The sequence below is a fragment of the Klebsiella sp. C360 genome (assembly GCF_048822415.1).
Taxonomy (GTDB): domain Bacteria; phylum Pseudomonadota; class Gammaproteobacteria; order Enterobacterales; family Enterobacteriaceae; genus Klebsiella; species Klebsiella quasipneumoniae.
Genome location: NZ_JBMEZZ010000002.1, coordinates 113611 through 169452 on the forward strand (window position 1 = coordinate 113611; position 55842 = coordinate 169452).

At 58.4% G+C, this 55842-nt stretch carries 54 protein-coding genes and 1 pseudogene (2 of these 55 cut by a window edge); 31 read left to right on the plus strand and 24 right to left on the minus strand.

Annotated features, from left to right (window positions below; all coding sequences use genetic code 11):
* The 3 genes from ppk1 to purM form a co-directional block, all read right to left on the minus strand.
* On the minus strand, window positions 1–1224 hold the 5' portion of the coding sequence (gene ppk1, locus ACOI7D_RS06455) for a polyphosphate kinase 1 (protein ID WP_002913838.1). Its footprint begins 837 nt before the window's first position; 1224 of the gene's 2061 nt are visible here — the first part of the coding sequence; the start codon lies at window positions 1222–1224; its stop codon lies beyond the left edge, outside the window.
* Between the two features lie 179 nt (window positions 1225–1403).
* Window positions 1404–2045 (minus strand): phosphoribosylglycinamide formyltransferase, encoded by a 642-nt coding sequence (gene purN, locus ACOI7D_RS06460; protein ID WP_109547061.1) that lies wholly within the window; start codon window positions 2043–2045, stop codon window positions 1404–1406.
* Window positions 2042–3079, minus strand: a complete 1038-nt coding sequence (purM, locus tag ACOI7D_RS06465) for a phosphoribosylformylglycinamidine cyclo-ligase (protein WP_004201922.1) — start codon at window positions 3077–3079, stop codon at window positions 2042–2044. The genes purN and purM overlap by 4 nt, the downstream gene beginning before the upstream one ends.
* A gap of 263 nt (window positions 3080–3342) precedes the next feature.
* On the opposite strand from purM, the gene bglK reads away from it, so the two are divergent.
* The 5 genes from bglK to ACOI7D_RS06490 all read left to right on the plus strand — a co-directional run bounded on the left by bglK (window position 3343) and on the right by ACOI7D_RS06490 (window position 8701).
* Window positions 3343–4236 carry a beta-glucoside kinase BglK gene (gene bglK, locus ACOI7D_RS06470; RefSeq protein WP_109547062.1) on the plus strand — a complete coding sequence of 298 codons (894 nt, stop codon included), beginning with the start codon at window positions 3343–3345 and terminating at the stop codon, window positions 4234–4236.
* A gap of 9 nt (window positions 4237–4245) precedes the next feature.
* Window positions 4246–5676 (plus strand): 6-phospho-beta-glucosidase, encoded by a 1431-nt coding sequence (locus tag ACOI7D_RS06475; protein WP_023290622.1) that lies wholly within the window; start codon window positions 4246–4248, stop codon window positions 5674–5676.
* A 225-nt stretch (window positions 5677–5901) separates the two neighbouring features.
* Entirely contained in the window at window positions 5902–6528 is a 627-nt protein-coding gene (gene upp, locus ACOI7D_RS06480; protein WP_004201927.1) for a uracil phosphoribosyltransferase, read from the plus strand.
* Window positions 6529–6614: 86 nt separating this feature from the next.
* A complete protein-coding gene (uraA, locus tag ACOI7D_RS06485; RefSeq protein ID WP_023290621.1) occupies window positions 6615–7901 on the plus strand; it encodes a uracil permease in 1287 nt (428 codons plus the stop codon).
* Between the two features lie 98 nt (window positions 7902–7999).
* Window positions 8000–8701 carry a DnaA inactivator Hda gene (locus ACOI7D_RS06490; protein ID WP_020947395.1) on the plus strand — a complete coding sequence of 234 codons (702 nt, stop codon included), beginning with the start codon at window positions 8000–8002 and terminating at the stop codon, window positions 8699–8701.
* On the opposite strand, the gene ACOI7D_RS06495 is transcribed toward ACOI7D_RS06490, so the two are convergent.
* The 3 genes from ACOI7D_RS06495 to bepA form a co-directional block, all read right to left on the minus strand.
* The gene (locus tag ACOI7D_RS06495; protein ID WP_023290620.1) at window positions 8698–9621 is read right to left on the minus strand and encodes an Rpn family recombination-promoting nuclease/putative transposase; all 924 of its coding nucleotides are present in this window, start codon (window positions 9619–9621) and stop codon (window positions 8698–8700) included. The genes ACOI7D_RS06490 and ACOI7D_RS06495 overlap by 4 nt on opposite strands.
* Window positions 9622–9748: 127 nt before the next feature.
* Window positions 9749–10108 (minus strand): arsenate reductase (glutaredoxin), encoded by a 360-nt coding sequence (arsC, locus tag ACOI7D_RS06500; RefSeq protein WP_048297992.1) that lies wholly within the window; start codon window positions 10106–10108, stop codon window positions 9749–9751.
* 9 nt (window positions 10109–10117) lie between these two features.
* Entirely contained in the window at window positions 10118–11581 is a 1464-nt protein-coding gene (bepA, locus tag ACOI7D_RS06505; protein WP_004201932.1) for a beta-barrel assembly-enhancing protease, read from the minus strand.
* Between the two features lie 51 nt (window positions 11582–11632).
* On the opposite strand from bepA, the gene ACOI7D_RS06510 reads away from it, so the two are divergent.
* Both ACOI7D_RS06510 and ACOI7D_RS06515 read left to right on the plus strand, forming a co-directional pair.
* On the plus strand, window positions 11633–11749 hold the full coding sequence (locus ACOI7D_RS06510; protein WP_032429201.1) for a hypothetical protein: 117 nt from the start codon (window positions 11633–11635) through the stop codon (window positions 11747–11749).
* Between the two features lie 54 nt (window positions 11750–11803).
* Complete coding sequence (locus ACOI7D_RS06515) at window positions 11804–12868, plus strand: AI-2E family transporter (RefSeq protein WP_050533249.1); 1065 nt, start codon at window positions 11804–11806, stop codon at window positions 12866–12868.
* Window positions 12869–12927: 59 nt separating this feature from the next.
* Here ACOI7D_RS06515 and bcp read toward each other — a convergent pair whose 3' ends face one another.
* Together bcp and ACOI7D_RS06525 are read right to left on the minus strand one after the other, a co-directional pair.
* Window positions 12928–13398: a thioredoxin-dependent thiol peroxidase gene (gene bcp / locus ACOI7D_RS06520; RefSeq protein WP_004201935.1), complete on the minus strand. Its 471-nt coding sequence runs from the start codon at window positions 13396–13398 to the stop codon at window positions 12928–12930.
* Window positions 13399–13401: 3 nt separating this feature from the next.
* A complete protein-coding gene (locus ACOI7D_RS06525) occupies window positions 13402–13968 on the minus strand; it encodes a glycine cleavage system transcriptional repressor (protein WP_002913804.1) in 567 nt (188 codons plus the stop codon).
* A 153-nt stretch (window positions 13969–14121) separates the two neighbouring features.
* Here ACOI7D_RS06525 and dapA point away from each other — a divergent pair, with 153 nt between their 5' ends.
* The 6 genes from dapA to ypfH all read left to right on the plus strand — a co-directional run bounded on the left by dapA (window position 14122) and on the right by ypfH (window position 20770).
* The gene (dapA, locus tag ACOI7D_RS06530; RefSeq protein ID WP_023290616.1) at window positions 14122–15000 is read left to right on the plus strand and encodes a 4-hydroxy-tetrahydrodipicolinate synthase; all 879 of its coding nucleotides are present in this window, start codon (window positions 14122–14124) and stop codon (window positions 14998–15000) included.
* Between the two features lie 16 nt (window positions 15001–15016).
* Window positions 15017–16051 (plus strand): outer membrane protein assembly factor BamC, encoded by a 1035-nt coding sequence (bamC, locus tag ACOI7D_RS06535; RefSeq protein WP_109547064.1) that lies wholly within the window; start codon window positions 15017–15019, stop codon window positions 16049–16051.
* Window positions 16052–16279: 228 nt separating this feature from the next.
* On the plus strand, window positions 16280–16993 hold the full coding sequence (gene purC, locus ACOI7D_RS06540; RefSeq protein ID WP_002913801.1) for a phosphoribosylaminoimidazolesuccinocarboxamide synthase: 714 nt from the start codon (window positions 16280–16282) through the stop codon (window positions 16991–16993).
* A 119-nt stretch (window positions 16994–17112) separates the two neighbouring features.
* The gene (locus tag ACOI7D_RS06545) at window positions 17113–17985 is read left to right on the plus strand and encodes a neutral zinc metallopeptidase (RefSeq protein ID WP_023290614.1); all 873 of its coding nucleotides are present in this window, start codon (window positions 17113–17115) and stop codon (window positions 17983–17985) included.
* A gap of 9 nt (window positions 17986–17994) precedes the next feature.
* Window positions 17995–19998 (plus strand): tRNA(Met) cytidine acetyltransferase TmcA, encoded by a 2004-nt coding sequence (locus tag ACOI7D_RS06550; RefSeq protein WP_109547065.1) that lies wholly within the window; start codon window positions 17995–17997, stop codon window positions 19996–19998.
* A 76-nt stretch (window positions 19999–20074) separates the two neighbouring features.
* Complete coding sequence (ypfH, locus tag ACOI7D_RS06555) at window positions 20075–20770, plus strand: esterase (protein WP_023290612.1); 696 nt, start codon at window positions 20075–20077, stop codon at window positions 20768–20770.
* A 48-nt stretch (window positions 20771–20818) separates the two neighbouring features.
* Here the strand turns inward: ypfH and ACOI7D_RS06560 are convergent, their stop codons facing one another.
* Genes ACOI7D_RS06560 through ACOI7D_RS06570 form a run of 3 tightly spaced genes read right to left on the minus strand, consistent with a single transcriptional unit; the run spans window position 20819 to window position 22533 of the window.
* The gene (locus ACOI7D_RS06560) at window positions 20819–21022 is read right to left on the minus strand and encodes a YpfN family protein (protein WP_002913768.1); all 204 of its coding nucleotides are present in this window, start codon (window positions 21020–21022) and stop codon (window positions 20819–20821) included.
* 26 nt (window positions 21023–21048) lie between these two features.
* Window positions 21049–22176 (minus strand): succinyl-diaminopimelate desuccinylase, encoded by a 1128-nt coding sequence (dapE, locus tag ACOI7D_RS06565; protein ID WP_109547066.1) that lies wholly within the window; start codon window positions 22174–22176, stop codon window positions 21049–21051.
* Window positions 22177–22179: 3 nt separating this feature from the next.
* Entirely contained in the window at window positions 22180–22533 is a 354-nt protein-coding gene (locus ACOI7D_RS06570; protein ID WP_060590140.1) for an ArsC family reductase, read from the minus strand.
* Between the two features lie 366 nt (window positions 22534–22899).
* On the opposite strand from ACOI7D_RS06570, the gene ypfM reads away from it, so the two are divergent.
* The gene (ypfM, locus tag ACOI7D_RS06575; RefSeq protein ID WP_100181659.1) at window positions 22900–22959 is read left to right on the plus strand and encodes a protein YpfM; all 60 of its coding nucleotides are present in this window, start codon (window positions 22900–22902) and stop codon (window positions 22957–22959) included.
* 127 nt (window positions 22960–23086) lie between these two features.
* On the opposite strand, the gene acrD is transcribed toward ypfM, so the two are convergent.
* Window positions 23087–26200, minus strand: coding sequence for a multidrug efflux RND transporter permease AcrD (acrD, locus tag ACOI7D_RS06580; RefSeq protein WP_023290609.1), 3114 nt, complete (start codon window positions 26198–26200; stop codon window positions 23087–23089).
* 376 nt (window positions 26201–26576) lie between these two features.
* Here acrD and aegA point away from each other — a divergent pair, with 376 nt between their 5' ends.
* The 3 genes from aegA (at window position 26577) to ACOI7D_RS06595 (ending at window position 30324) form a co-directional block, all read left to right on the plus strand.
* Window positions 26577–28559, plus strand: coding sequence for a formate-dependent uric acid utilization protein AegA (gene aegA / locus ACOI7D_RS06585; RefSeq protein ID WP_109547067.1), 1983 nt, complete (start codon window positions 26577–26579; stop codon window positions 28557–28559).
* A gap of 58 nt (window positions 28560–28617) precedes the next feature.
* Window positions 28618–29214 (plus strand): GDP-mannose pyrophosphatase NudK, encoded by a 597-nt coding sequence (nudK, locus tag ACOI7D_RS06590; protein WP_002913754.1) that lies wholly within the window; start codon window positions 28618–28620, stop codon window positions 29212–29214.
* A 63-nt stretch (window positions 29215–29277) separates the two neighbouring features.
* Window positions 29278–30324 (plus strand): DUF1176 domain-containing protein, encoded by a 1047-nt coding sequence (locus tag ACOI7D_RS06595; protein ID WP_109547068.1) that lies wholly within the window; start codon window positions 29278–29280, stop codon window positions 30322–30324.
* Here the strand turns inward: ACOI7D_RS06595 and tkt are convergent.
* On the minus strand, window positions 30314–32308 hold the full coding sequence (gene tkt, locus ACOI7D_RS06600; protein ID WP_023290606.1) for a transketolase: 1995 nt from the start codon (window positions 32306–32308) through the stop codon (window positions 30314–30316). The genes ACOI7D_RS06595 and tkt overlap by 11 nt on opposite strands.
* Before the next feature lie 16 nt (window positions 32309–32324).
* The gene (gene tal, locus ACOI7D_RS06605) at window positions 32325–33281 is read right to left on the minus strand and encodes a transaldolase (RefSeq protein ID WP_023290605.1); all 957 of its coding nucleotides are present in this window, start codon (window positions 33279–33281) and stop codon (window positions 32325–32327) included.
* 294 nt (window positions 33282–33575) lie between these two features.
* On the opposite strand from tal, the gene maeB reads away from it, so the two are divergent.
* The gene (gene maeB, locus ACOI7D_RS06610) at window positions 33576–35855 is read left to right on the plus strand and encodes an NADP-dependent oxaloacetate-decarboxylating malate dehydrogenase (protein WP_023290604.1); all 2280 of its coding nucleotides are present in this window, start codon (window positions 33576–33578) and stop codon (window positions 35853–35855) included.
* 54 nt (window positions 35856–35909) lie between these two features.
* Here maeB and hemF read toward each other — a convergent pair whose 3' ends face one another.
* Complete coding sequence (gene hemF, locus ACOI7D_RS06615; protein WP_109547069.1) at window positions 35910–36809, minus strand: oxygen-dependent coproporphyrinogen oxidase; 900 nt, start codon at window positions 36807–36809, stop codon at window positions 35910–35912.
* On the minus strand, window positions 36809–37681 hold the full coding sequence (gene amiA / locus ACOI7D_RS06620) for an N-acetylmuramoyl-L-alanine amidase AmiA (protein ID WP_004201984.1): 873 nt from the start codon (window positions 37679–37681) through the stop codon (window positions 36809–36811). The genes hemF and amiA overlap by 1 nt, the downstream gene beginning before the upstream one ends.
* Before the next feature lie 211 nt (window positions 37682–37892).
* Here amiA and ACOI7D_RS06625 point away from each other — a divergent pair, with 211 nt between their 5' ends.
* The 4 genes from ACOI7D_RS06625 (at window position 37893) to ACOI7D_RS06640 (ending at window position 40385) form a co-directional block, all read left to right on the plus strand.
* Window positions 37893–38318 carry a GNAT family acetyltransferase gene (locus ACOI7D_RS06625; protein WP_002913637.1) on the plus strand — a complete coding sequence of 142 codons (426 nt, stop codon included), beginning with the start codon at window positions 37893–37895 and terminating at the stop codon, window positions 38316–38318.
* Window positions 38305–38754 carry a DUF2919 domain-containing protein gene (locus ACOI7D_RS06630; protein ID WP_109547070.1) on the plus strand — a complete coding sequence of 150 codons (450 nt, stop codon included), beginning with the start codon at window positions 38305–38307 and terminating at the stop codon, window positions 38752–38754. The genes ACOI7D_RS06625 and ACOI7D_RS06630 overlap by 14 nt, the downstream gene beginning before the upstream one ends.
* A gap of 61 nt (window positions 38755–38815) precedes the next feature.
* Complete coding sequence (locus ACOI7D_RS06635) at window positions 38816–39391, plus strand: RpoE-regulated lipoprotein (RefSeq protein WP_032453689.1); 576 nt, start codon at window positions 38816–38818, stop codon at window positions 39389–39391.
* Between the two features lie 94 nt (window positions 39392–39485).
* The gene (locus ACOI7D_RS06640) at window positions 39486–40385 is read left to right on the plus strand and encodes a Dyp-type peroxidase (RefSeq protein WP_048297987.1); all 900 of its coding nucleotides are present in this window, start codon (window positions 39486–39488) and stop codon (window positions 40383–40385) included.
* Between the two features lie 10 nt (window positions 40386–40395).
* Here ACOI7D_RS06640 and ACOI7D_RS06645 read toward each other — a convergent pair.
* Window positions 40396–40760 (minus strand): annotated as a pseudogene (locus tag ACOI7D_RS06645) (DUF559 domain-containing protein).
* A 200-nt stretch (window positions 40761–40960) separates the two neighbouring features.
* Here ACOI7D_RS06645 and cysP point away from each other — a divergent pair.
* The 5 genes from cysP to cysM all read left to right on the plus strand — a co-directional run bounded on the left by cysP (window position 40961) and on the right by cysM (window position 45799).
* Window positions 40961–41977 (plus strand): thiosulfate/sulfate ABC transporter substrate-binding protein CysP, encoded by a 1017-nt coding sequence (cysP, locus tag ACOI7D_RS06650; RefSeq protein WP_032444750.1) that lies wholly within the window; start codon window positions 40961–40963, stop codon window positions 41975–41977.
* On the plus strand, window positions 41977–42810 hold the full coding sequence (gene cysT / locus ACOI7D_RS06655) for a sulfate/thiosulfate ABC transporter permease CysT (RefSeq protein ID WP_002913626.1): 834 nt from the start codon (window positions 41977–41979) through the stop codon (window positions 42808–42810). Before cysP ends, cysT begins: the two co-directional genes overlap by 1 nt.
* Window positions 42810–43685, plus strand: a complete 876-nt coding sequence (gene cysW / locus ACOI7D_RS06660) for a sulfate/thiosulfate ABC transporter permease CysW (RefSeq protein WP_004201990.1) — start codon at window positions 42810–42812, stop codon at window positions 43683–43685. The genes cysT and cysW overlap by 1 nt, the downstream gene beginning before the upstream one ends.
* Window positions 43675–44769, plus strand: coding sequence for a sulfate/thiosulfate ABC transporter ATP-binding protein CysA (gene cysA / locus ACOI7D_RS06665; protein WP_004201991.1), 1095 nt, complete (start codon window positions 43675–43677; stop codon window positions 44767–44769). The genes cysW and cysA overlap by 11 nt, the downstream gene beginning before the upstream one ends.
* 118 nt (window positions 44770–44887) lie before the next feature.
* Window positions 44888–45799 carry a cysteine synthase CysM gene (gene cysM / locus ACOI7D_RS06670; protein ID WP_101881324.1) on the plus strand — a complete coding sequence of 304 codons (912 nt, stop codon included), beginning with the start codon at window positions 44888–44890 and terminating at the stop codon, window positions 45797–45799.
* Here cysM and ACOI7D_RS06675 read toward each other — a convergent pair.
* Window positions 45796–46191: a YybH family protein gene (locus ACOI7D_RS06675; protein ID WP_023290596.1), complete on the minus strand. Its 396-nt coding sequence runs from the start codon at window positions 46189–46191 to the stop codon at window positions 45796–45798. The genes cysM and ACOI7D_RS06675 overlap by 4 nt on opposite strands.
* Before the next feature lie 163 nt (window positions 46192–46354).
* Window positions 46355–47653 (minus strand): transcriptional regulator PtsJ, encoded by a 1299-nt coding sequence (gene ptsJ / locus ACOI7D_RS06680; protein ID WP_064157295.1) that lies wholly within the window; start codon window positions 47651–47653, stop codon window positions 46355–46357.
* An 82-nt stretch (window positions 47654–47735) separates the two neighbouring features.
* Here ptsJ and pdxK point away from each other — a divergent pair, with 82 nt between their 5' ends.
* The gene (pdxK, locus tag ACOI7D_RS06685) at window positions 47736–48602 is read left to right on the plus strand and encodes a pyridoxine/pyridoxal/pyridoxamine kinase (protein ID WP_023290594.1); all 867 of its coding nucleotides are present in this window, start codon (window positions 47736–47738) and stop codon (window positions 48600–48602) included.
* On the plus strand, window positions 48599–48838 hold the full coding sequence (locus ACOI7D_RS06690) for a hypothetical protein (protein WP_044524307.1): 240 nt from the start codon (window positions 48599–48601) through the stop codon (window positions 48836–48838). The genes pdxK and ACOI7D_RS06690 overlap by 4 nt, the downstream gene beginning before the upstream one ends.
* A gap of 40 nt (window positions 48839–48878) precedes the next feature.
* Here ACOI7D_RS06690 and crr read toward each other — a convergent pair whose 3' ends face one another.
* From crr to cysZ, 5 genes are all read right to left on the minus strand, one after another.
* Entirely contained in the window at window positions 48879–49388 is a 510-nt protein-coding gene (gene crr / locus ACOI7D_RS06695; protein ID WP_000522253.1) for a PTS glucose transporter subunit IIA, read from the minus strand.
* A gap of 42 nt (window positions 49389–49430) precedes the next feature.
* Window positions 49431–51158, minus strand: coding sequence for a phosphoenolpyruvate-protein phosphotransferase PtsI (ptsI, locus tag ACOI7D_RS06700; RefSeq protein WP_004201998.1), 1728 nt, complete (start codon window positions 51156–51158; stop codon window positions 49431–49433).
* A 44-nt stretch (window positions 51159–51202) separates the two neighbouring features.
* Window positions 51203–51460, minus strand: coding sequence for a phosphocarrier protein Hpr (ptsH, locus tag ACOI7D_RS06705; protein ID WP_002913505.1), 258 nt, complete (start codon window positions 51458–51460; stop codon window positions 51203–51205).
* 380 nt (window positions 51461–51840) lie between these two features.
* Window positions 51841–52812, minus strand: a complete 972-nt coding sequence (gene cysK / locus ACOI7D_RS06710; RefSeq protein ID WP_023290592.1) for a cysteine synthase A — start codon at window positions 52810–52812, stop codon at window positions 51841–51843.
* Between the two features lie 173 nt (window positions 52813–52985).
* Complete coding sequence (gene cysZ, locus ACOI7D_RS06715; protein ID WP_109547072.1) at window positions 52986–53747, minus strand: sulfate transporter CysZ; 762 nt, start codon at window positions 53745–53747, stop codon at window positions 52986–52988.
* A 230-nt stretch (window positions 53748–53977) separates the two neighbouring features.
* Here cysZ and zipA point away from each other — a divergent pair, with 230 nt between their 5' ends.
* Together zipA and ligA are read left to right on the plus strand one after the other, a co-directional pair.
* Window positions 53978–55024: a cell division protein ZipA gene (gene zipA / locus ACOI7D_RS06720; protein ID WP_023290590.1), complete on the plus strand. Its 1047-nt coding sequence runs from the start codon at window positions 53978–53980 to the stop codon at window positions 55022–55024.
* A gap of 69 nt (window positions 55025–55093) precedes the next feature.
* On the plus strand, window positions 55094–55842 hold the start of the coding sequence (gene ligA / locus ACOI7D_RS06725; RefSeq protein ID WP_032453683.1) for an NAD-dependent DNA ligase LigA. 1267 nt of this gene lie beyond the right edge of the window; 749 of the gene's 2016 nt are visible here — the first part of the coding sequence; it begins with the start codon at window positions 55094–55096; the stop codon falls past the right edge of the window.

Here is a 55842-nt window from a genome sequence, read left to right on the forward strand (position 1 = left end):
GGCCTCTTCGTCAAAACGCGCCTGCAGCTCCACCACCACGGTGACTTTTTTACCGTTGTGGGCGGCGTGGATCATCGCGTCGATGATGCGCGAATCCTTGGCCACGCGGTAGATGTTGATTTTGATCGCCAGTACGCTGGGGTCGAACGAGGCCTGGCGAAGCAGCTCCAGCACATGCTCAAAAGTATGATAGGGGTAGTAGAGCAGCACATCGCGTTCGCGAATGGCGTCGAAGCCGTTGCGGAATTTATCAAACCACAGATGACGCAGGCGCGGCATAGGTTTATTGACCAGATTGGCCTTACCCACGTTCGGGAAGCCGATAAAGTCTTTAAAGTTGTGATAGCGGCCGCCCGGCAGCATTGAGTCATAGTTGGAGATGGAGAGCTTATCGCGCAGCATTTCGACCATCGCGTCCGGCATATCGCGCTGGTAGACGAAGCGAACCGGCTCGGCGGTCAGGCGCTGTTTCAGGCTGGAGGACATCAGCTCCATCAGGCTCGACTCCATCTCATGCACCAGATCGTACTCGGCGTCACGGGTCATTTTCATCGAGTAGGCGTTCAGCGCATCGTAATCAAAGAAGCCTTTAAAGATGTCGTCCAGGCAATAGCGCAGAATGTTATCCAGCAGGATCATTGGCTTACGGCGACGAGGCGCTTCCGGCGGCAGGTTTACGAAGCGCGGGACCTTATCCGACGGAATTTCCAGCAGGGCATAGTTGATGTTTTCCCCACGGATAATCTCCACCGCCAGATAGGTGTAATCATCTTTCAGAAACTGCACGAGGTCCGTTTCGCGGTTAATCAGGATCGGCGAGATATGCTGGCGCAAATACTGTTTAAAGTAGTTGCGCAGCCAGGCCTGCTGATTGACGGACAGCTGACGCTCATTGATCAGGAAGATCTGGTTGCGCGCCATCTCCAGCAGCAGTTCGTTATACAGACTATCGAATTCCTGATCGGCCTTCAAAACGCGGGCCTGGATTTTGCCTAACAGGTGGCGAGAATGGGCGGTACTGCCTTGTTCTTCACTGATAATAATCCGGCGCTTAAGCTCAGCAAAGCGCACTTTGTAAAACTCATCAAGGTTGTTGGAGTAGATCCCTAAGAAGCGCATGCGCTCAATCAGCGGGTTACTCTTGTCCGCCGCTTCCTGCAGCACGCGCTCGTTAAAAGACAACCAGCTGAGTTCTTTTTCGATGTATAGCTTTTCCTGGCCCATTACCGCTCACACTCCGTTTTACTCACAGGACGTAGACTATTATGACGAATTTTTCTGCATAGCGATTTACTGTGTCACAACTATATGACAGTAAGAAGAATTATTTCTGTGAGATGTTTGATTAATAAACAATTTTAATTAAAAAAAAGCCCCGCGATGGCGAAAGGCGGGGCTGTTGTTCATTCTTCAGCGGCATAGCCCTGGGGGGGAAGCTGTCGTTCATCCAGCCAGGCGTGGTTGCCCTCCATGCGCAGACGTCCCTCGACGAACCAGCTTATCACCAGCGGATAAATGGCATGTTCCTGGGTCTGAACCCGCGCCGTGATCTCTTCCTCGCTGTCGCCAGCAAAGACCGGCACTTTGGCCTGCAGGATAACCGGACCGCCATCCAGCTCGTCGGTGACGAAGTGCACCGAGGTCCCATGCTCCTCGTCACCGTTTTCCAGCACCTGGCGATGGGTATGCAGGCCAGGATACTTCGGCAGTAACGAAGGGTGGATGTTCAGCAGACGTCCCTGATAGTGGCTGACGAAGGCGGGGCTAAGGATACGCATATAACCCGCCAGCACCACCAGATCCGGGGCGTAGGCGTCAATTTCATGCATCAGCTGACGATCGAACGCTTCCCGGTCGGCAAACTGACTTTGCGCCAGCGCGTGAGCCGGGATCCCGGCCGCGCGCGCGCGCTCAAGGCCGAACGCATCGGCCTTGTTACTGAATACCGCACGCAGGGTGCCGTTTATCTGTTTCCGGCCGCAGGCGTCGATGATCGCCTGCAAATTACTGCCGCTACCGGAAATCAGCACCACAATGTTTTTCATGCAATGACCACACGCTGTTCGGAATCGGAGGCTTTGATATACCCGATTTTCCACGCGTTTTCACCTTTCTCGTTCAGCAGGGCAATGGCCTTGTCTGCTTCTGCAGCCGGCAGGGCGATAACCATCCCCACGCCGCAGTTAAAGGTACGGTACATCTCATGCTGGCTGACGTTACCGGCGGTTTGCAGCCAGTTGAAGACGGACGGCCACTGCCAGGAAGACTCATCAATCACCGCCTGGGTGTTGTCCGGCAGCACGCGCGGGATGTTTTCCCAGAAGCCGCCGCCGGTCAGATGGGCGATGGCGTGGACGTCAACGCTGGCAATCAGGTCGAGAACCGATTTCACATAGATGCGGGTCGGCGCCAGCAGATGGTCGGCCAGCGGTTTGCCGTCAAGGTCGGTGGTCTGCGGGTCAACGCCGCTAACTTCAATAATCTTACGCACCAGCGAATAGCCGTTAGAGTGCGGGCCGCTGGAGGCCAGCGCCACCAGCACGTCGCCGTCAGCGACTTTGCTGCCGTCGATGATTTCTGATTTTTCCACCACCCCGACGCAAAAACCCGCCACGTCGTAATCTTCGCCGTGGTACATCCCCGGCATCTCTGCGGTCTCACCGCCCACCAGCGCGCAACCGGACTGCAGGCAGCCTTCGGCGATGCCGTTGATGACGCTGGCTGCGGTATCGACGTCCAGTTTACCGGTGGCGTAATAATCAAGGAAAAACAGCGGCTCAGCGCCCTGAACCACCAGGTCGTTCACGCACATGGCGACCAGGTCGATGCCGATGGTGTCGTGACGCTTCAGATCCATTGCCAGACGCAGCTTGGTACCGACGCCGTCGGTGCCGGAGACCAGTACCGGCTCGCGGTATTTCTGCGGCAGTGCGCACAGCGCGCCGAATCCGCCCAGTCCACCCATCACTTCCGGGCGACGGGTTTTCTTCACCACGCCCTTAATACGGTCGACGAGAGCGTTGCCTGCATCAATATCCACGCCGGCATCTTTATAGCTGAGAGAGGTTTTGTCGGTCACTGCGAAGTCTCCACGCGTTTGCGGTAAGCAAGAAAAATCGGCGCAATTCTAACAGGGAAAGCAAACGTTTGCGAGCCTGCTTTACAGTCGGCGTAAAACCGTTGGCGGATGGTCAAATTTGATACTGCTCACGAAAATGAAACCGGGTACAGCCTTGTGCTTGCCTCAGTGCCAGTGAATCCTCATCATACGACTGAAACCGGTTTCTGTGGTTGGCCGCCGTGTGGTTCACCGGTGCATTATGCTCGACAGGGGAGGGATGAATGAAGATTGCGGCATTTGATATCGGCGGCACCGCGCTAAAGATGGGCGTCATGACCCGCGACGGCAGGCTGCTGGAAACCGCGAAGCAGTCAATCAATGACAGCGATGGCGATCATATCTTACAGACCATCCTGTCGTGGCTGGCGGCCCACCCGTCGTGCGAAGGTATAGCCATCAGCGCGCCGGGCTATGTCGATCCGCACAGCGGCTTTATCACCATGGGCGGCGCTATCCGTCGATTTGACAACTTCGCCATTAAATCGTGGCTCGAGACGCGAACCGGGCTGCCGGTCTCGGTTGAAAACGACGCCAACTGTGTGCTGCTGGCTGAGCGCTGGCAGGGCAAAGCGGCGGAAATGGCCAATTTTCTGGTGCTCACTATCGGCACTGGCATCGGTGGAGCGATTTTTTGCCAACATCAGTTGATCCACGGGGCGCGTTTTCGCGCCGGTGAGTTCGGCTATATGCTTACCGATCGTCCCGGCGGACGCGATCCCCGTCGCTACTCGATGAATGAAAACTGCACCCTGCGGGTGCTTCGCCATCGCTATGCGGAACATATTGGCGCGCCGCTGGATAGCGTCACTGGCGAAATGATTTTTGACCGCTACGACGCCGGCGACCCGGTTTGCCAGCGTCTGGTCGCCGAGTTCTTCAATGGCCTGGGCCATGGCCTTTATAACCTCGTCAATATCTTCGATCCGCAGACTATTTTTATCGGCGGCGGCATTGTGGAACGCCCTGGATTTCTGACGCTGCTGCGCCAGCATCTGGCCTGGTTCGGCATTGCCGACTATCTCGATACCGTCAGTCACGGCAATGATGCCGGCCTGATTGGCGCGGTTTACCATTTCAATCAGCACTATCGTTCGCCTGGCGACGATCGACCTTAGGGAGAGATTATGTCCGGATTTAAAGAAGGTTTTCTGTGGGGCGGCGCGGTGGCGGCGCATCAGTTAGAGGGCGGCTGGCAGGAGGGTGGCAAGGGGGTCAGCGTGGCGGATGTCATGACCGCCGGCGCCCACGGGGTGCCGCGGGAGATCACCGATGGCGTGGTAGCGGGGAAAAACTACCCGAACCATGAGGCGATCGATTTTTATCATCGCTACCCGCAGGACCTGGCGCTGTTTGCCGAAATGGGCTTTAAATGTTTCCGCACCTCGATTGCCTGGACGCGTATTTTCCCGCAGGGCGATGAACAGGAGCCGAACGAGGCTGGCCTGCAGTTTTATGACGATCTGTTCGACGAATGTCTGAAACACGGTATTGAACCGGTCATTACGCTGTCGCATTTTGAAATGCCCTATCACCTGGTCACCGAGTACGGCGGCTGGCGTAACCGCAAGCTGATCGACTTTTTCGTGCGCTTCGCCAGGGTCGTCTTCACCCGCTACCAGCATAAAGTGAAGTACTGGATGACCTTCAACGAGATCAACAACCAGGCCAACTACCATGAGGACTTTGCCCCCTTCACCAACTCCGGTCTGAAGTATGTGCCGGGTGAAGATCGGGAACCGGTGATGTACCAGGCCGCACATTATGAGCTGGTGGCCAGCGCCCTGGCGGTGAAAGCGGCGCGCGAGATCAACCCTGCTCTGCAGATAGGCTGCATGATCGCCATGTGTCCCATCTATCCGCTGACCTGCGCGCCGGACGATATGATGATGGCGATGAACGCCATGCACCGCCGGTACTGGTTCACCGACGTCCACGTGCGCGGCCGCTATCCGCAGCATCTGCTCAACTATTTTGCCCGCCGCGGCTTTAGCCTGGACATGACCGAAGCCGATCGTCAGGCGTTAACCGAAGGCTGTGTCGACTACATCGGCTTTAGCTACTATATGTCCTTCGCCACCAAAGCCACCGAAGATAACCCATTGCTCGATTATGATGAAACCACCAGCCTGGTCTCCAACCCGTACGTGAAAAAGTCGGACTGGGGCTGGCAGATAGATCCGGTCGGCCTGCGCTATTCGCTGAACTGGTTCTGGGATCACTATCAGCTACCGCTGTTTATTGTCGAAAACGGTTTTGGCGCGATCGATGTTCGTGAAGCGGACGGCAGCGTGGATGACCAGTACCGTATCGATTATCTCTCCGCCCATATCGCGGAGATGAAAAAGGCGGTGGTCGAAGATGGCGTTGACCTGATGGGCTATACCCCGTGGGGCTGTATCGATCTGGTTTCCGCCGGCACGGGGGAGATGAAAAAACGCTACGGCTTTATCTACGTGGATAAAGATAATGAAGGCAACGGCACGCTGGACCGCAGTAAGAAGAAGTCGTTCGACTGGTATAAGAAGGTGATTGCCAGCAACGGGGAGCAGCTATAATTTCCCGATGGCGCTGCGCTTATCGGGCCAGCGTGGTTTCCAGTCCGGGTAAGCGTTAGCGCCGCCCGGCAGAACCCCGCGCTAAAACCGGAGCCTCGTCTCCGGTTTTTTTGTCTCTAAATCACTTTGCTTGATATACGTCAAGCAAGATGGGTATGGCCTAATCCGAAAAAAGCGGTATAATCCCGCGATTTTTTTGTGGCTGCCCCTCAGAGGAGAAAGAGAATGAAGATTGTGGAAGTCAAACACCCACTCGTCAAACACAAGCTGGGCCTGATGCGCGAGCACGACATCAGCACCAAACGCTTCCGTGAACTCGCCTCAGAAGTGGGCAGCTTACTGACTTATGAAGCCACCGCCGATCTGGCAACCGAGAAAGTGACCATCGAAGGCTGGAACGGCCCGGTGGAAGTTGAGCAGATCAAGGGCAAGAAAATTACCGTCGTGCCTATCCTGCGCGCAGGCCTCGGCATGATGGAAGGGGTGCTTGAGCACGTGCCAAGCGCGCGTATCAGCGTGGTGGGTATTTATCGCAATGAAGAAACCCTCGAGCCGGTACCTTACTTCCAGAAGCTGGTGTCCAACATCGATGAGCGTATGGCGCTGGTGGTTGACCCGATGCTGGCCACCGGTGGGTCGATGATCGCCACTATCGATCTGCTGAAAAACGCCGGCTGCACCAGCATCAAGGTGCTGGTGCTGGTGGCGGCGCCGGAAGGGATTGCCGCGCTGGAGAAAGCGCACCCGGACGTTGAGCTGTATACCGCCTCTGTCGATAAGGGACTGAACGAGCACGGGTACATCATTCCCGGTCTCGGCGATGCCGGCGACAAGATCTTTGGTACGAAATAATCGAATAACGATAAATAAGCCGACTTTGAGAGTCGGCTTTTTTTTGAATAAAACACACATAACTAACCATCTCAGAGGAAAACACTATGACGCGCCGTGCTATCGGGGTGAGTGAAAGACCGCCGCTTTTACAGACTATCCCGCTTAGTTTGCAGCACCTGTTTGCCATGTTCGGCGCAACGGTGCTGGTGCCAATCCTGTTCCACATCAACCCGGCCACCGTGCTGCTGTTCAACGGTATTGGTACGCTGCTGTACCTCTTTATCTGTAAAGGCAAAATCCCGGCGTATCTGGGATCGAGTTTCGCCTTTATCTCTCCGGTGCTGCTCCTGCTGCCGCTGGGCTATGAAGTGGCGCTGGGCGGTTTCATTATGTGCGGCGTGCTGTTCTGCCTCGTCTCCTTTATTGTCAAAAAAGCCGGTACCGGCTGGCTGGATGTGATGTTCCCCCCGGCGGCGATGGGGGCCATCGTGGCGGTTATCGGTCTGGAGCTGGCAGGCGTGGCGGCCAATATGGCCGGGCTGCTGCCAGCCGACGGCCAGTCACCGGACAGCAAAACCATTATTATCTCGATGGTAACCCTGGCGGTGACGGTGTTTGGTTCGGTCCTGTTCCGCGGCTTCCTGGCGATTATCCCGATCCTGATTGGCGTTCTGGTGGGCTATGCGCTGTCGTTTGTGATGGGCGTGGTTGATACCACCCCGATCGCCGAAGCGCACTGGTTCGCGCTGCCAACCTTCTACACGCCGCGTTTTGAATGGTTCGCCATCTTCACCATTCTGCCCGCTGCGCTGGTGGTGATTGCCGAGCACGTCGGTCACCTGGTGGTGACGGCCAATATCGTCAAACGCGATCTGATCCGCGACCCGGGCCTGCATCGTTCGATGTTTGCCAATGGCCTGTCGACGATCATTTCCGGCTTTTTCGGCTCGACGCCTAACACCACCTACGGGGAAAATATCGGTGTGATGGCGATTACCCGCGTCTACAGCACCTGGGTTATCGGCGGCGCGGCGATCATTGCGATTCTGCTCTCCTGCGTCGGCAAACTGGCGGCGGCGATCCAGATCATCCCGGTGCCGGTGATGGGCGGCGTGTCGCTGCTGCTGTACGGGGTGATCGGCGCCTCGGGGATCCGCGTACTGATTGAATCGAAGGTGGATTACAGCAAAGCGCAGAATCTGATCCTCACCTCCGTGATCCTGATCATCGGCGTCAGCGGCGCCAAAGTGCACATCGGCGCCGCTGAGCTGAAAGGGATGGCGCTGGCCACCATCGTCGGTATCGCGCTCAGCCTGATTTTCAAGCTTATCAGCGTCCTGCGTCCGGAAGAGGTGGTTCTCGACGCCGTGGATAGCGAAGAGGTTAAATAACGATCGCCTGACCGGGCGGCGATCCCGCCCGGTTCTCTCCTGACCTAAATCTGTGATAAACTCTTCGCGTTTTTCTGTAAGCCTATGTTGAGGTCCATCTGAACGCACCGGCACAGCTCTCTTTGCCACTGTATCTTCCTGACGACGAAACCTTCGCGAGTTTCTGGCCGGGTGATAATCCTTCTCTACTTGCTGCCCTCCAGAACGTACTGCGCCAGGAACACAGCGGGTATATTTATATCTGGTCACGTGAAGGGGCGGGTCGCAGCCACCTGTTACACGCCGCCTGCGCCGAGCTTTCCCAGCGCGGGGATGCCGTGGGCTACGTGCCGCTGGATAAACGCACCTGGTTTGTGCCGGAGGTGCTGGAGGGGATGGAACAGCTGGCCCTGGTCTGCATCGATAACATCGAGTGCGTCGCCGGGGATGAGCCCTGGGAAATGGCCATCTTTAATCTCTACAACCGGATCCTGGAATCAGGTAAAACCCGGCTGCTGATCACCGGCGACCGGCCGCCGCGGCAACTGAATCTTGGTCTGCCGGATCTTGCCTCGCGGCTTGACTGGGGGCAGATCTATAAGCTGCAGCCGCTGTCGGATGAAGACAAACTGCAGGCCCTGCAGCTGCGCGCCAGACTGCGCGGCTTTGAGATGCCGGAGGACGTGTGCCGCTTCCTGCTGAAGCGGCTGGATCGCGAGATGCGCTCGCTATTTATGACCCTCGATCAGCTGGATCATGCCTCGATTACCGCTCAGCGCAAGCTGACGATCCCCTTCGTGAAAGAGATCCTTAAACTCTAGTCCGCCTGCGGAGTCAGTTCCTCCTCCGTCAGCCCGGTCAACCGGGCGACCAGGTCGCGCGCCAGGCCACTGTGTAGCATAGCGGCGGCGATACGCTGCGCCTCTTCTTTCCGGCCTTCCTGACGGCCCTGCGCCAGTCCCTGCGCCAGTCCCCGCTCCAGACCCTGCTGTTCCAGATATTCCGCAATTGTCATCAACGTCTCCTTGTGCTGCGGCGTACGTAACGCCAGCTCGCGAATGAACTTGATCGGCTCTCGCGCGTTGCCTGCCTGCACCAGATAGTGCATCAGGGCTTGTACCTGCGATTCCGTCGCCAGACCAGTCAATAATAATTCGCTCAGTTTGTCGAGGAGCTGCGCCAGATCGCGTTGTCGAATATGTTTTTGCAGTAACTCCAGCGTCGCCATGCGCTGGTGGGTGGCAATGTCGTCATCCGGAATGACGGTAATGTCCGCCAGCGGAAACGCCCCGTGATAAAGGTGGCCGGCCAGCTCCGGAGCGACGAATTCATCGAGCCAGCGCAGTGAGAACGGGTAGGGGCTTACCAGACCGTGGTAGAAGAGAACAGGGATCACCAGCGGCAGCCGATCGTGGCCGGCATCAAGGTGGCGCTGCATGGCGGCGATGGCGTAGCGCATCAGACGAAAGGCCATATGCCGGTCGGGCGTGCTCTGGTGTTCGATAAGCGCATAAATATAGCCGTCTCCCGCCGTGGTTTTCAGGGAATACAGAATGTCGGCGTAAAAGGGACGCAGATCGTCTTCGACAAAATGCCCGGACTCGAGATGCAGCGTACGCAGATCGCACACTTTAAGCAGCGTCTCGGGCAGGTACAGCCGCAGAAAATCGCGGGCGGTATCAGGGTGGGAGAGATAGGTCTTAAATACGGCATCGTGAGGCGTTGAGGTTGGTTTTTTCATGTTCATCCGTCCAGTGGATTGAGCGTTAGATGAACAGTAGCACTGCAAAACGGGCGGGAGGGATTGGCGTGGAAGATCTGGAATCAGCTACGTAAAAAAAGCGCCGCGTAAGCGCGGCGCGGGTGGCTTAGCTCACGATCTCAAGGACCTGCTCCGGCGGTCGGCCAATACGCGCCTGGCCGCGGCTGACGACAATTGGGCGTTCGATGAGCTTAGGGTTGTCGACCATCGCCTGTATCAGCGCGGCGTCGCTGAGCGCCGGGTCGGCAAGATTGAGCGATTTATACAGATCCTCTTTCTGGCGCATGAGCTCGCGGGGGCTCTCCATACCCAGCAGCTGCAGCAGTTGACGCAGCGTCCCGGCATCCGGTGGCGTCTCAAGATAAAGCACCACCTCAGGATCGATGCCGTGGCTCTTCAACAGGCTCAGCGTTTCGCGACTCTTCGAGCAGCGTGGGTTATGGTAAATTTTTACCGCGTCGGTCATGGGGTCTCCTTACATTTTTTGGTAGGGGCGGAAGCGGGCCTGTAGCTCACGTAGCTGGTCGATGCGGGCATCGTAGCGGGCCTGCTGCAGACTACCGAGTTTCACTTGCGAGCTGGCGCTGCTGAGCAGGGAAATCGCCTGTTCCAGCTGGCCGACCAGCGCCATGCTTTCTGCCCGCGCCGCCAGCTCCTGGTCGCGATTACCCAGGGCGCCTTCCGCCTGCGCCAGCAGGTCCCAGCCGTTGCCATCCTCTTTATAGGTAAAGGTATAACGATTCAGGATGGTCGCCGCTTCCCCGGGCTGTCCGCCCTGCAGGAGGGCGTTGGCCAGGTTCAACTGCAGCACCGGATTGGTGCGCAGTTCACGAGCGTTTTTAAGGCGGTTGATGGCGTCGCCGGTTTTCTTCTGTCCGAGGTCGATATCGGTGGCCAGATCGAGATACCAGGGATTTTGCGGATCGGCGCTGAGCAGCGGCTGCAGCGTTTTGCGCGCCTGGTCAAAGTTGTTGCTTTCCATCGCCAGCAGGGCGCGGCCATACTGCGCGGCATGCTGCTGGCGGATATTGCCTTTATCCCAGGCGTTGAGCAGATCGGTGCCTAGCTTATTGTCGCCGTTGGTGTACATTCCGAGGGTACGCGCCTTCGCCAGATAGAAGTCCGCTGAGGACTGTACGACAACCGGGCGCATCTGGTTGGCGCGGTTACGGGCATCGGCAAGCCGGCTTTCCGGCAGGGGGTGGGTGAGCAGCATTTCCGGCGGCCGCGTTGAGTAACGCGACTCATCAAGCAGTTTACCCATAAACATCGGCATGGCCTGCGGGTCGAATCCTGAGCGTTGCAGAACCTGAATACCGATCCGGTCGGCCTCTTCTTCGTTCTGACGGGTGAAGCTGATCATGCCCTGTTGGGTGCCGGCCAGCGTCCCGGTCAGCGCCGCCATCCCGGCCTGCGGGCTGGCCATCGCCAGCAGAATTGAACCCAGCGCGCCGACCCAGGTCAGCGGCGCATTGCGTTTCTGATCTTCCATTGCGCGGGCGAGATGCCGCTGCGTAACGTGGGAAATTTCGTGCGCCATGACAGAGGCCAGTTCGCTCTCGTTATCGGAGTAGCGGAACAGGGCGGAGTGGAGGACCACATTGCCGCCGAAGAAGGCGAAGGCGTTAATTTGGTCGTTATTAATCAAATAGAAGTGGAACGGGGTGCGCACCGAATTCGCATGCGAGACCAGACGCATGCCCAGCCCGTTGATATATTGCACCAGCAGAGGGTCGTTGATCAGCGGCGCGCTGCCGCGCAGCTGGCGGACGTAGTAATCCCCCATCTGCATTTCCTGACCAATCGACAACGTGCTTCCTGCGGAGGTCCCCATGTCCGGCAGGGTATCTGCGGAGTCAGCAAAAGCAGGGCCTAACGAACCCAGCGTCAGCGACGCGATCACGGTCGCCACCAGCGTTTTCTTCAACTGCCTGAACATAACCTCTGTCCTGTAATGTGGGTGTGCCAGTTTGACCGATTGTGCGACGCAATGTTCCCTGGCCGCATCCCAGCGAGTTTAGCTGGCGTTAGACGCATTGAAAATAGGTTCTTCACGGCGGAGACGGGTTTGTCTGCTGCGCATCAAAAAGCGAAGTCTTTTTTGTGACATTTCGATACAATTCCCCCGTTTGTCGCCGCGTTGCGCTTCAGGGAAGGTTTTATGCTCGAGATGTTAATGCAGTGGTACCGCCGTCGATTCAGCGACCCTGAGGCGATAGCGCTGCTGGTTATTTTGCTTGCCGGTTTCGGCATCATGTTCTTTTTCAGCGGCCTGCTGGCCCCGTTACTGGTGGCTATCGTGCTGGCCTATCTGCTGGAGTGGCCGACCGTTCGCCTGGAGCGCATCGGCCTGTCGCGCACCTGGGCGACCTCGCTGGTGCTAATCCTCTTTGTGGGTATTCTGCTCTTGCTGGCCTTTGTGGTGCTGCCGGTGGCCTGGCAGCAGGGGATCTACCTTATCCGCGATATGCCGGGCATGCTTAACAAGCTCTCTGATTTCGCCGCCACGCTGCCGCGGCGCTATCCGGCGTTGATGGATGCCGGCATCATCGATGCGATGGCGGAAAATATGCGCACCCGGATGCTGACGGTGGGCGACTCGGTGGTCAAGTATTCTCTCGCCTCGCTGGTGGGGCTGCTCACGCTGGCGGTCTATCTGGTGCTGGTGCCGCTGATGGTCTTCTTCCTGCTGAAGGATAAAGAGCAGATGCTCAATGCGGTACGCCGCGTGCTGCCGCGAAACCGCGGTCTGGCCGGGCAGGTATGGAAGGAGATGAACCAGCAAATCACCAACTACATTCGCGGTAAGGTGCTGGAGATGATTGTCGTCAGCGTCGCCACCTGGATAGGCTTTATCCTTTTCGGCCTCAACTACTCGCTGCTGTTGGCGGTGCTGGTGGGCTTCTCGGTGCTGATCCCCTATATCGGCGCGTTTGTGGTGACCATTCCGGTGGTAGGGGTGGCGCTGTTTCAGTTTGGCGCAGGCACCGAGTTCTGGAGTCTGTTCGCGGTCTATCTGATTATTCAGGGACTGGACGGTAACCTGCTGGTACCGGTGCTGTTCTCGGAAGCGGTGAATCTGCACCCGCTGGTGATTATCCTGTCGGTGGTGATCTTTGGCGGTTTGTGGGGATTCTGGGGCGTCTTCTTCGCCATTCCGCTGGCCACGTTAATTAAAGCGGTGGTGCATGCCTGGCCGGATGGCATGGTCGTCGACGACGACTAAGGCATTGAGGATAAAAAAGACGCCGGGCGAGGTTTTCTCCCCCGGCGTCTTGCTTTGCATCAGGCGTTTTCTTTCAGCCAGTTCAACACCACGTCGTGGTGATTGCTGGTTTTGAAGTCATCAAAGACGTGTTCGATTTTGCCATCGGCATCGACGAGGAAGCTGATACGGTGGATCCCGTCGTAGGTTTTCCCCATAAAGGATTTTTCGCCCCAGACGCCAAACTGCTCGCAAACCTGATGGTTTTCATCAGACAGCAGCGTAAAGTTCAGCAGCTCTTTTTCGGCGAAACGGGAGAGCTTTTCCGGTTTATCGGTGCTGATGCCCAGCACTTCAACACCGGCTTTTTTCAGGTCGTCCATATTATCGCGCAAGCCGCACGCCTGGACGGTGCAGCCCGGGGTCATGGCTTTCGGGTAAAAATAAACCAGGACACGCTGTCCCTGGAAGTCGGTTAAATTTACTTCCTCGCCGTCCTGGTCCGGTAAGCTAAATTTCGGTGCAAGATCACCGGCTTTCAGTGGGGTCATGGGTTAAACTCCATCCTGTTCATCATGCTGTGAATAATTAACGATGTTAATACTGCCTTGTGCGTTGAGTTCTGTACATAGGGCTTTGAACGCTTGTTCGATATTTGCTGCATTTTGCGTCGCAGGGCTGTGAGCCGTTATCTGGATAAAAAGCTGCGCGGAATCGCCGTCTCCCGGCTGCGTGCGGGACACCAGTTCCGCGATATTCATATTCCATGTATCGCACAGGGCAGTGAAGCGCTCGATGATATGCGGTGAGTCCGGCACCTCAACCTGGACCCAGACGGTGTTTGGCATGGCCTGCGGCGGGCGCGCGGTGGTGCGTTTCATCACGATCAACAGCTCCAGCTCCGCGCCTTTCAGCGGCAGGGTTGATTCGATCAGGTTAATCGCATTCCACGAACCGGAAAGCAGCATGATAAACGTAAACTCATCACCGAGCATGGCCAGCCGGCTGTCTTCGATATTACAACCGCAGCTGCTGACGTGGCGAGTGATCGTATTCACGATGCCGGGACGGTCAGCCCCCAGGGCGGTAATAACCAGATAGTGTTGTAATGAGGCTGTCAAACCTGTTCTTCCTTTAAAAAGGTGAGGTAACATTAGGAAAGCATAAAAAAAACCGCCATACAACATCCCTGATGGCGTCGGGTCTCTTGCTTTTATTGCAGCTCCAAACGTAACATTGAGAATCTTGTCGCACTTCTGCTCTGAGGATGGCCCATGTTCACGGGAAGTATTGTAGCGCTTGTCACGCCGATGGATGAAAACGGTAATGTCTGCCGGACAAGCCTGAAAAAACTGATTGATTACCATGTCGCCAACGGAACCTCGGCGATCGTTTCGGTAGGGACTACCGGTGAATCCGCAACGCTGAGCCATGAAGAGCATGGCGACGTGGTGATGATGACGCTGGAACTGGCTGACGGGCGTATCCCGGTTATCGCGGGAACGGGAGCCAATGCAACCGCAGAGGCGATTAGCCTGACCAAACGTTTTAACGACAGCGGCGTAGTCGGCTGCCTGACGGTCACTCCTTATTATAACCGTCCGACCCAGGAAGGCCTGTTCCAGCACTTTAAAGCTATCGCCGAACATACTGACCTGCCGCAAATTCTGTATAATGTGCCGTCCCGTACCGGTTGCGATATGCTGCCGGAAACCGTTGGCCGTCTCGCGCAAATTAAAAATATTGTCGGTATTAAGGAAGCAACAGGGAACTTAAGTCGTGTTCACCAGATCAAAGAGCTGGTTTCAGACGACTTTATTCTGCTGAGCGGTGACGATGCGACCGGTATGGACTTTATGCAGCTCGGCGGCGTGGGCGTGATTTCCGTTACCGCCAACGTGGCGGCGCGCGAAATGGCCGACATGTGCCGTCTGGCGCTGGCGGGTCAATTTGCCGAAGCCCGGGCGATTAACCAGCGTCTGATGCCATTGCATACAAAATTATTTGTCGAACCCAATCCTATCCCGGTGAAATGGGGATGCAAGGCGTTGGGTCTTGTGGCGACCGATACGCTGCGCTTGCCGATGACGCCTATCACCGACCAGGGTCGTGAAGCCGTTACCGCCGCGCTGAAGCATGCCGGTTTGCTGTAAAGTTTAGGGAGATTTGATGGCTTACTCAGTACAGAAGTCGCGCCTGGCGAAGGTTGCGGGTGTTTCGCTGGTTCTACTCCTCGCGGCCTGTAGTTCCGACTCGCGCTATAAGCGTCAGGTGAGCGGTGATGAGGCCTATTTACAGGCGTCACCGTTGAGCGAACTTCACGCGCCGGCGGGGATGATCCTGCCGATTCAGGTGGGTGATTACAATATTCCGGTGGCCAACAGCACCGGCGCGGTCGGCAAGGCGCTGGACATTCGCCCGCCGGCGCAGCCGCTGGCATTGGTTAGCGGCGCCCGCACCCAGTTCAACGGCGATACCGCGACGCTGATGGTCGAAAACGGCCGCAGCGGTTCGCTGTGGGCGCAGGTTACCAGCATTCTTCAGTCGAAGAATTACGTTATCGCCAAGCGCGATGATGCGAGCCAGACGCTGAACACCGACTGGGTTGAGTGGAACCGTCTTGATGAAGATCAGCAGTATCGCGGGCGTTATCAAATCTCCGTCAAACCGCAGGGCTATCAGCAAGCGGTGGTGGTCAAGCTGGTGAATCTGGAGCAGGCGGGTAAACCGGTTGCCGATCCGGCGTCACTGCAGCGCTACAGCACCGCCATGCTGAACGTCATTTCGGAAGGCCTGGACATGAACGCCACCAGCGCCCAGAACGCCGCTCAGCGCAGCGCGGGCGCCACCTTCGACGTGCAGAGCGCTGCCGACGATACTGGCCTGCCAATGCTCGTCGTTCGCGCGCCGTTTAACATGGTGTGGCAGCGTCTGCCGGGCGCCCTCGGGAAAGTGGGGATGAAAGTGACCGACAGCACGCGCTCTCAGGGCAGCATGGCGCTGACCTACAAGCCGCTGTCTGACAGCAGCTGGCAGGAGCTGGGCGCACGCGACCCGCAGCTGGTCTCCGGTGACTACAAACTTCAGGTCGGCGACCTCGATAACCGCAGTAGCCTGCAGTTCATCGACCCGAAAGGCCACACCCTGACGCAGTCGCAAAATGACGCTCTGGTAGCCGTATTCCAGGCCGCATTTAACAAGTAATCAAAAGGGCTGGAGCAATCCGGCCCTTTTAATATATAGTGACGCAAACGTGTGCGTATACACATCATCCTTCAAATTGCCTCTTTGTTGGCCGCCTTCGTTCAACCCAGTCACTTACTTTTGTAAGCCCCTGGGGATTCGCTCAGTTGCCGCCTCGATGCACTTTGAATGATTTTGTGTATAGGTGGAAACGTATTTTTAGGCTCAATATCACTGGAGTAGTGAAAGATGAAAAAGCAAGCTGAGTTGTATCGTGGTAAGGCGAAGACAGTATACAGCACCGATAATCCGGACCTGCTGGTACTGGAATTCCGTAACGATACGTCAGCAGGTGATGGCGCGCGCATCGAGCAGTTCGATCGTAAAGGCATGGTGAATAACAAGTTCAACCACTTCATTATGAGCAAACTGGCAGAAGCGGGCATCCCTACCCAGATGGAAGCGCTGCTCTCCGATACCGAATGCCTGGTGAAAAAACTGGATATGGTGCCGGTGGAGTGCGTGGTGCGTAACCGTGCGGCAGGCTCGCTGGTAAAACGTTTAGGCATTGAAGAAGGTATCGAGCTGAATCCGCCGCTGTTCGATCTGTTCCTGAAAAACGATGCCATGCACGATCCGATGGTCAACGACTCCTACTGCGAAACCTTCGGCTGGGTGAGCAAAGAGAATCTGGCGCGGATGCGCGAGCTGACCTACAAAGCCAACGACGTGCTGAAAAAACTGTTCGATGACGCCGGTCTGATTCTGGTGGACTTTAAGCTGGAGTTTGGTCTGTTTAAAGGCGAAGTGGTGCTGGGCGATGAGTTTTCGCCGGACGGCAGCCGCCTGTGGGACAAAAACACCCTTGATAAAATGGACAAAGACCGCTTCCGCCAGAGCCTTGGCGGCCTGATCGAAGCCTACGAAGAAGTGGCTCACCGCCTGGGCGTTAAGCTCGACTAACCCGCCCGCCGCCAGAAGATGGTCTCATCTTCTGGCGTCTCTTGCTGTTTCCTGTGGTAATCCTGCGCTGAACCGCCTACGATCTCTGCTATTGATACATAACAGGGAATGAGGTGCTTATGCGCTGGCAAGGGCGTCGCGAAAGCGACAATGTTGAAGATCGACGCGGTCAATCGGGCTCGCCGTTTGGCGGCGGGGGCGGCGGCTTCCGGCTGCCGAGCGGGAAGGGCGGCATTGTGCTGCTGATTATTGTGCTGGTGGCGGGCTATTACGGCGTGGATTTGACCGGCATGCTGACCGGCGAACCGATGCCGCAGCAGCAGACCTCCACGCAGCGCTCCATCAGTCCAAAAGACGATGAAGCGGCGAAATTTACTTCGGTGATCCTGGCCACCACCGAAGATACCTGGGGACCGATCTTTGAAAAGATGGGCCGCCAGTACCCCCAGCCAAAGCTGGTGCTCTACCGCGGCGCGACCCGTACCGGCTGCGGTACCGGCCAGTCGGTGATGGGGCCGTTCTACTGTCCTGCCGACAGCACGGTCTATATCGACCTGTCATTCTACGATGAGATGAAAAATAAACTGGGCGCCGACGGCGACTTTGCCCAGGGGTACGTCATTGCCCATGAAGTGGGTCATCACGTACAAAAACTGCTGGGCATTGAGCCGAAAGTCCGCCAGCAACAGCAGCATGCCACCGAGGCCGAAGCCAACCGGCTGTCGGTTAAGATGGAGCTGCAGGCAGACTGCTTCGCCGGTGTCTGGGGCCATAATATGCAGCAGCAGGATATTCTGGAAACCGGCGATCTGCAGGAGGCGCTGAACGCCGCCGAGGCCATCGGCGACGACCGTCTGCAGCAGCAGAGCCAGGGTCGGGTGGTACCGGACAGCTTTACCCACGGCACGTCAAAACAGCGCTACACCTGGTTCAAACGCGGTTTCGACAGCGGCGACCCGGCGCAGTGCAACACCTTCGGCAGCGCCCTGTAATCGCCACCGATGATGGACGCGCTGCTTGACCTCACCGCGCAGATGGCGCGGGAGGGAATTCGCCGCCTGCTGGTACTCAGCGGCGACGAGGCCTGGACGCTGCAGCAGGCGCAGGCGCTGCGGGAGAGGCTCGCCGGCGATGGCCTGTGGGTGGGCCCCGAGCCGGTTTTCGCGCCCGGGGTGGCGCCTGGCGCCCTGAAGACGCTGCTGGGGCGGGAAGTCATGCACGCCTTTTTCGATGCCCGGCGCGGATTTGATGTAGCCGCCCTGGCGGCCCTGAGCGGTACCCTGCGGGCGGGAAGCTGGCTGGTGCTGCTGACGCCCCCCTTCGCCGACTGGCCGTCCCGGGTGGATGAGGACTCCCTGCGCTGGAGCGATACGCCCGACCCGATCTCTACCCCCCACTTTGTTCTCCGCTGCTGTCGGCAGTTTATCGCCGACCCCGATGTGCTGCTCTGGCGGCAGTCGGACTCGCCGCGGCTCCCGCTGGCCGTCCCGCGCCCTGACTGGCATCCCGCCGAGGGTCACCCGCTGGCCGAACAGGCGGCGATCCTTGCGCAATTGTTGCGTCTACCGCCCGGTATCGCGGCGGTGACGGCTGAACGAGGGCGTGGCAAATCCGCCCTCGCGGGCATGTTGCTGCGCCAGCTCGCGGGCGAGGCCATCGTTACCGCCCCGACCCGCAGCGCCGTCGATGTGCTGGCGAGCTTTGCCGGCGCGGCGTTTCGTTTTATGGCGCCTGATGCGCTGCTGTCATCGAAAGAAACGGCGTCCTGGCTGATTGTCGATGAGGCCGCGGCCATTCCGGCTCCGCTTCTCCGGCAGCTGGTAAGCCGTTTTCCCCGCACGCTACTCACCACGACGGTGCAGGGTTATGAAGGCACCGGGCGCGGGTTCCTGCTGAAATTTTGCGCCAGCCTGCCCCATCTGCAGTCGTTCAGCCTGAGCGCGCCGATCCGCTGGGCCGCGGGCTGTCCGCTGGAGTCAGCCATCAGTCAGCTGCTGATCTTCAGCGATGAGGCATTTCGCGATGCGCCGACGGGGGAGGTTGCCGTGGAAGAGGTCGATCAGTCCAGCTGGCAAACGCGGTCGGCGCTGCCGGAGGCGATGTACCAGCTATTGTCCGGGGCGCATTACCGCACTTCTCCTCTCGATCTGCGGCGCATGATGGACGCGCCGGGCCAGGCTTTCCGCTGCGCACGCGCCGGCGGCGCGGTGGCGGGCGCGCTGTGGCTGGTGGCCGAGGGGGGACTTTCTCCTGAACTCAGCCGGGCGGTGTGGGCGGGTTTTCGCCGGCCGCGAGGGAACCTGGTCGCCCAGTCGCTGGCGGCGCATGGCGGCAGTCCCCTGGCGGCGACGCTGCGCGGGCTGCGGGTCAGTCGGATCGCCGTCCACCCCGCCCGCCAGCGCGAAGGGCTGGGGCAGCAGATGATCGCGGATATCGCCGCCGATGCCGCAGGTTATGACTATCTCTCCGTCAGCTTTGGCTATACCCCTGAGCTGTGGCGCTTCTGGCAACGCTGCGGGTTTATCCTCGTGCGGCTGGGTACTCATCGCGAGGCCAGCAGCGGATGCTATACCGCGATGGCTCTGTTCCCGCTGACTGCAGCGGGGCATCAGCTCGCGCAGCGGGAGGCGCAGCGGCTACAACGCGATGAATACTGGCTGCGCCCGTGGCGGGACGCGCCCGCGCCGCTGCCGGCCGTTTCAGGGGCTATGCTTAGTGAAGAGGACTGGCTGGAAGCGGCCAGCTTTGCCTTCGCCCATCGCCCGCTGGCCGCGGCGCTGGGTTGCCTCAATCGTCTGCTGATGCAGGTCGACATGCCGTTGCCGGCGCTGCGCGGGCGCCTGCAGGGGGAAGAAGAGGCCGAACTCTGCGCCGCGCTGCAGCTAACAGGGCGTAAAGCTCTGCTGGCGAGGTGGCGTCAGGAGGTCGCTGACGCTTTGCGCTTCCTCGATGCAGCGCGCGCTGAGGCGCTGCGTCAGCAGGTAGCGCACCTGCAATTTTTTTAACTAACTCATTCAGTTAAATGGCATGGTCATATCTGGCGAGCGGCGTACACTGCCCGCATACACAAAGGAGACAGCCATGAAACACGATCATTTTATTGTTCAAAGCCCTGCGACGCCTGCGCAACAGCTGTTGCTGCTGTTTCATGGCGTGGGGGATAACCCGGTCTCCATGGGGCAAATTGGCAGCTGGTTCGCGCCGCAGTTTCCTGATGCGCTGATCGTTAGCATTGGCGGGGTGGAGCCTTGCGGTCCCAACGGCCGGCAGTGGTTTTCGGTGCAGGGAGTGACGGAAGAGAATCGTCAGCAGCGTATCGACGCCATTATGCCGACCTTTATTGACATTGTGCGCTACTGGCAGGAAAAGAGCGGCGTCAGCCCACTGGCCACCGCGCTGATCGGCTTCTCTCAGGGGGCGATCATGTCGCTGGAGAGCATCAAAGCGGCGCCGGATCTGGCTTCGCGGGTGATCGCCTTTAATGGCCGCTACGCGACGCTGCCGGTCACCGCAACGACGGCCACCACCATTCACCTGATCCACGGTGGTGACGATCGGGTTATCGATCTGGCATGGGCGGTGTCGGCTCAGGAGGCGTTGTTGCAGGCGGGGGGCGACGTGACCTTAGATATTGTTGACGATCTGGGGCATGCCATCGACGATCGCAGCATGCAGTTTGCGATTGAGCGACTGCGCTATACCGTGCCGAAGCACTATTTTGATGAGGCGCTGAGCGGCAGTACGCCGAAAGGGGACGATATCATCGAAATGCTGTAACCCCGGCGGCCGGGGTTACAGGCGGGTGGTACCGCGATAAAGGCAAACTTACGGTTTCTTCGACTGGTCGTGCTTCGGCCAGTCGTCGTCATCGTCCCATTTATCGTTAAAATCACGGTGCGGCGGCAGATCGGGTTTGTTGTTGAGGAATTTTTTGTGGTCAACGCGGTTCAGATCTTTAATCACGTTGATAATTACCCCCACCAAAAAGACCAGCACCAGAATCCACCAGTGTTTAATAAGCCATTCCATGCGCGCTTCCTCTTTACGTCAGTACGTCAGGCGACCAGCTGTTCCATAACGCGTTGATACATCCGCGCCAGCAGCTGCAGGTCGGCGGCGTTCACACATTCATTAATTTTGTGAATCGTGGTGTTCACCGGGCCCAGCTCTACCACCTGCGCCCCCATGCGCGCGATAAACCGTCCGTCTGAGGTGCCGCCGTTGGTTAACAGCTGCGGTTTGATCTCATTATAGTGCTCAATCGCGTTGACGACCGCATCCACCAGCTTGCCCCGTCCGGTGAGGAACGGCTGGCCGGAGAGCCACCACTCCACGCTGTAACGCAGCTGGTATTTTTCCAGCAGGGCGACCACCCGGGCTTTGATCATCTCGTCCGTCAGTTCCGTACTGAAGCGGAAGTTGAACTGGACGAACATATCGCCAGGGATCACGTTGTTGCTGCCGGTGCCGGACTGCACGTTGGCAATCTGCATGCTGGTCGGCGGGAAGTATTCATTGCCTTTATCCCACTCGATAGTGACCAGCTCCGCCAGCATCGGCGCCGCGCGATGGACGGGGTTATCGGCAAGGTGCGGATAGGCGACATGGCCCTGTACGCCGTGAATGGTCAGATTGCAGGTCAGCGAGCCGCGACGGCCGTTTTTCACCACATCGCCGACCACTTCGGTACTGGAGGGTTCGCCGACCAGACAGTAGTCCAGACGCTCGTTACGCGCCATCAGCGTCTCCACCACTTTGACGGTGCCGTTTTTGGCGCTGGCCTCTTCATCAGAGGTAATCAAAAACGCCAGCCGGCCCCGGTGGTTCGGGTACTGCGCGACAAAACGCTCAGCGGCAACCACCATCGCCGCCAGCGAGCCTTTCATATCCGCCGCCCCGCGGCCAAACAGCATCCCGTCGCGGATGGTGGGTTCGAACGGCGGATTGATCCAGCGGTCGGCGTCGCCTGCCGGGACCACGTCGGTGTGGCCGGCGAAGGCCAGCGTCTCGCCGTGGCCGCGCCAGGCCCAGAAGTTCTGCGTATCGCCGAAATCCATCGGTTCAACGGTAAAGCCGATCGCACGCAGGCGTTCAATCATTAACGCCTGACATCCCGCATCATCGGGGCTAAGGGAAGGGCGGCGAATAAGCTGCTGAGCCAGCTCAATGACCGGGCAAGACATAGACTATACCTCGTTAAACTGCTGATAACTTGCTTCACTAAAACCCAGCAGCATAGGACGACCGGGCGCGCAGAGCAATGGGCGTTTGATAATCGCCGGCATTTCCAGCATCAATGCGGCGGCGGCATCGGCATTATCGATGCTGTTGCGCAGCGATTCGTCCAGCTTGCGCCAGGTGGTGCCGCGGGTGTTCAGCAGCGCCTGCCAGCCCAGTTCGACAATAAAGGTATCCAGTTGCGCGCGGTCGAGGCCATCGGCGCGGTAGTCATGGAAGCGATAGTCAATCTGATGCGCTTCCAGCCAGCGGCGGGCTTTTTTAATGGTATCGCAGTTTTTAATTCCGTACATGGTGAGCATAGATAAACCTTTAACATTCAATTAAGCGGTTAACTCAGATATTTCCGAATATATAAGCCTTATTGAAATAATACGTGATTCAGATGAATAAATATAACTTTTTACCGGGTATCTTATGCCATGTTTTCGGGTGCTTCAAATTCGCCCAGACGTGGGCATGATGTGAGGGCACTAACAATATTACGAAAATGTTGCCTGATGGTGCTCTGTATCACATAATTTTTACATACGAGACGGCATAGTGGCGGCAACCAGAGGTTTTATCTCTGTCAGCGGTCCACAAGACAATCAGAGCAATAGGGGAGCTCAACTTCCCATCAGCAATGAAGTTATATAGAATCGACCATAATAATAAGAGAGGCTATTATGATTGAACATGAACTGGGGAACTGGAAAGATTTTATTGAAGGCATGCTTCGTAAATAAATTTCCGCAATGTGAGCAGGGGAATAACGCGACGTAAATAAGCGCGTCATGGTTCTGAACACATAAAGAAGGCGACCATCCAGGTCGCCTTTTCTGTTATTCCGGCTCGCCGCCGACGCCCGACGGTTTATTGCGGACGCTCCTTCAGCGGAAAGCGGCGGCGCACCAGCACAAAGAACAGCGGTACGAAAAAGATGGCCAGCACGGTGGCGGAGATCATCCCGCCCATCACCCCGGTACCGACCGCATGCTGGCTGCCGGAGCCGGCTCCGGTGCTGGTGGCCATCGGCAGGACGCCGAAGATAAACGCCAGCGAGGTCATCAGAATGGGGCGCAGGCGCTGACGGCAGGCCGACAGCGTGGCGCTGAGCAGATCCTGGCCTTTCTCGTTGAGCTCATTGGCGAACTCGACGATCAGAATGGCGTTTTTCGCCGACAGGCCGATCACCGTCAACAGGCCCACCTGGAAGTAAACGTCATTCTCCAGGCCGCGCATCCAGGTCGCCAGCAGGGCGCCAATCACCCCGAGCGGGACCACCAGCATCACCGAGAACGGCACCGACCAGCTCTCGTACAGCGCCGCCAGGCACAGGAACACCACCAGCAGAGAAATCGCGTACAGGGCCGGCGCCTGAGCGCCGGAGAGGCGTTCCTGATAGGACATGGCGGTCCATTCGAGGCCAAAGCCGGTTGGCAGCTGCGCGGCCAGTTTCTCCATCATGTCCATCGCGGTACCGGTACTGATGCCCGGCGCCGCCTCACCGACGATCTCCACCGCCGAATAGCCATTGTAGCGCTCCAGACGCGGCGAGCCGGTTTCCCAGCGCGAGGTGGCGAAGGCCGAGAACGGCACCATCGTGCCGCTGCTGTTGCGGACGTACCAGAGATTGATATCGTCAGGCAGCATTCGATATTTCGCCGCCGCCTGGACGTAGACTTTCTTCACCCTCCCGCGATCCATAAAGTCGTTGACGTAGCTCGACCCCCACGCGGTTTGCAGCGTATCGTTGATGTCGTCAATGGAGACGCCCAGCGCCTGAGCTTTGCGCTGATCGATATCGACCTGCAGCTGCGGGCTGTCGTCGAGCCCGTTATGCCGGACCCGGGTCAACAGCGGGTTTTTACCCGCCAGCTCAAGCAGCGTATCGCGCGCCGCCATCAGCGCATCGTGCCCCTTACCGGCGTGATCTTCCAGCTCCATATCGAAGCCTGCCGAACTGCCGAGGCCGCTGATCGCCGGCGGGCTGCTGGCGATGACCCGGGCTTCGTTGATCTGATTAAACGCTTTGGTGGCGCGTTCAATAATGGCAAAGGAGGAGCCGGTTTGCGGATCGCGCTGGTCCCAATCTTTGAGGCGCACGAACATACGGGCTACGTTCTGCCCGTTGCCGCCGGGGCCGGAGCCAACGGTAGCGAACACCGACTCCACGTTTTGCCTCTCGTTATTGAGGAAGTAATCTTCCGCTTTCTGCACCACTTTCAGCGTCTGCTGTTGGGTGCTGCCGCTCGGCAACTGTACCGAGGTGGTGAACATCCCCCGATCCTCCAGCGGCAGGAATGAGGTGGGCAGATGCAGGAACAGGAACACCATCCCGCCGAGCAGAACGACGTAGATCAGCATCCAGCGCAGCGAGCGATGAAGAATTTTGCCGACGAAGGTTTCATAGCGGCTGGCGCTGCGGTTAAAGGTGCGGTTGAACCAGCCGAAGAAGCCTTTTCTCTCATGAGATTCACCTGGCTTAACCGGTTTGAGCAGGGTGGCGCAAAGGGCCGGGGTGAGGATCATGGCCACCAGCACCGAGAGGACCATCGCCGCGACGATAGTAATTGAGAACTGGCGATAGATAGCGCCGGTGGTGCCGCCGAAGAAGGCCATCGGCACAAACACCGCCGACAGCACCATCGCGATCCCCACCAGCGCGCCCTGAATTTGTCCCATCGATTTGCGGGTGGCTTCCCGCGGCGACAGGCCTTCCTCGCTCATGATGCGCTCAACGTTTTCCACCACCACGATGGCGTCATCCACCAGCAGGCCGATAGCCAGCACCATCGCGAACATCGTCAGGGTGTTGATGCTGTAGCCACAGGCATAAAGCACCGCGAAGGTGCCCATCAGCACCACCGGCACGGCGATGGTCGGGATCAGGGTGGCGCGGAAGTTCTGCAGGAACAGATACATCACGAGGAAAACCAGCAGGATCGCCTCCAGCAGGGTTTTCACCACGTCGGTAATGGAAGCCTTCACGAAGGAGGTGGTCTCGTAGGCGACTTTATATTCCAGCCCGTGCGGGAAATACTGCGACAGCTCATTGAGGCGAGCGATCACGCGCTCCGCGGTGGCCATTTCGTTGGCGCCGGAGGCGAGCTTAATTCCCAGGCCAGAGGCGGCCTGGCGGTTATAGCGGCTAAGATAGTCGTACTTCTCCGCCCCCATCTCCACGGTAGCGACATCGCCGAGGGTCACTTCTGAACCATCCTGATTGACGCGCAGGGTGATATTGCGAAACTGTTCCGGGGTTTGCAGCAGAGATTGCGAGTTGATGGTGGCGTTCAGCGCCTGCTTATCGACGGAAGGCGTGCCGCCGAGCTGGCCGACCGCAATCTGGGCGTTCTGCGAACTGATGGCGTCGGTAACATCCTTGGTGGTCAGCTGGAAGCTATTGAGCTTTGCCGGATCGAGCCAGATGCGCATTGAGTATTGCGAGCCGTAGGCGTCGATATCCCCTACGCCATTGACGCGGCTGAGCGGGTCCTGAATGTTACTGGCGACGTAGTCGGCGATATCCTGTTTATCCATACTGCCGTCGGTGGAGACGAAGGCGAGGGTCAGGATATTGGTATCGCCAGTCTTGCGCACCGTTACCCCCTGGTTTTGCACCGCCTGCGGCAGCTTACGCATCGCCGACTGCAGCTGGTTTTGCACCTGCTGCACGGCTTCATCCGGGTCGGTACCGGCGGTAAAACTGAGGGTGATGGTCGCCTGGCCGGTGGCGCTGCTCTGGGATGACATATACATCAGGTTATCGAGGCCGGTCATATTCTGTTCGATAACCTGGGTGACGGTATTCTCCAGGGTTTGCGCGGAAGCGCCGGGATAGTTGGCCGTGACCCGCACATTCGGCGGGGCCAGATCGGGATACTGTTCAACCGGTAGCGACAAAATGGCAAGGGTGCCCGTCAGGCATAACAGGATTGCCAGTACCCACGCAAAAATGGGGCGATCGATAAAGAAATTCGCCATCAGAATAAAAACCTCATATGCACATGTTCTTGTTATTGCACAGCCTGTGCCACTTTAGCCCCAGCGCCTCCGGCAATCGTGGAGAAATTAAGGAGATAGTGTAATTTATCATGTTGCTTTTGCCGTATCGTAAAGAAACATCGAACTTTCCTGCCGCCGGGTCGGCCACTCCGCTTCGCCCGCAGCACCTGGGGACGCATTATTCCTTGCCGGTGTGAAACCTGATTTCATTTAAGTCAAAAAAATTGATCCAAAACGGATTCTTTCCAGAAAAAGGGTATCCTGGGCAAATGAACATTGTTCCGGCCTCGTCTTGTCGGGTAATAAATAGGCATGCGCATTAAGGGGTTATTCACCAATAAGACAAAAGGAAGCCATGAACCACTTTATATTGAGCGATAGCCGAAAATGTATCGGTTGCCAGGCCTGCGAAGTGGCCTGCGTAATGGCGCATAACGAGGAGCAACATGCGCTGACCCCGCAGCGCTTTTTGCCCCGTATCACCGTGATTAAAGCAGAAGGGCAGCGTAACGCCATCACCTGCCACCACTGCGAAGACGCTCCCTGCCTCCGCAGCTGCCCCAACGGCGCCATCGCCCAGACTGGCGACAGCGTTCAGGTCTGTCAGGAGAAATGCATTGGCTGTAAATCCTGCATGGTGGCCTGCCCGTTCGGGGTGATGCAGGTCGTGGTCACGCCGCAGGCCGCAGGCCAGGTGAAAGCCAGCGCGCAAAAATGCGATCTGTGCGCGGGCCGCGAGGCGGGACCGGCCTGTGTGGAAAACTGTCCGGCGCAGGCGCTGACCCTCGCCGACGATGAGACATTGACCACGCTGGCCAGGCAGCGGCGTCTGCGATCGGCCTGCCAGGAGGCGCAGCCGTGGCAGCGCGGCGCGGCCCCCGCCAGGCAGCCCGACGCCGGCGAGAAGGCCAGGCAAATGGCGATGACGCCGCCGCGCGGAGAGCCGGATAAGCTGGCGGCGGAGGCGCGTAAGAGCCACTTTGGGGAGATCTATCAGCCGTTCACCCCGACGCAGGCCCGGCAGCAGGCCGCCCGCTGCCTGAAATGTGGAGAACACAGCATCTGTGAATGGACCTGTCCACTGCATAACCACATTCCGCAGTGGGTCGAGCTGGTGAAGGCAGGGGATATCGCCGCCGCGGTCGCCCTGTCCCATCAGACCAACTGTCTGCCGGAGATCACCGGCCGCGTCTGCCCTCAGGACCGGCTGTGTGAGGGCGCCTGCACCCTGCGCGATGAAAGCGGCGCGGTCACCATCGGCAATATTGAGCGATTTATATCCGACCAGGCGCTGGCCAGCGGCTGGCGTCCGGACCTCTCGCAGGTTAAGCCGAGCGGCAAACGGGTGGCGATTATCGGCGCCGGACCGGCCGGGCTGGCCTGCGCCGATGTGCTGGTGCGCCACGGCGTACAGCCGGTGGTCTTTGACCGTCATCCGGAGATCGGCGGCCTGCTGACCTTCGGCATTCCGGCGTTCAAGCTGGATAAGTCACTGCTGGCCCGGCGGCGGGCGATTTTCTGCGAGATGGGCGTCCACTTTGAGCTCAACTGCGAGGTGGGGAAAGATATCCCCCTGGCGACGCTGCTGGCTGAGTATGACGCGGTGTTCGTCGGCGCCGGAACCTATCGCTCCATGAAGGCCGGCCTGCCGAATGAAGAGGCGCCCGGGGTCTACGACGCGCTGCCGTTTCTTATCGCCAACACCAAACAGGTGATGGGGCTGACGGAATCGGCGCTGGAGCCTTATGTCAACACCGCCGGGCTGAACGTGGTGGTGCTGGGGGGCGGCGATACGGCGATGGACTGCGTGCGCACCGCGCTGCGCCATGGCGCCCGCCAGGTGACTTGCGCCTATCGGCGGGATGAAGCCAACATGCCGGGCTCGAAAAAAGAGGTCAAAAACGCCCGCGAAGAGGGGGCGCTCTTTGAGTTTAACGTCCAGCCGGTGACGCTTGAGCTGGACGAGAACGGACGGGTGAACGGGGTTCGCTTTTTGCGCACCGAGCTTGGCGCGCCGGACGCCGGCGGAAGACGCCGGCCGACGCCGATCCCCGGCAGCGAGTTTGTTATGCCGGCAGAGGCGGTGATCATGGCCTTTGGCTTCCACCCGCACCGCATGCCCTGGCTGGAAGCGGCCGGGGTGGCGTTGGACAGCCAGGGGCGGATTAAAGCCGGAGTGGAGAGCCGTTACCGTTATCAGACCAGTCAGGAGAAGATCTTTGCCGGCGGCGATGCCGTGCGCGGCGCCGACCTGGTGGTAACGGCGATGGCGGAAGGCCGTCACGCGGCGCAGGGGATCCTTGACTATCTGGGGCTGAAAACGACGCCGCTTCACTGACGACAAACCCGGCTCCGCAGCGTAGTATGAGGGCGTCCTTTTACGCTGTGGGGTCGGTATGTCACTCAATATTCACGTCATTAAAGATAAAATCCTCTCTGAGAACTGGTTCGTACTACGCAACATGACCTATGAGCTGACGCGGGCGGACGGCAGCGTCGTGCGCCACAAACGCGAGGTCTACGATCGCGGCAATGGCGCCACCGTGCTGCTGTATAACCGCCATAAGCAGACGGTGGTCCTGGTGCGTCAGTTCCGGGTCGCCACCTGGGTCAATGGCAATCATGACGGCATGCTGATTGAAACCTGCGCCGGGCTGCTGGACAACGACGAGCCGGAGGCCTGCATTCGGAAAGAGGCGGTGGAAGAGACCGGCTATGAAGTGGGCGAGGTGCGAAAGCTTTTTGAGCTGTTTATGTCGCCAGGCGGCGTCACCGAAGTGGTGCATTTCTTTATCGCCGAGTACAGCGACGCCCAGCGAACCACCAGCGGCGGCGGGGTGGATGACGAAGCCATCGAGGTGCTGGAGCTGCCCTTTAGCCAGGCGCTACAGATGGTCGCTGATGGGGAGATCCGCGACGGGAAAGCGGTCATTCTGCTGCAGTATCTGCAAACCTCCGGCCTGATGTCGGGGAACTCTGACAAATCCGATTGAGTCAGCGGCTGCCGTTGTCCAGGATAGGCGCCGTGGTCGGGTTTATCTGGGGTCGGGCGGTTCATGCTTTTTCGCATCATTTTTTTCCTCTTTCTGGCGGTGCTGCCTTGCTCACAGGCATGGGCGGCACCGGCGCAGCAGCGCTTTAACGACTGGCAGGTCACCTGTAATAACCAAAATTTCTGCGTCACCCGCAACGTGGGGCTGCATTATGGTCTGGTGATGACCCTCAGCCGCAGTGCCGGGGCGGCTACTGACGCCAGCCTGCGTATCGAACTGGGCGGCACCGGCAATCCGGTGGCGACGCTCGCGCCGATAGCGCCGCGCCTGCTGCTGGATGGTAAACCGCTGTCCCTGACCGACAAGCGCTGGCGCATTGAAGATAAACTCATTAAAACCGACGACAGCGTGACGATCGATGCCTTCCTCCAGCGGGTCCAGGAGGGAAAAACCCTCTCGCTGGTCAACGGCCTGCAGACCATCTCCCTGCAGGGGCTGAAAGCGGCCCTGTTATTTATCGACGCCCGGCAAAAGCGGGTGGGCAGCGAAACGGCCTGGGTCGGCAAAGGGGAGGAGCCGCCGCTCAGCGTACCGCCGGCGCCGGCGCTGCGCGCGGTGGCGAGCGCGGTCACGGCGCAGTCGCCGCTGGGACGTGATGAACTCAACGATCTGATGGACTACGGCAATGAGCGGATGAGCAACAGCAACTGCTCCCTCGATCCGTTCCGCCGCGAAATTCGCGTCACTGCGCTGACGGATGACAAAGTGCTGCTGATGACCAGCTGCGAATCCGGGGCGTACAACACCGTCTGGCTGGCCTGGCTGGTCTCCCGCCAGCGCCCGTATGTCGCCCGTCAGGTGCGGCTGACGCTGCCATTTCAGCCGCCCGGCGAGGCGCCGCGGGAGATTGAGCTGATTAACGCCAGCTATGATGACCGTCGTCATGAGCTGGTGACCCTGGACAAGGGGCGCGCGTCTGGCGATTGCGGGATCCAGACCCGCTGGCGTTTTGACGGCCAGCGGTTTAGCCTCTCCCGTTACGCACAGCAGCCGACGTGCGACAACTGGCAGGGGCCAGATGCCTGGCCCACGCTGTGGATCACCCGTTAAGCACCTGTTCGGCGGTGGCGACGATATGGTCGACCGTAAAGCCAAAGAACGGGAACAGCTGCTCCGCCGGGGCGGATTCACCGTAGCCTGTCATGCCGACGATCTTGCCTTTTAAGCCGACATATTTATACCAGTAGTCCGCTATCCCGGCCTCGACGGCCACCCGGGCGCTGACGTCCGACGGCAGCACCGACTCGCGCCAGGCCTCGTCCTGAGCGTCAAACACGTCGGTGGAGGGGAGCGAAACCACCCGCACATTCACTCCGTTGGCCAACAGTTTTTCCGCCGCCAGGACGGTGATTTCCACTTCCGAGCCGGTGGCGATGAGGATCAGGTCGGGTTTGCCGCCGGCATCCTTCAGCACGTAGCCGCCCCGGGCGATATCCTGAACCTGTTGCGGGGTACGCGGCATCTGCGCCAGGTTTTGTCGCGACAGGATCAGCGCCGTCGGTCCGCCCTGACGCGCGATGGCCGCCTGCCAGGCGACGGCGGTCTCCACCTGGTCGCAAGGGCGCCAGGTGCTGAAGTTGGGCGTCAGCCGCAGACTGGCCAGCTGTTCCACCGCCTGGTGGGTCGGACCGTCTTCCCCAAGACCAATGGAGTCATGGGTATAGACCATGATCTGCCGGGCCTTCATCAGGGCCGCCATGCGCGCGGCGTTGCGGGCGTATTCCACAAACATCAGAAAGGTCGAGGTATAGGGAATGAAGCCCCCGTGCAGGGCGATGCCGTTGGCCACCGCGGTCATGCCGAATTCGCGCACGCCGTAGTGGATATAGTTGCCGGCGGCATCCTCTTTAATCGATGTCGAGCCAGACCAGATGGTCAGGTTACTCGGCGCGAGATCCGCCGAACCGCCCAGCAGCTCCGGGAGGTGCGGCCCGTACGCGTTCAGCGCATTCTGCGAGGCTTTACGGCTGGCGATCTTCGCCGGCTCGGCCTGCAGCTTCGCCACGTAGTCACGCGCCGTCGCGGCAAAATCCTCCGGCAGGGCGCCTGCCATGCGACGGGTCAGCTCAGCGGCCAGTTCCGGGAACTGCTGCTGGTAGGCGGCGAATTTCTCGTTCCAGGCGTGCTCGGCTTTTTCGCCGCGTGGCCGCGCATCCCAACCCTGATAGATCTCTTTCGGGATCTCAAAGGGCGGATATTTCCAGCCCAGCTGCTGGCGGGCCAGGGCCACCTCTTTTTCACCCAGCGCCGCGCCGTGCGACTCCTCTGAGCCGGCTTTGTTGGGCGAACCGAAGCCGATGATGGTCCGACAGATGATCAGCGACGGCTTATCTTTCACCGCCTGCGCTTCCGTAATGGCCTGTTTGATGGCCTGCGGATCGTGGCCGTCGATATCGCCGATCACATGCCAGTGGTAGGCGCGGAAGCGTTCCGCTGTATCGTCGGAAAACCAGCCTTCGGTTTTGCCGTCGATGGAGATGCCGTTGTGATCGTAAAAACCGATCAGCTTGCCCAGTCCGAGCGTGCCTGCCAGCGAACAGGCCTCATGGGAGATCCCCTCCATCAGACAGCCATCGCCCATGAAAACCCAGGTGTGATGGTCGATAATCTCATGACCGGGGCGGTTAAACTGCGCCGCCAGGGTGCGTTCGGCAATGGCCATACCGACGGCGTTCGCCAGCCCCTGGCCCAGCGGGCCGGTGGTGGTCTCCACCCCGGGGGTATAGCCATGCTCCGGGTGACCCGGCGTTTTAGAGTGCAGCTGGCGGAACTGCTTCAGCTCTGACAGCGGCAGATCGTAGCCGGTCAGGTGCAGCAGACTGTAGAGCAGCATCGACGCGTGGCCGTTGGACAGAATAAAGCGGTCGCGGTCCACCCAGCCAGGGTTCTGCGGATTGTGCTTAAGAAAATCGTTCCACAGCACTTCGGCAATATCTGCCATCCCCATTGGCGCACCGGGGTGGCCGGAATTGGCTTTCTGCACCGCGTCCATACTGAGGGCGCGGATGGCGTTGGCAAGCTCTCTTCGGGACATAGTTTTCTCCGTGAGACTAAAGTGACAGTTTGGCGGCAAGCAGATCTTCCAGTTTGCGTTGATCGACGGCGAACAGGCGGATACCCTCCGCCAGCTTTTCGACCGCCATAGGATCTTGATTATGTTCCCAGCGGAACTCCGCCTCGCTGAGCGGCACCGGGCGCGGCAGGATCTGGCTGGCAGGGATCAGTTTGCGCACCACCGGGGCGTCGCTGGCCTGCAGTTCTTTTAATAAAGGCGGGGCGATGGTCAGGCGGTCGCAGCCGACCAGGGCGAGGATCTGCTCGGTGCGGCGGAAGCTGGCGCCCATCACGATGGTGTTGTATTTATGCTGTTTGAAGTAGTCATAGATATTGCGCACGGATTTCACCCCTGGATCTTCCTCAACCACGTAAGGATCCAGCGGTTTGCGCGCCTGATACCAGTCATAAATACGCCCGACGAAAGGGGAGATCAGATAGACCCCGGCTTCGGCGCAGGCCCGGGCCTGGGCGAAGGAAAACAGCAGCGTCAGGTTGCAGTGGATCCCCTCTTTTTCCAGCGTTTCGGCGGCGCGGATCCCCTCCCAGGTGGAGGCCAGCTTGATCAGGATCCGTGACTTATCAATGCCCATCTCCTGATACAGCGCCACCAGATGGCGCGCCTTCTCGATACTCTTCTCCCGGTTGAAGGAGAGCCGGGCGTCCACCTCGGTGGAGACACGGCCAGGAATGCTTTTGAGGATCTCCGCGCCAAAATTGACCGCCAGCTTATCGCAGGCGTGAGTTACCTGCGCTTCGCGGCTGCCTCCTTGCTTTTTGGCCCAGGCGATCGCGTCGTCGATGAGTCCGCTATAGGACGCCAGCCCGGCGGCTTTCAGCAGCAGGGAGGGGTTGGTGGTGGCATCTTCCGGATGGTAGTGGCGGATGGATTCGATGTCGCCGCTGTCGGCGACCACGGTGGTGAACTGCTTAATACTGTCTAGCTGATTCATGGATAAGTCCTCCTGGAACAAGGTGTTACATGAGTGCTTGCCGGTATGCGGTATAAATATTGATGAGGTACATAACCAAAAAGCATAGCAGACGGGGCTATTATTGGCGGCGAATCCGGGTAACATAACCGCTATAAATTGATAACAACCAGATCATAGCGATGGCCAGAGTTTGGCGGTGTTCAAAGTTTATCGCCCCGCCAGGAGGGATACTGTCTGCCACTGAAAGGTGAACGACAGGATGGTCATCACGCTTTTTCCCTACGAACGATACGTGAAAGAAAGGAATATAAAATGGATGAGCAGTTAAAACAGAGCGCCCTCGACTTCCACGAATTTCCGGTTCCCGGAAAAATCCAGGTCTCGCCGACCAAACCTCTCGCCACCCAGCGCGATCTGGCGCTGGCCTACTCGCCGGGCGTCGCGGCCCCCTGTCTGGAAATCGAAAAAGATCCGCTGGCGGCCTACAAATATACCGCCCGCGGCAACCTGGTGGCGGTCGTCTCCAACGGCACCGCGGTGCTGGGGCTTGGCAACATCGGCGCCCTGGCCGGCAAGCCGGTAATGGAGGGCAAAGGCGTCCTGTTTAAGAAATTTGCCGGCATCGATGTGTTTGATATCGAAGTCGATGAGCTGGACCCGGACAAATTTATTAACGTCGTCGCCGCCCTCGAGCCGACCTTCGGCGGCATCAACCTCGAAGATATTAAAGCGCCGGAGTGTTTCTACATTGAGCAGCAGCTGCGCGAGCGGATGAATATTCCGGTGTTCCATGACGATCAGCACGGCACGGCGATCATCAGCACCGCGGCGATCCTCAACGGCCTGCGTGTCGTTGAGAAGAATCTGTCCGACGTGCGGATGGTGGTCTCCGGCGCGGGGGCGGCGGCTATCGCCTGCATGAACCTGCTGGTGGCGCTGGGGATGCAAAAGCACAACATCGTGGTCTGCGATTCGAAAGGCGTTATCTATAAGGATCGTGAGCCGAACATGGCGGAAACCAAAGCGGCCTACGCGGTGGAAGACGACGGCAAACGCACCCTTGATGACGTGATCGACGGCGCGGACATTTTCCTCGGCTGCTCCGGTCCGAAAGTGCTGACCCCGGAGATGGTGAAGAAGATGGCGCGCGCGCCGCTGATCCTCGCCCTGGCCAACCCGGAGCCGGAAATTCTGCCGCCGCTGGCGAAGCAGGTCCGCGATGACGCCATCATCTGCACCGGCCGCTCCGACTACCCTAACCAGGTCAACAACGTCCTCTGCTTCCCGTTCATCTTCCGCGGCGCGCTGGACGTCGGCGCGACGGCGATCAACGAAGAGATGAAGCTGGCGGCGGTGCATGCCATTGCCGAGCTGGCCCACGCCGAGCAGAGCGAAGTGGTGGCCTCCGCCTACGGCGATCAGGATTTAAGCTTTGGCCCGGACTACATTATTCCGAAACCGTTCGATCCGCGGCTGATCGTCAAGATCGCCCCCGCGGTGGCGAAGGCGGCGATGGACTCCGGCGTGGCGACGCGCCCGATCGCCGATTTTGACGCCTATATCGAGAAGCTGAGCGAGTTCGTCTATAAGACCAACCTGTTTATGAAGCCTATCTTCTCTCAAGCGCGCAAAGAGCCGAAGCGCGTGGTGCTGGCGGAAGGGGAGGAGACCCGGGTGCTGCACGCCACCCAGGAGCTGGTGTCGCTGGGGCTGGCCAAACCGATTCTGGTGGGGCGCCCGAGCGTGATTGAAATGCGCATCCAGAAGCTGGGCCTGCAGATCAAGGCCGGCGTTGACTTCGAGATCGTCAATAATGAATCCGACCCGCGGTTTAAAGAGTACTGGAGCGAGTACTACCAGCTGATGAAACGCCGCGGCATTACCCAGGAGCAGGCGCAGCGGGCGGTGATTAGCAACACCACGGTGATTGGCGCCATCATGGTTCACCGTGGCGAAGCGGATGCGATGATCTGCGGCACCATTGGCGAGTACCACGACCACTACCGCGTGGTGCAGCCGCTGTTCGGCTATCGCGACGGCGTCAGCACCGCCGGGGCGATGAACGCGCTGCTGCTGCCGAGCGGCAACACCTTTATCGCTGATACCTATGTCAATCACGATCCATCGCCGGAAGAGCTGGCGGAGATCACCCTGATGGCGGCGGAAAGCGTGCGTCGCTTTGGTATCGAACCGCGGGTGGCGTTGCTGTCGCATTCCAACTTTGGCTCTGCCGACTGCCCGTCCGCCAGCAAGATGCGCAGAACCCTTGAGCTGGTGAAGGCGCGCGCGCCGGAGCTGATGATCGATGGCGAAATGCATGGCGACGCCGCGCTGGTGGAAAGCATTCGCAACGATCGCATGCCGGACAGCCCGCTGAAGGGGTCGGCGAATATTCTGGTGATGCCGAATATGGAAGCCGCCCGGATCAGCTATAACCTGCTGCGCGTCTCCAGTTCGGAAGGGGTCACCGTCGGGCCGGTGCTGATGGGGGTAGCGAAGCCGGTGCATATCCTGACGCCGATCGCCTCTGTGCGTCGCATCGTGAATATGGTGGCGCTGGCGGTTGTCGAAGCGCAAACCGAACCGCTGTAAATGTCATAAAAAAGCCCCGGTACTCCGGGGCTTTTTGGTCTGATTTGGCGTCGCTCAGATCCAGGCTTTCACTTTAATAAACTCGTTCAGCGCCGCCTCAGGGCTGCCGGCCTCCGGCTGGTAATCATATTCCCAGCGTACCAGCGGCGGCATCGACATCAGAATAGATTCCGTCCTACCGCCGGTCTGCAGACCGAACAGGGTGCCACGGTCCCAGACCAGATTGAATTCGACGTAGCGGCCGCGGCGATAGAGCTGAAAATGGCGCTCACGCTCGCCGTACGGCGTGGCTTTTCGGCGTTCGACGATGGGTAGATAGGCGTCAGCGTAACCGTTACCCACTGCCTGCATAAAGGCGAAGCAGTGGTCAAAATCCGGGGTGTTCAGGTCGTCAAAGAACAGACCGCCAATCCCGCGCTGTTCCTGGCGGTGCTTCAGATAGAAATAATCATCGCACCATTTTTTATAGCGCGGATAGACGGCTTCGCCGAACGGCAGACACAGATCGCGGGCGGTACGATGCCAGTGGACGGCATCCTCTTCAAAGCCGTAGAAGGGGGTTAAATCAAAGCCGCCGCCGAACCACCACACCGGCTCGGCGCCAGGCTTTTCGGCAATAAAGAACCGCACGTTGGCGTGGCTGGTGGGCACATAGGGGTTCAGCGGATGGACCACCAGCGAGACGCCCATGGCTTCAAAGCTGCGTCCGGCCAGCTCCGGGCGGTGGGCGGTGGCGGAGGCTGGCATGGCGTCGCCATGGACATGGGAAAAGTTGACCCCCGCCTGCTCGAACACATTGCCGTCGCGCAGCACCCGGCTGCGTCCGCCGCCGCCGCCTTCCCGCTGCCAGGCGTCTTCAATAAACGGCGCGCCATCCACGGCGCTTAGCTGCTGACAGAGGCTGTCCTGCAGCTGGAGCAGAAAAGTTTTAACCTGCGCGGCATCGGGTTTCATTAACGTCTCTTCGAATGGGCTTTCTGGTTATCGAACCAGTGGAAATAGCTGATAATGCCGTTGGCAATCGCGGTGGCGATTTTCTGCCGGAAGGCGGTGGTGCCGAGCAGTTTTTCCTCGTTCGGGTTCGTAATGAACGAGGTTTCCACCAGCACGGACGGTATAGACGGCGACTTCAGCACCACGAACGCCGCCTGTTCGGTATTGCGGCTGTGCAGCTTATGCACCGGCTTGATCTTTTTCAGGATATGCGAGCCCAGCGTCAGGCTGTTTTTAATGGTGTCGGTCTGTACCAGATCGAACAGCACCTGCTGCAGCAGATGGTCTTTATCCGTCGCTTTCTTACCGGCGACCTCGTCGGCGCGGTTTTCGCGATCGGAGAGGTATTTCGCCATGGCGCTACTGGCGCCGCGGTTTGACAGAGCGAACACCGAGGCGCCGGCAGCGCTCGGGTTGGTGAAGCCATCGGCGTGGATCGACATAAACAGATCGGCGCCGTGCTGATGGGCAATCTCCACGCGGTCATACAGCGGGATAAAGGTATCGCCGGTGCGGGTCAGGCGGGCGTCAATGCCGTTGCTGCGCAAGATGCTGCGCACGTTCTTAGCGATCGCCAGCACCACATGCTTCTCTTTCGAGCCATTATGGCCGATAGCCCCGGTGTCGATGCCGCCGTGGCCTGGGTCGAGCATCACAATGCGGCGTGCGCCGGCCTTTTTGGCGGCGGGTTTGCTGTGTCCATTTGATGTTTTCAGTGGCTGCTCTTTTGCGCTGACCTGTGCAGTGACGCCGCTCAGCGTCATGGCAGCCAGCCCGGCTTTCAGCACCTGACGGCGCGAAGCAAGTATTTTTAAGGGTTTAAAAGTGCTCATTCGGCCTGAATTGTAAACAAGTGATGTCCAATGTTATATCGTATCGCGTTTGCCGTTACGACCATTCAAAATAAGAATTGTTTTACTTTTCATTTCAATACATGACAAAGTCATATTATGCCATTTTTTGTCGCTGATTTCGCCTGATATTGGCTATCAGTCATATTCGCGCCATAATCACTGTTTTTAACCGTCAATGGTGGGGAATACCATGGAGATTCGCGTTTTTCGCCAGCAGGATTTCGAAGAGGTTGTGACGCTGTGGGAGCGTTGCGATCTGCTGCGTCCCTGGAACGATCCGGAGATGGATATTGAGCGCAAGCTGAATCACGATGTCAGCCTGTTCCTGGTGGCGGAAGTGAACGGCGAAGTCGTCGGTACGGTGATGGGCGGATATGACGGCCATCGCGGGTCGGCCTACTATCTGGGCGTCCATCCTGAATATCGCGGTCGGGGGATCGCGAACGCGCTGCTCAACCGTCTGGAGAAAAAGCTGATTGCTCGCGGCTGCCCGAAAATCAATATTATGGTCCGCGAGGACAACGACGTGGTGCAGGGGATGTACGAGCGGCTGGGCTATGAGTACGCCGATGTTCTGACCCTGGGCAAACGCCTGATTGAAGATGAAGAATACTGAGTTTACCCCCGCCGATTTTGATGCCCATGGCCGTCTGCGTCTGCCTTTCCTTTTCTGGTGCGTGCTGTTGTTACAGGCCCGCACCTGGGTGCTGTTCTTGATGGCCGGCGCGTCGCGTCAGCAGGGCGACGCGATTCTTAATCTGTTCTATCCCGATCACGACCGCTTCTGGCTCGGTCTACTCCCCGGCGTGCCGGCGGTGCTGGCCTTTCTGCTTAGCGGCTATCGTCAGCGCCTGCCGCGCCTGTGGCGGGCGATGCGCTGGCTGCTGGTGTTATCGCAAGTGCTGCTGTTGCTGTGGCAGCCGATGCTATGGCTGAGCGGCGAATCTCCTTCCTCGCTGACCATCGGACTGCTGGCGGCGGATGGGTATGCCCTGTGGTGGCTGGCGACCAGCCGTCGCCTCGGCGCCTGTTTTCGCCAGACCACCTTTTAATGGCACTTTTTGCCGATCGTGAACTCCAACATGCGTTGAATGACTCAGAAAGGATTGTGATATGAAATCGCTACGTGTAATGCTCTGCGCGCTTCCGCTGGCGCTGACCGGCTGCTCAACGATGAGCGCGGTCAACTGGTCGGCGGCCTATCCGTGGAACTGGTTTGGTTCTTCCACCGAGGTGACCGAGCAGGGGGTGGGGAAACTGACGGCGTCCACGCCGCTCAACGAACAGGCCATTAGCGATGCGCTGGGGAGCGACTACCGTTTGCGCAGCGGAATGAAGACCGATAAGGGGAATATCGTCCACTACTTTGAAGCGCTGAAAGACAACAGCGTGGCGCTGACCATCAATGGCGACAACGGCGCCATCAGCCGGATTGACGTCCGCGATGCCGAAATCAAAACCGCCAGCGGTGTGAAAATCGGCACACCGTTCAGCGACCTGTACAGCAAAGCCTTCGGCAACTGCCAGAAAGGCAGCAATGACAATGGCGCGGTCGTCGAGTGTCAGGCCGAGGGGAGCCAGCATATCAGTTACGCCTTCACCGGTCACTGGAGCGGCCCGGAGGAGCTGATGCCCTCCGACGATACGCTGAAAAACTGGAAGGTCAGCAAAATTATCTGGCGTCGCTAAATTGATCTGAAGAGACACGATGGCCCTGAAAAACGGTTACAATGGCGCGTTAGCAACGCGACAGCGTTGTAGTTGCATCATTTCAGGAGGAGCGATGTCTCAGGTTCAGAGCGGCATTTTGCCGGAACATTGCCGCGCGGCGATTTGGATTGAAGCCAATATCAAAGGGGACGTTAACGCCCTGCGCGAAGCGAGCAAAAATTTTGTCGATAACGTGGCCACCTTCCAGGCTAAATTCCCCGACGCTAAACTCGGTGCGGTGGTGGCGTTCGGCAATACCGTCTGGCGTCAGCTGAGCGGCGGCGAAGGGGCGGAGGAGTTAAAAGATTTTCCGGTCTACGGCAAAGGGCTGGCGCCATCCACCCAGTATGACCTGCTGATTCATATTTTATCCGCCCGCCATGAAGTGAACTTCTCGGTGGCGCAGGCCGCGCTGGCCGCCTTTGGCGACGCTATCGAGGTGAAAGAAGAGATCCACGGCTTCCGCTGGGTGGAAGAGCGTGACCTCAGCGGCTTCGTCGACGGCACCGAAAACCCGGCGGGGGAAGAAACCCGTCGTGAAGTGGCGGTGATCAAAGACGGCGTGGATGCGGGCGGCAGCTACGTATTCGTCCAGCGCTGGGAGCATAATCTCAAACAGCTGAACCGCATGAGCGTGCCGGATCAGGAGATGATGATTGGCCGCACCAAGGAAGCCAACGAAGAGATCGATGGCGACGCACGTCCGGTCACGTCTCACCTGAGCCGCGTTGACTTAAAAGAAGATGGCAAAGGGCTGAAAATCGTCCGCCAGAGCCTGCCGTATGGCACTGCCAGCGGTACCCATGGCCTCTATTTTTGCGCCTACTGCGCGCGTCTGTACAACATCGAGCAGCAGCTGCTGAGCATGTTCGGCGATACCGACGGCAAACGCGACGCGATGCTGCGCTTCACCAAACCGGTGACCGGCGGCTATTACTTCGCGCCGTCCCTGGAGCGTATTCAGGCGCTGTAATGCTTTCCCCTCACCCTAACCCTCTCCCTGAGGGAGAGCGCCGGGGTGAGGGGGAGAGTTCCTCGTGCGTGCGCAGGATCACCTGCAGCACGCCGGTTTCGTTCCGGTCATACTCGATATTCCAGAAGCGTAAAACGGTCCAGCCTTGCTGCTTAAGCCATGTTGTGCGCCGGGCATCGTATTCAGTCCGGCTGTCATGCTGGCCGCCGGCGAGCTCAATCACCAGGCAAAATCTTGAATATAGGGTCCGGCGGGATGCTGGCGGCGAAACTTGTAGCTGGCAAAACGGCGATCGCGCAGCTGGTGCCACAGGCGGCGCTCCTGCGGCGTCAGGTGGCGGCGCAACTGCCGGGCGTCATTTGTGCTGTTTTCCATTAACAAAGTGTGCCACGCTGTTCGCTCCTCGTCCGATTTCATCACCTTATTTGCCAGCCGCTTTCAGCTAAGCTTTGCCAGGTGCTTATTCCCTTTTCGACTTCCAAATCGCCAAACGGTATATAAAACCGTTACTCCTTTCGTACCCGTTATAAATATGATGATCATCAGTAAATGATCATTTTTGATAAGGGTGCGCAATGGCCGTTAAATCACTGAAAAAAGGATATCTGGCGCTGGCGGCTTCCATGCTGCTGGTGGCGCAGGCGCAGGCGACGGAGCTGCTGAACAGCTCCTATGATGTCTCCCGCGAGCTGTTTGCCGCCCTTAACCCGCCTTTTGAGCAGCAGTGGGCGAAGGACAATGGCGGGGACAAGCTGACCATCAAGCAGTCGCATGCTGGCTCGTCCAAGCAGGCGCTGGCGATCCTGCAGGGCCTGAAGGCGGACGTGGTGACCTACAACCAGGTGACGGACGTGCAGATCCTGCATGACAAAGGCAACCTGATCCCGGCCGACTGGCAAAGCCGCCTGCCGAACAACAGCTCGCCGTTCTATTCGACGATGGGCTTCCTGGTGCGCAAAGGCAACCCGAAAAACATTCATGACTGGAATGACCTGGTCCGCTCTGACGTTAAGCTGATCTTCCCGAACCCGAAAACCTCGGGCAACGCGCGGTATACCTACCTGGCGGCCTGGGGCGCGGCGGATAAAGCCGACGGCGGCGATAAAGCCAAAACCGAACAGTTTATGACCCAGTTCCTGAAGAACGTCGAAGTCTTCGACACCGGCGGACGCGGGGCGACCACCACATTCGCCGAGCGCGGCCTGGGCGATGTGCTGATCAGCTTCGAGTCGGAAGTGAACAATATTCGCAAGCAGTATGAGGCGCAGGGATTTGAAGTGGTGATCCCGAAAACCAACATTCTGGCGGAGTTCCCGGTGGCCTGGGTGGATAAAAACGTCAAAGCCAACGGCACGGAAAAGGCGGCGAAGGCCTACCTGAACTGGCTCTACAGTCCGCAGGCGCAGACCATCATTACCGACTACTACTATCGGGTAAACAACCCGAAAGTGATGGATTCGCTGAAGGATAAATTCCCGCAGACCGAACTGTTCCGCGTGGAGGACAAGTTTGGCTCCTGGCCTGAGGTGATGAAAACCCACTTCGCCAGCGGCGGCGAACTGGACAAACTGCTGGCGGCGGGGCGTAAGTAATGTTTGCTGTGTCGTCCAAGCGCGTGCTGCCGGGCTTTACCCTGAGCCTTGGCACCAGCCTGCTGTTTGTCTGTCTGATTCTGTTATTACCGCTCAGCGCGCTGGTGATGCAGCTGGCGCAGATGAGCTGGGCGCAGTACTGGGATGTGATCACCAACCCGCAGGTGGTGGCGGCCTATAAGGTGACGCTGCTGTCGGCGTTCGTGGCCTCGATTTTTAACGGCGTCTTCGGCCTGCTGATGGCGTGGATCCTTACCCGCTATCGTTTTCCGGGCCGCACGCTGCTGGATGCCTTAATGGATCTGCCGTTTGCGCTGCCGACGGCGGTGGCCGGCCTGACCCTGGCTTCGCTGTTTTCGGTTAACGGCATTTACGGGGAATGGCTGGCGAAGTTCGATATTAAAGTGACCTATACCTGGCTCGGTATCGCCGTGGCGATGGCGTTCACCAGCATCCCCTTCGTGGTACGTACCGTGCAGCCGGTGCTGGAAGAGCTGGGACCGGAATATGAAGAAGCAGCGGAAACGCTGGGCGCTACGCGCTGGCAGAGCTTCCGCAAGGTGGTGCTGCCGGAGCTGTCGCCAGCGCTGCTGGCGGGCATTGCCCTGTCGTTTACCCGCAGCCTCGGCGAATTTGGCGCGGTGATTTTTATCGCCGGCAACATCGCGTGGAAGACGGAAGTGACGTCGCTGATGATCTTTATTCGACTGCAGGAGTTTGACTATCCGGCGGCGAGCGCCATCGCCTCGGTGATCCTGGCCGCCTCACTGCTGCTGCTGTTTTCCATCAATACCCTGCAGAGTCGCTTTGGTCGACGCGTGGTAGGTCACTAATGGCGGAAGTTACTCAATTGAAACGCTACGACGCGCCCCGCATCAACTGGGGAAAATGGTTTCTGATTGGCGTCGGGATGCTGGTTTCCGCCTTCATCCTCGTGGTGCCGATGCTTTACATCTTTATCCAGGCCTTCAGCAAAGGGTTAATGCCGGTGCTGGAAAACCTGGCCAATCCGGACATGCTCCACGCCATCTGGCTGACGGTGATGATCGCCTTGATTACCGTGCCGGTGAACCTGGTGTTCGGGACCTTGCTGGCCTGGCTGGTCACGCGCTTTACGTTCCCGGGACGCCAGCTGCTATTGACGATGCTGGATATCCCGTTCGCTGTCTCGCCGGTGGTAGCCGGTCTGGTTTATCTGCTGTTCTACGGCTCTAACGGTCCGCTGGGCGGCTGGCTTGATGCGCATAACCTGCAAATCATGTTCGCCTGGCCGGGCATGGTGCTGGCGACGATCTTTGTCACCTGTCCGTTTGTGGTGCGTGAGCTGGTGCCGGTGATGATGAGTCAGGGCAGTCATGAAGATGAGGCGGCGGTTTTGCTGGGCGCTTCCGGCTGGCAGATGTTCCGCCGGGTGACGCTGCCCAATATTCGCTGGGCGCTGCTGTACGGCGTGGTGTTGACCAACGCCCGCGCCATCGGCGAATTCGGCGCGGTGTCGGTGGTCTCCGGTTCGATCCGCGGAGAAACGCTGTCGCTGCCGCTGCAAATTGAATTACTGGAGCAGGATTACAACACCGTCGGCTCGTTTACCGCCGCGGCCCTGCTGACGTTAATGGCTATTCTGACCCTGTTTTTAAAGAGTATGTTGCAATGGCGTCTGGCCAATCAGGAAAAACGCGCGCAACAGGAGGGAAATCATGAGCATTGAGATTGCCAATATTAAGAAATCGTTTGGTCGCACCCAGGTGCTGAATGATATCTCGCTGGATATCCCTTCCGGACAAATGGTTGCGCTGCTGGGGCCTTCCGGCTCCGGGAAAACGACTCTACTGCGGATTATCGCCGGGCTGGAGCATCAGACCAGCGGTCATATCCGTTTCCACGGTACCGACGTCAGCCGGATGCACGCCCGCGACCGTAAAGTGGGCTTCGTCTTCCAGCACTATGCGCTGTTCCGCCATATGACGGTGTTCGATAACATCGCCTTTGGCTTGACCGTGCTGCCGCGCCGCGAACGACCCAACGCCGCGGCGATTAAAGCCAAAGTGACCAAACTGCTGGAGATGGTGCAACTGGCTCACCTGGCGGATCGCTATCCGGCGCAGCTGTCCGGTGGTCAGAAACAGCGCGTGGCGCTGGCGCGCGCCCTGGCGGTAGAGCCGCAAATTCTGCTGCTGGATGAACCTTTCGGCGCGCTGGATGCGCAGGTGCGTAAAGAGCTGCGCCGCTGGCTGCGTCAGCTGCATGAAGAGCTGAAATTTACCAGCGTGTTCGTCACCCACGATCAGGAAGAGGCGATGGAAGTTGCCGACCGGGTGGTGGTGATGAGCCAGGGCAACATCGAACAGGCCGATGCGCCTGAACGCGTGTGGCGTGAGCCGTCGACCCGCTTCGTGCTGGAGTTCATGGGGGAAGTGAATCGCCTGCAGGGGGTTATCCGCGGCGGACAGTTCCACGTTGGCGCTCACCGCTGGCCGTTAGGCTATACCCCGGCATACCAAGGGCCGGTGGATCTGTTCCTGCGTCCGTGGGAAGTGGACATCAGCCGCCGAACCAGCCTGGATTCGCCGCTGCCGGTGCAGGTCCTGGAGGCCAGCCCGAAAGGTCACTACACCCAATTAGTCGTCCAGCCTCTGGGGTGGTATGACGAACCGCTGAGCGTGGTGTTAACGGGCGATGAGGCGCCGTCCCGCGGCGAACGACTGTTCGTCGGGCTGCAAAACGCGCGCCTGTACAACGGTACCGAGCGTATCGAGCCGCGCGGCGAGCTTGCTCTGGCGCAGTCGGCCTGATAGCTTAAATCCATGTGCTTTTGCCGGGTGACGCTGTGCTTACCCGGTCTGGAATTATCACGCGTCTGGTAGGCCGGGTAAGCGAAGCGCCGCCCGGCTTTTTTATTGAGTAAAAATCGTGAATACACTCGAACACACCATCGGCAATACCCCTCTGGTCAGGCTTCAGCGTCTGGAGCCGGACAATGGCAGCGAAATCTGGGTCAAACTTGAAGGCAATAATCCAGCCGGTTCGGTGAAAGATCGCGCTGCGCTGTCGATGATCGTTGAAGCGGAAAAGCGGGGCGAAATTCAGCCCGGCGACGTGCTAATTGAAGCGACCAGCGGCAACACCGGTATCGCGCTGGCGATGATCGCCGCGCTGAAAGGCTACCGGATGAAGCTGCTGATGCCCGACAACATGAGCCAGGAGCGCCGGGCCGCGATGCGCGCCTATGGCGCCGAGCTGATCCTGGTCACCAAAGAGCAGGGGATGGAGGGGGCTCGCGACCTGGCCCTGGAGATGGCTCAGCGCGGGGAGGGCAAACTGCTCGATCAGTTCAACAACCCGGACAACCCCTACGCCCACTACACTACCACCGGGCCGGAAATCTGGCAGCAGACCGAGGGGCGTATCACCCACTTTGTCTCCAGTATGGGGACCACCGGTACCATTACCGGCGTGTCACGTTTTCTGCGCGAACAGAGTAAACCGGTGACCATTGTCGGCCTGCAGCCGGAGGAGGGCAGCAGTATTCCCGGGATACGCCGCTGGCCGGCAGAGTATATGCCGGGGATCTTTAACGCTTCGCTGGTGGATGCGGTGCTGGATATTCATCAGCAGGATGCCGAGAACACCATGCGTCAGCTGGCGGTACAGGAAGGCATTTTCTGCGGCGTCAGCTCTGGCGGCGCGGTAGCCGGGGCGTTACGTATCGCTCGCGAAAACCCAGGCGCGGTGGTGGTGGCGATCGTCTGCGATCGCGGCGATCGCTACCTCTCCACCGGCGTGTTCGGCGAGGAACACTTTAGCCAGGGGGCGGGTATTTAATCATCGAGCAGGTCGGTGCCGTAGGAGTTATCGACGGTGCACAGCCAGCGCTCGCCCTGCTTCTGAAAGACATAGGTTGCGCGTCGCGTAACCTGTGTTATCCCCTGTGCCGTCGGGATATCCAGCCGGGTCTCCATAATCACCAGCGCATTGCCGCCGCCCTCGATGACCTCCATTTTCCCCTGAGTCACGATCAGCCGGTGCTGGAAATAGTCGGCAATGGCGATAAACGCTTTGCGGATATTCTCTTTCCCTCTGACCACCATGCCCGGTTTGACGACCAGCGCGGCGTCTTCCGCGTAATAGCCCATCAGGGTATCGTAATCTTCCTGCGAGATAGCGCGGTCGCAGGCCTCAATGACTGTTTTTAGCGTCAGGTCAATGTGATGCATCTCTGGTGCTCCTTATTGTGAGCGATTTATCAGCCACCGAGAGCGTTGTATCCGTCTCGACGTTCCGGTCATGCAGGTAAGACTACGCCTGTTTTCGTTTAATTTTTCAGTAACTTGTCGACAGCTGCCATCCCTCCCCGATGCGTTCGGCGCACTGCCTGCGTCAGGGGGCGTCTAACACCTGGGCTATATCGGCCGCCAGGCGGGCAATCTCAGCGTCGCTCAGGCGGCCCAGCGACAGGCGTAGCCCGTGGGAGGGCGTACGGATGCCAAACACCTCCCCCTCGCGGACCAGCCAGCCGGCCCGGGCCAGGCGTAAGGCGTAGGGTTGGCTCGCCGTTGGTAGCGGCAGCCAGAAATTGAGGCCATCGCCAGGCGCAGCATGACTGTCGCCGTGCCGGGCCAGCGCTGCCGCCAGTTTCTCATTCTGTTGCCGATAGTGACGGCGGGTCTCCGTCATCGAGGCGATAAACGCCTTATCGGTGAGACAGGCCAGCGTCAGATCCTGCAGCAGATGGCTGACCCACTGGCTGCCGGCGTTAAGCCGCAGACGCAGCGCGGAGGAGGTGTCGACATCGCTGGCGATAAAAGCCAGCCGCAGGTCTGGCCCGAGGGTTTTTGACATCGAACGCACCACCGCCCAGCGTTGGGTGCTCGCTGGCAGAGGAGAAAACCAGGGCGTGGCCGACAGCAGGGCAAAATGGTCATCGACGATCGCCAGCACCTGCGGATAGCGGGCCAGCACCTCCCGCAGGGCATGCGCCCGGGTTTCCGTCAGGCTACAGCCGGTAGGATTGTGCGCGCGCGGGGTCAAGATCACCGCCCGCGCACCGTTGCGTAACGCCTCCTCCAGCCCGTCTGGATCCATCCCCTCGGCATCCACCGCCACCGGGCAGGGGGTAAAGCCAGCGTAACGCACCATATTGATGCTGCTGAGAAAACAGGGATCTTCAACCACCACGCCGTCGCCGGGGAGCAGCAAGGCGCACAGCAGACGCTCCAGCGCGTCAATCGCCCCGCTGGCGAGATTCAGGGCAAAGGGAACGGTTATCTCCCTGGCAAACCATGCCTCAGCCCATTCTCCTAGCCGCGGCTCGATGGGGGCATCGCCATACAGGCGGGGCGTGCGGGCAATTTGGCCCAGATAGCGTGGTAAATCAGGCAGCCTGGCGGGGTCTGGATTGCCGCTGGAAAGATCGTTCAGCGGCGTCGTGGGGTCACCGCCTTCCAGCGCCGGCAGCGGATCCCGTGCTTTGATAGCTGTGCCGTTCCGTCCCTGGCTGACGGCCAGCCCGGAGGTGACCAGCCGTTTATAGGCGGCGGCGACGGTATTGCGATTCACCGCAAGCTGGCTGGCGAGCTCGCGGACCGGCGGCAGAACCTCTCCGGGCTGCAAGCCACCGCTCTGCACCAGATGGCGGATATGATCGAAGATATCGCTGGCGGTTTTTCCGGCAAACATTATTGACCTATGACAAAATGAAATTTAGCATAGGACGAATCATAATCAGAGCGTGACCCGCTGTCCAGCGGGGGGAGAAAAGATGGGCCAGCAAGATGACATACAATCAGTGCTCTTTCACGACAAAAGCCGGGCGTCGGAAGTCGATATCGTCGCCGTGCAGTCGCAGGTAGTCTACGGCAGCGTCGGCAACAGCATCGCGGTACCGGCGATTAAACAGCACGGTCTGCGCGTGCTGGCGGTGCCGACGGTGCTGTTCAGCAATACGCCCCATTATGAGACGTTCTATGGCGGCATTATCCCGGAGGAGTGGTTTGTCGGGTACCTGCAGGCGCTGGAGGAGCGCGACGCGTTGCGCGAACTGCGTGCGGTGACCACCGGTTATATGGGCAACGCCGTGCAAATTGAACGTCTGGCGCAGTGGCTGACGCGGGTCCGCGACCGCCATCCCGATCTCTGTATTCTGGTGGATCCGGTGATTGGCGATGTCGACAGCGGTATCTACGTCAAGGCCGAGATCCCGGACGCCTATCGTCAGCACCTGCTGCCGCTAGCGCAAGGCATCACCCCTAATCTGTTTGAGCTGGAGACGCTGAGCGGCCAGCGCTGTCGCAATCAGCCGGAGGCGGTCGCCGCGGCGCGTAGCCTGCTGTCGGACAGCCTCAAATGGGTGGTGATCACCAGCGCGCCGGGAGAGGCTGATTCGACGATCAATGTGCTGGTGGTGACGGCCGATGCGGTGGAGGTGGTGGTTCACCCGCGGGTGGAGACGGATTTAAAGGGTACCGGCGATCTGTTCTGCGCCGAGCTGGTGAGCGGGTTGCTTTCCGGCCTGGCGCTGGGTGCTGCGACGGAGGCAGCCGCCCAGCGCGTGCTGGAGGTGATGAACTGGACTGCCGCGCAGGGATGTGACGAACTGATCCTGCCTCCGCTGGAGAAACAGAGATGAAAAGCTATCGATTAGTAATCCGTCAGCAGGGACGCATTGTTGGTCATTTTGATACTTCAGGGGAGGCGGCGCTGGAGGATGCCTGCGTGGCGCGGTCGCTGTTCGGCCTGGCCGGTGGATATCAGTGTGAACTGCTGGTCTCTGACAGCGAGCGGCGAATTCTGGAGAGCACTCCGGAAGGATTGCGTATCTTATCCCGCGAAAAATGCTATCAGCCGGTGACCCACGCGATATAAAAAAATGGCGCCTTTCGGCGCCATTTTTATGCAGCAGATATTACTTCTTGATGCGGATTACCGGGGTTTCACCCACGGTCACGCTACCGGACAGTTTGATCAGCTCTTTGATCTCGTCCATATTGGAGATAACCACCGGAGTCAGGGTCGACTTGGCTTTCTCTTCCAGCAGCGGCAGATCGAATTCGATAACCGGGTCGCCGACTTTCACGCGCTGGCCTTCTTCAGCGATACGCTTGAAGCCTTCGCCTTTCAGTTCAACGGTATCAATACCGAAGTGAACGAACAGCTCGATGCCGCTATCAGATTCAATAGAGAACGCATGGTTGGTTTCGAAAATTTTACCAATGGTACCGTCTACCGGCGCGACCATTTTGTTGCCGGTCGGTTTGATGGCAATCCCATCGCCCACAATTTTTTCCGCAAAAACCACATCCGGCACGTCTTCAATGTTGACGATCTCACCGGAGAGGGGAGCAACAATCTCAATAGTTCCGGTGTCTTTCTTGTCATCAGAAACCAGAGATTTCAATTTATCAAACAAACCCATGATCTTCTCCTAAGCAGTAATTTGGGCCGCGCATCTCGTGGATTAGCAGATTGTTTTTTCTTCAATGAACTTGTTAACCAGCGTCATTAACTCGTCCGTTGTCGGTTGAGCAAGAGCCTGCTCTGCTAATACTTTCGCATCTTCGAAGTTCGTGTTACGAATAATCTTCTTGATGCGCGGGATGGAAATGGCGCTCATAGAGAATTCGTCCAGCCCCATACCCAGCAACAGAAGTGTAGCACGTTCATCGCCCGCAAGCTCACCGCACATGCCAGTCCATTTACCTTCAGCGTGAGAAGCATCAATAACTTGCTTAATCAGATTCAGTACAGACGGTGACATCGGCTGGTAAAGATGTGAAATCATATCATTACCACGGTCAACTGCCAGAGTATATTGCGTTAAATCATTGGTGCCGATACTAAAGAAATCAACTTCTTTGGCCAGATGACGAGCAATGGTCGCCGCAGCCGGTGTTTCCACCATCACGCCGATCTCAATGGATTCGTCAAATGCTTTACCTTCGTCACGCAGTTCCTGTTTGTAGATTTCGATCTCTTTCTTCAGCGCACGCACTTCTTCAACAGAGATGATCATCGGGAACATAATGCGCAGCTTACCGAAAGCGGAGGCACGCAGAATGGCGCGAACCTGATCGCGGAGGATCTCTTTACGATCCATCGCGATACGCACAGCACGCCAGCCGAGGAACGGGTTCTCTTCTTTCGGGAAGTTCATGTACGGCAGCTCTTTGTCGCCGCCGATGTCCATGGTACGCACGATAACGGCCTGAGAGCCACAGGCTTCAGCCACCGCTTTATAAGCCGCAAACTGCTCTTCTTCGGTTGGCAGCGCGTCGCGATCCATGAACAGGAATTCAGTACGATACAGGCCTACGCCTTCGGCGCCGTTGCGCTCAGCACCTTCGACGTCGCGAACGGTACCGATGTTGGCGCACACTTCAACCTGATGGCCGTCGAGAGTAATCGCCGGCAGATCTTTCAGTTTCGCCAGTTCGGCTTTTTCTTCCGCAACCTGAGCCTGCAGATTACGCAGCGCTTCAATTTGCTCGTTGGACGGGTTGATCAGAACCTGGTTGTTCACCGCGTCGAGAATCAGATAGTCGCCGTTTTTCACCTGCGCCGTGATGCTGCCGGTGCCCACGATGGCCGGCAGTTCGAGGGAACGCGCCATGATGGAGGTGTGGGAGGTACGGCCGCCCGCGTCGGTGATGAAACCCAGCACTTTTTTCAGGTTCAGCTGTGCGGTTTCTGACGGGGTCAGATCGGCGGCGACGAGGATGACTTCATCCTGAATCGCGCTCAGATCGATGATGGCCAGACCAAGGATGTTGCGCAGCAGGCGCTTACCGATATCACGTACGTCAGCCGCACGTTCTTTCAGGTATTCATCGTCCAGCTCTTCCAGGGCAGTGGCCTGACCGTCGATAACTTCATTGGCTGCCGCGTCGGCAGTCATATGCTTATCTTTAATCAGGGCTATGATTTCCTGCTCAAGCTCCTCATCTTCCAGCAGCATAATATGCCCTTCGAAGATGGCTTCTTTTTCTTCACCGAAAGTTTCACCAGCTTTGGTTTTGATGACCTCCAGCTGGGCGGAGGCCTTGGCGCGGCCGCTCAGGAAACGTTCGACTTCCTGATCAACCTTATCGGCAGAAATTTTCTTCCGGTCGATGACAATTTCATCTTCCTTCAGCAGCAGTGCTTTGCCGAAGGCGATACCCGGGGATGCTAAAATGCCTGAAATCATAACCCTACCTTACTTGTGACTGATATGAAAAAGAACCCGTGAACTTACTCGAGTTCAGCCATCAGTTTAACCAGATGCTCAACCGCTTTCTGTTCATCTTCGCCTTCCGCGGAGAGGGTTACTACGGTGCCCTGGGTCAGGCCCAGAGTCTGCAGTTTGAACAGGCTTTTGGCGCTGGCGCTTTTGCCGTTGGAGGTTACAGTGATCTCAGAAGTGAAGCCTTTAGCTTCTTTAACAAACTGAGCAGCAGGGCGGGTGTGCAGACCGTTCGGAGCGGTAATGGTAACTTCTTGCTGGAACATTATATTTCCCCAACTTATAGGTTTAGTGTTGTGGACCTAAAGTCTAGTCTAACGACTCGACTTTAGCCTGTATTGTTAGCGCCGGCGTTACGTTTCCGGCCTTGGCGTCGGCAGCGCCTGGCGCTGCGAAGACCTGCGGGCCATTGACGTCTAGCACGTCATTAAACATTATGCCGCGAAAGGAAGACTTGAACCAAATCATAAAATCGATTCAGCTGGCGGAAATCCTCTTCTGAATAATTTCGCGCATCAAAATAAATGTGCTGGTTAAATACCAGACCCTACGAGGTGAATCAATGCCAGGAGGGGTAAAACTTTGACGTATGCCACAAAAAAGCACCTGAAAAGGTGCTTTTTTACACATTATTTACAAGCTGGCACTACTGTTGCAGTTCTTTCTCGGTGAAGAGATCGGCAAACAGCGCGGTGCTTAAATAACGCTCACCCGAGGAAGGCAGGATAACCACAATATTCTTATTGGTAAAGGCTTCATCTTCCTGCAGCTTCAACGCCGCGGCAACGGCGGCCCCGGAAGAGATACCCGCGAGGATGCCTTCTTCTTCCATCAGGCGGCGTGCCGTGGAGATCGCTTCATCATTGGTGATACCGATCACTTTGTCCACCAGCTTCAGATCCAGGTTACCAGGAATGAAGCCGGCGCCGATGCCCTGAATTTTGTGCGGGCCCGGCTTGAGCTCTTCACCCGCCAGCGCCTGGGAGATAACCGGCGAATCGGTCGGTTCAACCGCGACAGTGAACAGATCTTTTTTGCCCTTGGTGTTTTTAATGTAGCGGCTGACGCCGGTCAGCGTACCGCCGGTACCTACGCCGGAGATGAAAACATCCACCTGACCGTCGGTGTCTTCCCAGATTTCCGGGCCGGTGGTCTTTTCGTGGATTTCCGGGTTAGCCGGGTTGCTGAACTGCTGCAGCAACAGGAATTTTTCCGGGTTGCTGGCGACAATCTCTTCCGCTTTCTGAATGGCGCCTTTCATGCCTTTGGCGCCTTCGGTCAGCACCAGGTTGGCGCCCAGCGCTTTCAGAAGCTTACGACGCTCGATGCTCATGGTTTCCGGCATGGTTAGCGTTAGCTTGTAGCCGCGAGCCGCCGCCACGTAGGCGAGGGCGATACCGGTGTTGCCGCTGGTCGGTTCGACCAGTTCCACGCCCGGTTTCAGCACGCCGCGCTTTTCAGCATCCCAGATCATATTGGCGCCGATACGGCATTTTACGCTAAAGCTCGGGTTACGAGATTCTACCTTTGCCAGGATACGGCCGTTACCAATGCGGTTCAGTCGTACCAGCGGCGTATGACCGATAGTCAGGGAGTTGTCTTCAAAAATCTTACTCATGGCCCGTCCTTAACTGTATGAAATTTGGGGGTACGGCATCAGCATACCCGCTTAAAGAATATGCGGAAGTAAGGATTTAGCATATCTATATGCGGAAGGGAAATAATGATGATCAAGAAGGAATAAGTGAGATATAAGGAGCGGCTTTCGCCGCTCCAGGGGAAGTGCTGCTGTTACTTCCAGCTGGCGTGTCTGTCGCGATAGCAATCGACCCACATGGCGGTGGCGCCGCAGATAGCCACCGGGAGGATCACCAGGTTTAACACCGGGATCATGGTGAACAGGCTGGTGAGCGCGCCAAACTGCATATTCATCACCTTGCGGCTGCGCAGCGCTTCGCGCATGGTCCTGAAGGGGACCTTGTGGTTATCGAAGGGGTAATCGCAGTATTGAATCGCCAGCATCCATGCGCTGAACAGGAACCAGAGTACCGGGGCCACCGTCTGGCCAACGCCGGGTATAAAGTAGAGCAGCAACAGTACGATGGCGCGGGGCAGGTACCAGGCCAGCTTCTGCCACTCACGCTTCATGATGCGCGGAATATCCTTCATGATGCCAAAGACGCCGACGTCCGGCGGGGTGGCGCCCGTCAGACGCGCTTCCAGCTGTTCCGCCAGCAGGCCGCTGAACGGGGCGGCAATCCAGTTGGCAATAGTAGAAAAGAAATAGCCAAACACCAGCAGGATCGACAGCACCACCACCGGCCACAGCAGGTAATTTAGCCACTGCAGCCAGTCAGGCACATGGCTCATCAGCGAAGGGATCCAGCTGTCGAGACGGGTAAACAGCCACCAGAAAGCACCGCCCAACAGCAGCACGTTAACCAGTAAAGGCAGGAAGACATAACGACGTATGCCCGGCAGCCTGATGAGTTTCCAGCCCTGCGAAAAGTAGTATACGCCGCTACGCGGGGTCGGTGCGGATGATGAAACCATAGCCAGGCATTGCTCCTTTTTGAACATCCAGTGTGAATGCTCGCTTATTTTATCGGGTCGTCAGACAATAACCAGTTAGGAAATGTTCGAAAAAACAGCAAAAAGCACGATTTAGTTCATCTTTATGTGGTGAAAGCGACCGACGCACTTGCACTTGAGGTAATCGGCAAATACTCTTAGTGAGTAAATGTTTGCCGTGGTGGCAAGGTGTTAGAACAACAGAGAATATAATGATGCAGGATTTGCGTCTGATATTAATCATTGTTGGCGCGATCGCCATAATCGCTTTACTGGTACATGGTTTCTGGACCAGCCGTAAAGAACGTTCTTCGATGTTTCGCGATCGCCCACTGAAACGTATGAAGTCGCGCGACGATGAGTCGGAAAACGACGACTTTGATGATAATGTTGAAGGCGTAGGTGAAGTCCGCGTTCATCCGGTGACTCACGCTCCGCACGGCGCGCATGGGGAGCATGAAGCCCCTCGTCAGGCGCCGCAGCACCAGTACCAGCCGCCTTACGAGCGCCAGATGCAGCAGCCTGTGCGTCCTGAGGAACCGGTTCGTCAGGCGCCGCCGCGCCAGGCCCCGGCACAACCGCAGGGACAACCGTCTGCGCCGCATGCGGCTCCGCAGCCTGGCTGGCAACAGCCGCAACCCGCGCAGCCGCAACACCAGCCGCAACCTGCTGTGCAACAGCCTGTCGCGCCGCAGCCGGTGACCCCGACCGTCGCCCAGCCGCAGCCGGCCGCTCCGCAGCAGCCTGCGCCACAGCCTGTTGCCGCGCCGCAGCCCGCGGTTGCTGAACCGCAGCCGACAGAGCCGCAGCAGCCTGCAGCGCCCCAGCCGAAAGAGCGTAAAGAGACGGTCATCGTGATGAACGTTGCCGCGCACCATGGCGCGCAGCTTAACGGCGAGGTGCTTATCAATAGCATCCAGCAGGCCGGGTTCAAGTTTGGTGAAATGAATATTTTCCACCGCCATCTGAGCCCGGACGGCAGCGGCCCGGTACTGTTCAGCCTGGCCAACATGGTGAAGCCGGGGACCTTCAATCCGGACAGCATGGCGGATATGATGACCCCTGGGGTGACTATCTTTATGCAGGTCCCTTCCTACGGTGATGAACTGCAGAACTTCAAGCTGATGCTGCAGTCTGCGCAGTATATCGCCGATGAAGTGGGCGGCGTGGTGCTTGACGATCAGCGTCGCATGATGACGCCGCAAAAACTGCGTGAATACCAGGATCGTATTCGCGAAGTGAAAGACGCGAACGCCTGACGTCGCGCGTTATCTCAACTCCTTCTCAACCCCCGCCTGTCGGGGGTTTTTTATCATTGATGGTGTGATATGGAACCGATCGAACAACAACTGACTGAACTGCGAACCACGCTTCGCCATCATGAATACCTGTACCACGTTATGGACGCACCGGAAGTGCCCGATGCGGAGTATGACCGGCTGATGCGCGAGCTGCGCGAGCTGGAGAGCCAGCATCCGGAGCTGATTACCCCGGATTCACCGACTCAGCGCGTGGGGGCGGCGCCGCTGACCGCCTTCAGCCAGATCCGCCATGAAGTGCCGATGCTGTCGCTGGACAACGTGTTTGACGAAGAGAGCTTTCTGGCCTTCAACAAGCGGGTGCAGGATCGCCTGAAAAGCACTGACCCGCTCATCTACTGCTGCGAGCTGAAGCTCGACGGCCTCGCGGTGAGCATTCTCTACGAAAACGGCGTGCTGGTGCAGGCGGCGACCCGCGGCGACGGCACCACCGGCGAGGACATTACCTCTAACGTGCGAACCATCCGCACCATCCCGCTCAGGCTGCATGGCGATAATATTCCCGCACGCCTGGAGGTGCGCGGGGAAGTGTTCCTCCCGCAGGCCGGGTTCGAAAAAATCAATGAAGAAGCTCGACGCACCGGCGGAAAAGTGTTTGCTAACCCGCGCAATGCGGCGGCGGGCTCGTTGCGCCAGCTGGACCCGCGCATCACCGCGAAGCGACCGCTTACTTTCTTCTGCTACGGCGTTGGGGTGCTGGAGGGCGGTGAGCTGCCGGCCAGCCACTCGGCCCGTTTACAGCAGTTTAAAGCATGGGG

What these genes read in the sequence shown, in the direction of transcription:
- purN (WP_109547061.1), bottom strand. Translation starts at nt 2,045, where the DNA reads ATGAAAAACATTGTGGTGCTGATTTCCGGTAGCGGCAGTAATTTGCAG.
- bglK (WP_109547062.1), top strand. Translation starts at nt 3,343, where the DNA reads ATGAAGATTGCGGCATTTGATATCGGCGGCACCGCGCTAAAGATGGGC.
- ACOI7D_RS06475 (WP_023290622.1), top strand. Translation starts at nt 4,246, where the DNA reads ATGTCCGGATTTAAAGAAGGTTTTCTGTGGGGCGGCGCGGTGGCGGCG.
- upp (WP_004201927.1), top strand. Translation starts at nt 5,902, where the DNA reads ATGAAGATTGTGGAAGTCAAACACCCACTCGTCAAACACAAGCTGGGC.
- uraA (WP_023290621.1), top strand. Translation starts at nt 6,615, where the DNA reads ATGACGCGCCGTGCTATCGGGGTGAGTGAAAGACCGCCGCTTTTACAG.
- ACOI7D_RS06495 (WP_023290620.1), bottom strand. Translation starts at nt 9,621, where the DNA reads ATGAAAAAACCAACCTCAACGCCTCACGATGCCGTATTTAAGACCTAT.
- arsC (WP_048297992.1), bottom strand. Translation starts at nt 10,108, where the DNA reads ATGACCGACGCGGTAAAAATTTACCATAACCCACGCTGCTCGAAGAGT.
- bepA (WP_004201932.1), bottom strand. Translation starts at nt 11,581, where the DNA reads ATGTTCAGGCAGTTGAAGAAAACGCTGGTGGCGACCGTGATCGCGTCG.
- ACOI7D_RS06510 (WP_032429201.1), top strand. Translation starts at nt 11,633, where the DNA reads ATGTTCCCTGGCCGCATCCCAGCGAGTTTAGCTGGCGTTAGACGCATT.
- ACOI7D_RS06515 (WP_050533249.1), top strand. Translation starts at nt 11,804, where the DNA reads ATGCTCGAGATGTTAATGCAGTGGTACCGCCGTCGATTCAGCGACCCT.
- bcp (WP_004201935.1), bottom strand. Translation starts at nt 13,398, where the DNA reads ATGACCCCACTGAAAGCCGGTGATCTTGCACCGAAATTTAGCTTACCG.
- dapA (WP_023290616.1), top strand. Translation starts at nt 14,122, where the DNA reads ATGTTCACGGGAAGTATTGTAGCGCTTGTCACGCCGATGGATGAAAAC.
- bamC (WP_109547064.1), top strand. Translation starts at nt 15,017, where the DNA reads ATGGCTTACTCAGTACAGAAGTCGCGCCTGGCGAAGGTTGCGGGTGTT.
- purC (WP_002913801.1), top strand. Translation starts at nt 16,280, where the DNA reads ATGAAAAAGCAAGCTGAGTTGTATCGTGGTAAGGCGAAGACAGTATAC.
- ACOI7D_RS06545 (WP_023290614.1), top strand. Translation starts at nt 17,113, where the DNA reads ATGCGCTGGCAAGGGCGTCGCGAAAGCGACAATGTTGAAGATCGACGC.
- ACOI7D_RS06550 (WP_109547065.1), top strand. Translation starts at nt 17,995, where the DNA reads ATGATGGACGCGCTGCTTGACCTCACCGCGCAGATGGCGCGGGAGGGA.
- ypfH (WP_023290612.1), top strand. Translation starts at nt 20,075, where the DNA reads ATGAAACACGATCATTTTATTGTTCAAAGCCCTGCGACGCCTGCGCAA.
- ACOI7D_RS06560 (WP_002913768.1), bottom strand. Translation starts at nt 21,022, where the DNA reads ATGGAATGGCTTATTAAACACTGGTGGATTCTGGTGCTGGTCTTTTTG.
- dapE (WP_109547066.1), bottom strand. Translation starts at nt 22,176, where the DNA reads ATGTCTTGCCCGGTCATTGAGCTGGCTCAGCAGCTTATTCGCCGCCCT.
- ACOI7D_RS06570 (WP_060590140.1), bottom strand. Translation starts at nt 22,533, where the DNA reads ATGCTCACCATGTACGGAATTAAAAACTGCGATACCATTAAAAAAGCC.
- acrD (WP_023290609.1), bottom strand. Translation starts at nt 26,200, where the DNA reads ATGGCGAATTTCTTTATCGATCGCCCCATTTTTGCGTGGGTACTGGCA.
- aegA (WP_109547067.1), top strand. Translation starts at nt 26,577, where the DNA reads ATGAACCACTTTATATTGAGCGATAGCCGAAAATGTATCGGTTGCCAG.
- nudK (WP_002913754.1), top strand. Translation starts at nt 28,618, where the DNA reads ATGTCACTCAATATTCACGTCATTAAAGATAAAATCCTCTCTGAGAAC.
- ACOI7D_RS06595 (WP_109547068.1), top strand. Translation starts at nt 29,278, where the DNA reads ATGCTTTTTCGCATCATTTTTTTCCTCTTTCTGGCGGTGCTGCCTTGC.
- tkt (WP_023290606.1), bottom strand. Translation starts at nt 32,308, where the DNA reads ATGTCCCGAAGAGAGCTTGCCAACGCCATCCGCGCCCTCAGTATGGAC.
- tal (WP_023290605.1), bottom strand. Translation starts at nt 33,281, where the DNA reads ATGAATCAGCTAGACAGTATTAAGCAGTTCACCACCGTGGTCGCCGAC.
- maeB (WP_023290604.1), top strand. Translation starts at nt 33,576, where the DNA reads ATGGATGAGCAGTTAAAACAGAGCGCCCTCGACTTCCACGAATTTCCG.
- hemF (WP_109547069.1), bottom strand. Translation starts at nt 36,809, where the DNA reads ATGAAACCCGATGCCGCGCAGGTTAAAACTTTTCTGCTCCAGCTGCAG.
- amiA (WP_004201984.1), bottom strand. Translation starts at nt 37,681, where the DNA reads ATGAGCACTTTTAAACCCTTAAAAATACTTGCTTCGCGCCGTCAGGTG.
- ACOI7D_RS06625 (WP_002913637.1), top strand. Translation starts at nt 37,893, where the DNA reads ATGGAGATTCGCGTTTTTCGCCAGCAGGATTTCGAAGAGGTTGTGACG.
- ACOI7D_RS06630 (WP_109547070.1), top strand. Translation starts at nt 38,305, where the DNA reads ATGAAGAATACTGAGTTTACCCCCGCCGATTTTGATGCCCATGGCCGT.
- ACOI7D_RS06635 (WP_032453689.1), top strand. Translation starts at nt 38,816, where the DNA reads ATGAAATCGCTACGTGTAATGCTCTGCGCGCTTCCGCTGGCGCTGACC.
- ACOI7D_RS06640 (WP_048297987.1), top strand. Translation starts at nt 39,486, where the DNA reads ATGTCTCAGGTTCAGAGCGGCATTTTGCCGGAACATTGCCGCGCGGCG.
- cysP (WP_032444750.1), top strand. Translation starts at nt 40,961, where the DNA reads ATGGCCGTTAAATCACTGAAAAAAGGATATCTGGCGCTGGCGGCTTCC.
- cysT (WP_002913626.1), top strand. Translation starts at nt 41,977, where the DNA reads ATGTTTGCTGTGTCGTCCAAGCGCGTGCTGCCGGGCTTTACCCTGAGC.
- cysW (WP_004201990.1), top strand. Translation starts at nt 42,810, where the DNA reads ATGGCGGAAGTTACTCAATTGAAACGCTACGACGCGCCCCGCATCAAC.
- cysA (WP_004201991.1), top strand. Translation starts at nt 43,675, where the DNA reads ATGAGCATTGAGATTGCCAATATTAAGAAATCGTTTGGTCGCACCCAG.
- ACOI7D_RS06675 (WP_023290596.1), bottom strand. Translation starts at nt 46,191, where the DNA reads ATGCATCACATTGACCTGACGCTAAAAACAGTCATTGAGGCCTGCGAC.
- ptsJ (WP_064157295.1), bottom strand. Translation starts at nt 47,653, where the DNA reads ATGTTTGCCGGAAAAACCGCCAGCGATATCTTCGATCATATCCGCCAT.
- pdxK (WP_023290594.1), top strand. Translation starts at nt 47,736, where the DNA reads ATGGGCCAGCAAGATGACATACAATCAGTGCTCTTTCACGACAAAAGC.
- ACOI7D_RS06690 (WP_044524307.1), top strand. Translation starts at nt 48,599, where the DNA reads ATGAAAAGCTATCGATTAGTAATCCGTCAGCAGGGACGCATTGTTGGT.
- crr (WP_000522253.1), bottom strand. Translation starts at nt 49,388, where the DNA reads ATGGGTTTGTTTGATAAATTGAAATCTCTGGTTTCTGATGACAAGAAA.
- ptsI (WP_004201998.1), bottom strand. Translation starts at nt 51,158, where the DNA reads ATGATTTCAGGCATTTTAGCATCCCCGGGTATCGCCTTCGGCAAAGCA.
- ptsH (WP_002913505.1), bottom strand. Translation starts at nt 51,460, where the DNA reads ATGTTCCAGCAAGAAGTTACCATTACCGCTCCGAACGGTCTGCACACC.
- cysK (WP_023290592.1), bottom strand. Translation starts at nt 52,812, where the DNA reads ATGAGTAAGATTTTTGAAGACAACTCCCTGACTATCGGTCATACGCCG.
- cysZ (WP_109547072.1), bottom strand. Translation starts at nt 53,747, where the DNA reads ATGGTTTCATCATCCGCACCGACCCCGCGTAGCGGCGTATACTACTTT.
- zipA (WP_023290590.1), top strand. Translation starts at nt 53,978, where the DNA reads ATGATGCAGGATTTGCGTCTGATATTAATCATTGTTGGCGCGATCGCC.